47 protein-coding genes and 1 tRNA gene (1 of these 48 running past the window's edge) are annotated in these 57,671 nt (G+C 48.1%); 26 read left to right on the top strand and 22 right to left on the bottom strand.

Features of this window, described 5'->3' with window-relative positions; translation table 11 throughout:
• The 5 genes from E2I14_RS14290 to E2I14_RS14270 all read right to left on the bottom strand — a co-directional run.
• Window positions 1-32, bottom strand: partial view of a YbcC family protein gene (locus tag E2I14_RS14290; protein ID WP_165967843.1) — the beginning only. The gene continues 2,407 nt to the left of window position 1, outside the view; 32 of the gene's 2,439 nt are visible here — the first part of the coding sequence; the start codon lies at window positions 30-32; the stop codon falls past the left edge of the window.
• 8 nt (window positions 33-40) lie between these two features.
• Window positions 41-1,666: an NADH-quinone oxidoreductase subunit L gene (locus E2I14_RS14285; RefSeq protein ID WP_206105649.1), complete on the bottom strand. Its 1,626-nt coding sequence runs from the start codon at window positions 1,664-1,666 to the stop codon at window positions 41-43.
• A 350-nt stretch (window positions 1,667-2,016) separates the two neighbouring features.
• Window positions 2,017-3,603 carry an ABC transporter substrate-binding protein gene (locus E2I14_RS14280; protein ID WP_133329702.1) on the bottom strand — a complete coding sequence of 529 codons (1,587 nt, stop codon included), beginning with the start codon at window positions 3,601-3,603 and terminating at the stop codon, window positions 2,017-2,019.
• Window positions 3,604-3,654: 51 nt separating this feature from the next.
• Window positions 3,655-4,890, bottom strand: coding sequence for a serine hydrolase (locus E2I14_RS14275; RefSeq protein WP_133329700.1), 1,236 nt, complete (start codon window positions 4,888-4,890; stop codon window positions 3,655-3,657).
• On the bottom strand, window positions 4,878-6,122 hold the full coding sequence (locus E2I14_RS14270; protein ID WP_133329698.1) for a D-amino acid dehydrogenase: 1,245 nt from the start codon (window positions 6,120-6,122) through the stop codon (window positions 4,878-4,880). The genes E2I14_RS14275 and E2I14_RS14270 overlap by 13 nt, the downstream gene beginning before the upstream one ends.
• Before the next feature lie 228 nt (window positions 6,123-6,350).
• Here E2I14_RS14270 and dacB point away from each other — a divergent pair, with 228 nt between their 5' ends.
• The 11 genes from dacB (at window position 6,351) to E2I14_RS14215 (ending at window position 19,796) form a co-directional block, all read left to right on the top strand.
• Window positions 6,351-7,832: a D-alanyl-D-alanine carboxypeptidase/D-alanyl-D-alanine endopeptidase gene (gene dacB / locus E2I14_RS14265; RefSeq protein WP_165967842.1), complete on the top strand. Its 1,482-nt coding sequence runs from the start codon at window positions 6,351-6,353 to the stop codon at window positions 7,830-7,832.
• A 14-nt stretch (window positions 7,833-7,846) separates the two neighbouring features.
• A complete protein-coding gene (locus E2I14_RS14260; protein WP_133329694.1) occupies window positions 7,847-8,854 on the top strand; it encodes an ABC transporter permease subunit in 1,008 nt (335 codons plus the stop codon).
• Window positions 8,855-8,914: 60 nt separating this feature from the next.
• Window positions 8,915-9,802: an ABC transporter permease subunit gene (locus tag E2I14_RS14255; protein ID WP_206105651.1), complete on the top strand. Its 888-nt coding sequence runs from the start codon at window positions 8,915-8,917 to the stop codon at window positions 9,800-9,802.
• A 4-nt stretch (window positions 9,803-9,806) separates the two neighbouring features.
• Window positions 9,807-10,775 carry an ABC transporter ATP-binding protein gene (locus E2I14_RS14250; RefSeq protein ID WP_133329690.1) on the top strand — a complete coding sequence of 323 codons (969 nt, stop codon included), beginning with the start codon at window positions 9,807-9,809 and terminating at the stop codon, window positions 10,773-10,775.
• Between the two features lie 4 nt (window positions 10,776-10,779).
• Complete coding sequence (locus tag E2I14_RS14245) at window positions 10,780-11,793, top strand: peptide ABC transporter ATP-binding protein (protein ID WP_165967841.1); 1,014 nt, start codon at window positions 10,780-10,782, stop codon at window positions 11,791-11,793.
• A 4-nt stretch (window positions 11,794-11,797) separates the two neighbouring features.
• Window positions 11,798-12,703 carry a LysR family transcriptional regulator gene (locus E2I14_RS14240; RefSeq protein ID WP_133329688.1) on the top strand — a complete coding sequence of 302 codons (906 nt, stop codon included), beginning with the start codon at window positions 11,798-11,800 and terminating at the stop codon, window positions 12,701-12,703.
• 3 nt (window positions 12,704-12,706) lie between these two features.
• A complete protein-coding gene (locus E2I14_RS14235; protein ID WP_133329686.1) occupies window positions 12,707-13,306 on the top strand; it encodes a M15 family metallopeptidase in 600 nt (199 codons plus the stop codon).
• A gap of 329 nt (window positions 13,307-13,635) precedes the next feature.
• Window positions 13,636-16,347 carry a TonB-dependent receptor gene (locus tag E2I14_RS14230; protein WP_133329684.1) on the top strand — a complete coding sequence of 904 codons (2,712 nt, stop codon included), beginning with the start codon at window positions 13,636-13,638 and terminating at the stop codon, window positions 16,345-16,347.
• A gap of 55 nt (window positions 16,348-16,402) precedes the next feature.
• Window positions 16,403-17,461: a S66 peptidase family protein gene (locus E2I14_RS14225; RefSeq protein ID WP_206105648.1), complete on the top strand. Its 1,059-nt coding sequence runs from the start codon at window positions 16,403-16,405 to the stop codon at window positions 17,459-17,461.
• Between the two features lie 4 nt (window positions 17,462-17,465).
• A complete protein-coding gene (locus E2I14_RS14220; protein ID WP_133329682.1) occupies window positions 17,466-18,830 on the top strand; it encodes a hypothetical protein in 1,365 nt (454 codons plus the stop codon).
• Between the two features lie 6 nt (window positions 18,831-18,836).
• Window positions 18,837-19,796 carry a M14 family metallopeptidase gene (locus E2I14_RS14215; RefSeq protein WP_133329680.1) on the top strand — a complete coding sequence of 320 codons (960 nt, stop codon included), beginning with the start codon at window positions 18,837-18,839 and terminating at the stop codon, window positions 19,794-19,796.
• Between the two features lie 125 nt (window positions 19,797-19,921).
• Here E2I14_RS14215 and E2I14_RS14210 read toward each other — a convergent pair whose 3' ends face one another.
• The 4 genes from E2I14_RS14210 to E2I14_RS14195 all read right to left on the bottom strand — a co-directional run bounded on the left by E2I14_RS14210 (window position 19,922) and on the right by E2I14_RS14195 (window position 22,573).
• Window positions 19,922-20,500, bottom strand: a complete 579-nt coding sequence (locus tag E2I14_RS14210; RefSeq protein ID WP_133329678.1) for a hypothetical protein — start codon at window positions 20,498-20,500, stop codon at window positions 19,922-19,924.
• A gap of 160 nt (window positions 20,501-20,660) precedes the next feature.
• Complete coding sequence (locus E2I14_RS14205; RefSeq protein WP_133329676.1) at window positions 20,661-21,080, bottom strand: hypothetical protein; 420 nt, start codon at window positions 21,078-21,080, stop codon at window positions 20,661-20,663.
• Window positions 21,081-21,257: 177 nt separating this feature from the next.
• A complete protein-coding gene (locus E2I14_RS14200; RefSeq protein WP_133329674.1) occupies window positions 21,258-21,716 on the bottom strand; it encodes a YybH family protein in 459 nt (152 codons plus the stop codon).
• Between the two features lie 95 nt (window positions 21,717-21,811).
• The gene (locus E2I14_RS14195) at window positions 21,812-22,573 is read right to left on the bottom strand and encodes a hypothetical protein (protein ID WP_133329672.1); all 762 of its coding nucleotides are present in this window, start codon (window positions 22,571-22,573) and stop codon (window positions 21,812-21,814) included.
• Window positions 22,574-23,079: 506 nt separating this feature from the next.
• Here E2I14_RS14195 and E2I14_RS14185 point away from each other — a divergent pair.
• The 6 genes from E2I14_RS14185 to E2I14_RS14160 all read left to right on the top strand — a co-directional run bounded on the left by E2I14_RS14185 (window position 23,080) and on the right by E2I14_RS14160 (window position 32,768).
• Window positions 23,080-24,987, top strand: a complete 1,908-nt coding sequence (locus E2I14_RS14185; protein ID WP_165967840.1) for an RICIN domain-containing protein — start codon at window positions 23,080-23,082, stop codon at window positions 24,985-24,987.
• Between the two features lie 415 nt (window positions 24,988-25,402).
• Window positions 25,403-26,752: an aminotransferase class III-fold pyridoxal phosphate-dependent enzyme gene (locus tag E2I14_RS14180; protein ID WP_133329666.1), complete on the top strand. Its 1,350-nt coding sequence runs from the start codon at window positions 25,403-25,405 to the stop codon at window positions 26,750-26,752.
• 58 nt (window positions 26,753-26,810) lie between these two features.
• Window positions 26,811-27,374 (top strand): flavin reductase family protein, encoded by a 564-nt coding sequence (locus tag E2I14_RS14175; RefSeq protein WP_133329664.1) that lies wholly within the window; start codon window positions 26,811-26,813, stop codon window positions 27,372-27,374.
• Window positions 27,375-27,380: 6 nt separating this feature from the next.
• On the top strand, window positions 27,381-27,881 hold the full coding sequence (locus E2I14_RS14170) for a MarR family winged helix-turn-helix transcriptional regulator (protein WP_133329663.1): 501 nt from the start codon (window positions 27,381-27,383) through the stop codon (window positions 27,879-27,881).
• A 68-nt stretch (window positions 27,882-27,949) separates the two neighbouring features.
• Window positions 27,950-29,725 (top strand): amidohydrolase, encoded by a 1,776-nt coding sequence (locus E2I14_RS14165; protein ID WP_165967839.1) that lies wholly within the window; start codon window positions 27,950-27,952, stop codon window positions 29,723-29,725.
• 172 nt (window positions 29,726-29,897) lie between these two features.
• Entirely contained in the window at window positions 29,898-32,768 is a 2,871-nt protein-coding gene (locus tag E2I14_RS14160; protein ID WP_133329661.1) for a glycoside hydrolase family 31 protein, read from the top strand.
• Between the two features lie 246 nt (window positions 32,769-33,014).
• Here E2I14_RS14160 and E2I14_RS14155 read toward each other — a convergent pair whose 3' ends face one another.
• Entirely contained in the window at window positions 33,015-33,959 is a 945-nt protein-coding gene (locus E2I14_RS14155; protein WP_133329660.1) for an NAD-dependent epimerase/dehydratase family protein, read from the bottom strand.
• 89 nt (window positions 33,960-34,048) lie between these two features.
• On the opposite strand from E2I14_RS14155, the gene E2I14_RS14150 reads away from it, so the two are divergent.
• Window positions 34,049-34,948, top strand: a complete 900-nt coding sequence (locus E2I14_RS14150) for a LysR family transcriptional regulator (protein ID WP_133329659.1) — start codon at window positions 34,049-34,051, stop codon at window positions 34,946-34,948.
• A gap of 57 nt (window positions 34,949-35,005) precedes the next feature.
• Here the strand turns inward: E2I14_RS14150 and E2I14_RS14145 are convergent.
• The 7 genes from E2I14_RS14145 to E2I14_RS14115 all read right to left on the bottom strand — a co-directional run bounded on the left by E2I14_RS14145 (window position 35,006) and on the right by E2I14_RS14115 (window position 39,587).
• Window positions 35,006-35,081: transfer RNA gene (locus tag E2I14_RS14145), tRNA-His, on the bottom strand.
• A 61-nt stretch (window positions 35,082-35,142) separates the two neighbouring features.
• Entirely contained in the window at window positions 35,143-36,003 is an 861-nt protein-coding gene (murI, locus tag E2I14_RS14140; protein WP_133329658.1) for a glutamate racemase, read from the bottom strand.
• Between the two features lie 107 nt (window positions 36,004-36,110).
• Window positions 36,111-37,628 carry a fumarate hydratase gene (locus E2I14_RS14135; protein ID WP_133329656.1) on the bottom strand — a complete coding sequence of 506 codons (1,518 nt, stop codon included), beginning with the start codon at window positions 37,626-37,628 and terminating at the stop codon, window positions 36,111-36,113.
• Window positions 37,629-37,968: 340 nt separating this feature from the next.
• The gene (locus E2I14_RS14130; protein ID WP_133329654.1) at window positions 37,969-38,187 is read right to left on the bottom strand and encodes a hypothetical protein; all 219 of its coding nucleotides are present in this window, start codon (window positions 38,185-38,187) and stop codon (window positions 37,969-37,971) included.
• A gap of 67 nt (window positions 38,188-38,254) precedes the next feature.
• Entirely contained in the window at window positions 38,255-38,641 is a 387-nt protein-coding gene (locus E2I14_RS19500; protein ID WP_206105647.1) for a hypothetical protein, read from the bottom strand.
• 209 nt (window positions 38,642-38,850) lie between these two features.
• On the bottom strand, window positions 38,851-39,066 hold the full coding sequence (locus E2I14_RS14120; RefSeq protein WP_133329652.1) for a hypothetical protein: 216 nt from the start codon (window positions 39,064-39,066) through the stop codon (window positions 38,851-38,853).
• A gap of 68 nt (window positions 39,067-39,134) precedes the next feature.
• Window positions 39,135-39,587: a DUF6641 family protein gene (locus E2I14_RS14115; RefSeq protein WP_133329650.1), complete on the bottom strand. Its 453-nt coding sequence runs from the start codon at window positions 39,585-39,587 to the stop codon at window positions 39,135-39,137.
• A 142-nt stretch (window positions 39,588-39,729) separates the two neighbouring features.
• On the opposite strand from E2I14_RS14115, the gene E2I14_RS14110 reads away from it, so the two are divergent.
• The 4 genes from E2I14_RS14110 to E2I14_RS14095 all read left to right on the top strand — a co-directional run bounded on the left by E2I14_RS14110 (window position 39,730) and on the right by E2I14_RS14095 (window position 44,363).
• Window positions 39,730-39,999, top strand: a complete 270-nt coding sequence (locus E2I14_RS14110; RefSeq protein WP_133329649.1) for a hypothetical protein — start codon at window positions 39,730-39,732, stop codon at window positions 39,997-39,999.
• Between the two features lie 593 nt (window positions 40,000-40,592).
• Window positions 40,593-42,152, top strand: a complete 1,560-nt coding sequence (locus E2I14_RS14105) for a hypothetical protein (RefSeq protein ID WP_133329647.1) — start codon at window positions 40,593-40,595, stop codon at window positions 42,150-42,152.
• A 269-nt stretch (window positions 42,153-42,421) separates the two neighbouring features.
• Window positions 42,422-43,801 carry a hypothetical protein gene (locus E2I14_RS14100; protein WP_133329646.1) on the top strand — a complete coding sequence of 460 codons (1,380 nt, stop codon included), beginning with the start codon at window positions 42,422-42,424 and terminating at the stop codon, window positions 43,799-43,801.
• A 106-nt stretch (window positions 43,802-43,907) separates the two neighbouring features.
• Complete coding sequence (locus E2I14_RS14095) at window positions 43,908-44,363, top strand: hypothetical protein (protein ID WP_133329644.1); 456 nt, start codon at window positions 43,908-43,910, stop codon at window positions 44,361-44,363.
• 232 nt (window positions 44,364-44,595) lie between these two features.
• Here E2I14_RS14095 and E2I14_RS14090 read toward each other — a convergent pair whose 3' ends face one another.
• A complete protein-coding gene (locus E2I14_RS14090) occupies window positions 44,596-46,644 on the bottom strand; it encodes an acyltransferase family protein (protein ID WP_165967838.1) in 2,049 nt (682 codons plus the stop codon).
• A gap of 720 nt (window positions 46,645-47,364) precedes the next feature.
• On the opposite strand from E2I14_RS14090, the gene E2I14_RS14085 reads away from it, so the two are divergent.
• Window positions 47,365-47,937 (top strand): tyrosine-type recombinase/integrase, encoded by a 573-nt coding sequence (locus E2I14_RS14085; RefSeq protein WP_133329641.1) that lies wholly within the window; start codon window positions 47,365-47,367, stop codon window positions 47,935-47,937.
• A gap of 269 nt (window positions 47,938-48,206) precedes the next feature.
• Here E2I14_RS14085 and E2I14_RS14080 read toward each other — a convergent pair whose 3' ends face one another.
• Both E2I14_RS14080 and E2I14_RS14075 read right to left on the bottom strand, forming a co-directional pair.
• Complete coding sequence (locus E2I14_RS14080; protein ID WP_133329639.1) at window positions 48,207-48,839, bottom strand: hypothetical protein; 633 nt, start codon at window positions 48,837-48,839, stop codon at window positions 48,207-48,209.
• Between the two features lie 82 nt (window positions 48,840-48,921).
• Window positions 48,922-49,875, bottom strand: a complete 954-nt coding sequence (locus E2I14_RS14075) for a hypothetical protein (protein WP_133329637.1) — start codon at window positions 49,873-49,875, stop codon at window positions 48,922-48,924.
• 66 nt (window positions 49,876-49,941) lie between these two features.
• On the opposite strand from E2I14_RS14075, the gene E2I14_RS14070 reads away from it, so the two are divergent.
• Window positions 49,942-50,895, top strand: coding sequence for a hypothetical protein (locus E2I14_RS14070; RefSeq protein WP_133329635.1), 954 nt, complete (start codon window positions 49,942-49,944; stop codon window positions 50,893-50,895).
• A 44-nt stretch (window positions 50,896-50,939) separates the two neighbouring features.
• Complete coding sequence (locus tag E2I14_RS14065; protein ID WP_133329633.1) at window positions 50,940-51,641, top strand: AAA family ATPase; 702 nt, start codon at window positions 50,940-50,942, stop codon at window positions 51,639-51,641.
• A gap of 101 nt (window positions 51,642-51,742) precedes the next feature.
• On the opposite strand, the gene E2I14_RS14060 is transcribed toward E2I14_RS14065, so the two are convergent.
• Complete coding sequence (locus E2I14_RS14060) at window positions 51,743-52,786, bottom strand: tyrosine-type recombinase/integrase (protein ID WP_133329631.1); 1,044 nt, start codon at window positions 52,784-52,786, stop codon at window positions 51,743-51,745.
• A gap of 696 nt (window positions 52,787-53,482) precedes the next feature.
• Here E2I14_RS14060 and acs point away from each other — a divergent pair.
• The gene (acs, locus tag E2I14_RS14055; RefSeq protein WP_133329629.1) at window positions 53,483-55,480 is read left to right on the top strand and encodes an acetate--CoA ligase; all 1,998 of its coding nucleotides are present in this window, start codon (window positions 53,483-53,485) and stop codon (window positions 55,478-55,480) included.
• 69 nt (window positions 55,481-55,549) lie between these two features.
• On the opposite strand, the gene E2I14_RS14050 is transcribed toward acs, so the two are convergent.
• Window positions 55,550-57,160 (bottom strand): NAD(P)/FAD-dependent oxidoreductase, encoded by a 1,611-nt coding sequence (locus E2I14_RS14050; RefSeq protein ID WP_133329626.1) that lies wholly within the window; start codon window positions 57,158-57,160, stop codon window positions 55,550-55,552.
• Between the last annotated feature and the right edge of the window lie 511 nt (window positions 57,161-57,671).

Genomic DNA, 57,671 nt, shown 5'->3' with positions numbered 1-57,671 from the left:
TCGGCTTGGGATAGTTGAGATAAAGAATTCAAAGTAACTCCTACACAGAACGCGATGGCCGCGATGACGGTTGATGGGTGCCATTTTTAAGTGGAGCTGGCCAAATCCAAAAGGTTAAGCGGGTGAATAAATCATCCAGATAAAAGCCACCAAAAAACATCGGATAAAGGCGCTCAAACAGTGGGCGGTAGGTTTTTTCTAGTACCACGCTTTGCAGCAAGTGCAGCCCAACAAACAAGGCCACCACCACGCCAACTCGCAACGTCATCCAACCCGCGTGATCGGTGACGCTGACACCTAAATGATCGGCAAACACCTGATGAAGGGCGAGATACACCAGCACCAAGGCGGCGGCGTAGCCGACAAATTTAAAATTATTGAGAATCGAATCACGACTAAGGTTAAACGACAGCAGCGGAGCCAAAGCCAGCGCGATAATCACGGCAAAGGCAAACAGCGGTTGCGCAATCGATGTGCTCGGATGAATCAAGTAAAACAGCGCAAACACGATCATTAATCCAGCGCACCCTGACAGTAGCCGATTGCCCAAACCGAGTGAATCGGGTTGGCCTGCCTTTAAATTAAGCCGCGCATTGGTGCTGCCGGAGTTGAGGAATGCGTAAGCCTTGTAAAGCGAATGTGCCAATAAATGCAGGGCTGCCAATTCGTACACGCCTAATCCGCATTGCATCAACATAAAGCCCATTTGCGCGCAGGTGGACCATGCCAACGAGACCTTAATACTAATGCGGGTCATCATCACCAAGGCGGCGCACACGGCGGTGATCGCACCGATAAAAACCAGCAGCAGTTGCGCGGGCGCGCTGGCGACCATTAAGAAACTAAAGCGGATTAGCAGAAAGCCGCCTAAATTAACCACGCCTGCATGCAGCAAAGCCGATACCGGAGTCGGCGCTTCCATCACTTGAATGAGCCAACCATGAAACGGTAATTGCGCGCATTTGAGCGCGGCGGTTAAGGCGAGTAAAACGGCCGCAATTTGCAGATCGCGATTTAGCGCTGGCAGCGCACTGATGGTGGCGGCGATTTGATCGAGTTCTAAGCTACCGGTTTGATGAGCGATGATTCCGATGGCGATAAACAAACATACATCGGCAATGCGACTGACGATGAATTTCTTGTGCGCGGCAAAAATCGCTTGGGTGCGTAGCGGATAAAACGTTAGCAAGGAATGCAGCGCGATGCTAGTCAACACCCACGCCAGCGCCAGCACAATCATATTGTTGGAAATGACGACCACATTGACCGCCGCCAACGTTACCAACAAGCTAATCACGTAACGCCGCTGACCGGCTTCGCCGGATAAATAGCGCTGCGAAAATCCGATAATGATCCAGCCAATCAGATTGACCATGACCATAAACAAATTACCAATTAAGTCAGCCCGCGCATGGAAGGTGATCGCGCCCCACGTTCCCAGTTGCACAGCGCCGGGCAACATCACCGTTTTTGCCCCGAACAATACGGTCTGCGCTAATGCCAGAGCGGCTAAAGACAAGCCAGCCAGCCCTAATAATTTGGCCAACGTCCAACAGCGCTCGTTGCCCAAGGCGGCCAATCGAGCCAGTAGCGCAAAGCTTAGATAAAGCACTGGCACCAGCCAGAGGTTTGCGCTTCGCCACATTGATAGGTCAATGTTGTCCATTTTTCGGTCCTTATTCGTTAATGCTTGCCCAGCGCTAGTTAAGATGGTTGGCAACGGTATTTGATTCCCCCAACTGATCTTAGGCTTGGAATAAAACAGAATTATGAACAAAGTTCACTATATTGAATAATAAATAGTATGAGACTTATATATAGATGTTTATCTATATAAATGAGGCAGTTTTTACCGGCTGGTGCGTGGGAAAGGGCGGGGATTAGCAGGCTATGCCACGCCCGCGCGCAGGAGTTGGCGCGGTAAGAACAACATGGTCGCGCTAAGAAAATAGCACTCAGGCTGCTTCGCTTAACAACGAGAACGTTGATAAACAAGACATCGGTAAATCGAGCGAATTACCGATACACATTTTCAAAACGCATACCACCGTTGGGCGCCATCACAAAGCCTTGCACTTCCGAGGTCATCGGAATCGAGACAGTGGAATGGGCGATATTGATCCAAGGCCTATCGTGGTGCATCACTTCTAAGGCTTTTTCATACAGGCTCACGCGCCGTTTTTGGTCGGTGGTGCGTCGCGCTTCATCGACGAGCTTGTCGAATTCAACGCTGCAATATTTAAAACACTCCGGCCCATTGGCGGCGATGGTTAAGTTGGGGGATAAAAAATCATCCGCATCGCCCGTGTCGCTAGTCCAGCCACTCATATAGACATCGTGTTCGCCATTGCGCGCCCGTTTTAAATATTCGCCCCATTCATAGGTTTTGATATTGGCTTTCACCCCGATACGCGCCCAATCTTGTTGGATAAGTTGCGCTAGTAACTGGCCGTTGGGATTCGTCGGACGCGCAATCGGCAGCGCCCATAAACTGATTTCTAAGCCATCGCCGTAACCGGCTTTTTTAAGTAATTGACGCGCACGTTCGGGATTGTATTCGTTGACCACATTTTTGTTATATCCCGGCACCGTTGGTGGAAACGGATTAGCTGCTTGCAGCGTGTCGCCGCGCGGGAAGAGCGCTTTATGAATCGCATTCCGATCAATCGCTATATCGAGCGCTTCACGCACATCGCGGTTGGAAGTGATGGCGTGTTTCATATTGAATGACAAGTAGGAAATATTTAACGCGTTGATTTTCTTGATCACGATATTGGCATGCTTTTGCAAAATCGGAATATCGTCATCCCGCACCGTGGACGTGATCTGACATTCATTGGCTAACAGTTTATTCACCCGCACATTGGCATCGGGAACAATGGCGTAAATCAATTTATCCGTTCGCTGTTTGGCCTTCCAATAATCGGGATTAGCAGCCATACGAATGACTTCATTCTTTTTGTACGAGACAAACTGAAATGGGCCGGTACCAATTGGGAAATTATTAATCTGATGCGCGAGATTTTTCTTCATCAATTGCTGACCGTATTCGGCCGACAGAATAGGCGCAAACGACATCGCGAAATAACTCAGGAAAGCCACGTTAGGTTGCTTTAACTTAAAGCGCACCGTGTATTCATCAAGCTTTTCTATCGACGCCACCATATTGGTTAAGCCCAAATTCTGCGGATAGACAAAGGTCGCGGGAAAGGCTTTGTTGAACGGATAGTCTGGGTAGAGAAAACGCGAGAAAGTAAATACCACATCATCGGCATTGAACTCCCGTGTCGGCGCAAAATAGCTGGTGTGATGAAAATGCACGCCGTGGCGCAGATTAAAGGTAAACACAGTCGCATCGGCGCTTACCTGCCAACTGGTGGCTAAGTCAGGGCCAAGTTTAGTCGTGTCGCCTTCAAAAGCGATCAAGCCTTGATACATTTGACCGGTGACATTATGCGTGCTGCTAGCGTCCCACATGCCGGGATCAAATCCTTCGGGACTGGCCTCGCTGCAATAAATTAATGCGCGTGCGTGCGCCGCCGTTATCAGCATAGCTGTTAGGGCGAGGCAGGCAAACATCAGGCGGCTAATTTTGATAAACATGGATGACAACTTCACGGTGAATACGGTGTTGAACACTTGGCTAAAAAACTGCTACTCAACCTGCTGGGCAATCCATTGATCAATCGCTTGACCCAAAGCCGGAATCCGCCAAGTGCTCGAACAATAGGGATTAGCTTGATAGCGCGTACCCAGATTGCTCAGCAGCGCAATAATATAACGGCGACCGTTGGAATTAAATGACCGAACTAAACCCGCGTCAGAACAATAGTTTTCGGTATTGCCTGTTTTATGCGCGAAATACGCATCGGCTGCGCTATTGGCTGGGCGCACATCGGCGGGCAAGGGGATATCTTCCACCAACACGCTGCCATCGGACTGAATCCAACGCTCCGATAAATGCGCGGGAATGCCAGTTTGCCAGCCATCGACGCCGGCCAAACTGGTGGACGACAAAATCGTATGCAATCCTTGTAGGCCTAAATATCCCCAAACTCGGTGCTTACCTTCTTTGCTCAAAATCGGTTCAACCTCCGGTGCCAACCACGGTGCTTTGGGTCCCGCATCACTGAGCAACCACAGCAAGCGCACTGTATCCCACGCGGTCATATGAATATTGCCAACGCCTGCGCCATCGGCTGAACGCCAGCCGCCGTTGGCGCGCGTATTGGACAGCTTTAAGGTCGTTAAACCATAGTGGGCAAAAAGCGCGTTGAGGTGATTAATTTCGTTCTCGCCTTGGCACACAATCAATTCGCCGTGATGTAATAGGCTCACCAATGCGGTGGTCGCATCGTTGTTGCTAGCGACGATCATCGAATCCGCCCAAGCGTCGATAGTTTTGGTGATGCCCCCGAAACTGCGCTCCATGCTCCAATCGAACTTACCTTGATCGATTAATTTAGCCACGCCGACCAACACCATTAACTTGAGCAGCGAGGCAGGGTAGGGTTGAACGAAATCGGTTCCGGTGCCTTGCAAGGTTTCCCACCTCAACTTATTCCAGTCCGCGCCTGGTAACCACGCAATCGATTCGTAGTCCGAATTGATTTGGTCTTTGAGATAGTGGATGTTGTACACCGGCCCGGCTTGGCCAGCGATGCGCGCGATCTGGCCTTGCGGAAAATCACGCGAAAATAAGACGTTGGCCCACACAGCGTCGGTGGTTTGCTCGCCGTTGGGAAACACCGCAACCGCTAAGTCCAAACTGGGAAATTCTTCAATAGCTAAGCCAGCCCGCATCGAATCTGGCGTGTGTTCAAAATGCTGCTCGTTGACCAATTTGATGAGCGCTTTGGCCAAGCTTTCGTTTGTTATTAATTGAGCCATGTGAGTCCGTGTAATTCTTGTGGTGGATGTCCCGTTGTCATTAAACTGGCCAGTAGGCTAGCAGTGCCGCAGGCAAAAGTGAATCCCAGCGCGCCGTGTCCTACATTTAACCATAAGCCCGGTTGCGAACTACAGCCGACGATGGGTGAACCGCTCGGTGTTGCAGGACGCAATCCAGTCCATTGTTGACTGTGCTCATAATCACCCGCGTTGGGCATATCGCGCCGCGCAATACGTAACAAGCTGGCAATGCGCGCATTATCAATTTCGTTATTTTCGCCCACCATATCGACCATCGCAGAGACGCGTAAATGGTTGCCGATGCGGGCGTACAACACTTTCTTTTCAAAATCGGTGACGCTCGTTGTTGGTACTAAATGCGTTGGTTCAAACGGCACATTAAGGCTGTAACCTTTGAGCGGGTAAAGCGGTAAATCGACATTGATCGTGGCTGCTAAACGGCGACTAGCGATGCCCGCAGTCAGCACAAAATTGGCGCAATCAATCTCGCCTTGGGTCGTCGCCAATTGCAAGCGATTGCCAGCAAGCCGATTGAAATGGGTCACCGTGGCATAACGCAGACCGACAAAATTGGGATGACTGCTTAATTTTTTTTGCAGCGAAAGACAAAATCCATAGCAATCCGCGACCGCTTCCGATGGCGTATAAATTCCGCCCGCCAGTTGATCGTGCAGCGCAGCAATCGCTGGTTCTTGTTGCAGGCATTCATCGCGGTCGAGCACTTGTTGTACGTCTTCTTTTTTGATCGGCGCAATCGCTCGGCTAAACGTCGAGGCATTGCGATAAACCACCAACTTGCCCGATTCGCGGTAGTTAAAATTGGCTAAATCGTGCTCTTTAATTAAGTCCTGCATGCAAAAGCGACTGTATTGTCCCAGCCTTGCCAAGCGTAATGTTGTTTTTCTGTTGACCGATGCACGACAATGCAACAGAAAATTCGTCAGCCAATTCCATTGAGTCAGGTCGGCTTGTGGTTTAAATCGTAACGGGCCGTCTTGCTCAAATAACCACTTCAAGGCCTTAAGCGGCACGCCAGAATCGGCTAGCGGCGAGACGTAGCGATAGCTGAGCTGGCCGCCGTTCATGTAGCTCGTACCGGTGCCAACATTGCTGGCTTGGTCGATGAGGGTCACTTTATAACCCGCTTGGGCCAAATACCACGCGCTGCTTAGTCCGATAACACCTGCGCCAATGACACATACTTCACGCATAATATTGCCTTCAATATGTTGAATTAATGCGCCGAGTTTATTGGAGGACTTATCGGCTAGCTAATGACTGCATAAACTAGCCCCATAACCTGGTGGAATAGGCAGTGTGCAGCTGGTGATTAGCAAACACGTTTTAAACAAGGCACACTTCAAATTCGAATTCGCAGCACCTAAACTAACTAAAACATAAATTAAGTCGAGACGATGGTATTCCCGCTCAAGAAAGCCATGTCTAGCACCTGCTGGACTGCGATCAACTGTGTCTTGCTGGCCGCGAGTTGTGCGCTGGCCAGCAGTTGTATCGCCGACAATCAATTACCGCCTGAACTCCAAGCCAGCTTGCGCGCTCAAGGAATTAAGCAGCAAGAGATCGGCGTGGTTGTGATGGCTGAGCGCGATGGCCATCTGCGTTTAAGTCATTTAGCTCGCCGTGCAATGAGTCCGGCATCCACATTAAAAACGCTCACCACGATTGCGGCGCTCGATACCCTGGGCCCAGCGTTTCATTGGAAAACCGCCTTCCTTACCGAGCAGTCACCCGCCGATGGCGTGCTTAATGGGGCCTTGTATTTACGCGGTGGTGCTGAGCCAAATCTGAATTGGGAAAAGCTAGGCGTCATGCTCAGAGAAATTTACGCTCAAGGCATACATCACATTAACGGCGACCTAATTATTGATCGCCGCTTTTTTAATCCCACCCGCATTGATCTCAATGTTGCTCCGTTTGATTCCACCCCGACCCAGTACTACAACGTGATTCCCGACGCGATGCTGGTCAGCGCTAATTTGATTGATTTGCAGCTAAGTTCTGATCGCGACAAAGTTGCCGTGCAATTTTTGCCACCACTTGATGGCGTGCAGATTCAAAGCCAGTTGCAACTAGTCGATGAAAATTGCGCTGAATGGGATGAGGAGTGGCCGGTTCCAACCGTTGTCATGGAAGCGGGTAATCCAACCGTTATCTTGAACGGGACTTTTCCGCGTGGATGCCGCAATCAAACTTCGACCAATATTTTAGATCGCAACCTGTATATCGAACGGCTAATCCGCCGCCTTTGGCGTGAAATGGGTGGGCAATGGAATGGAGTTGTGCGCGATGGCGCGACCCCAGCGCAGGCGCAAATCGTCTCTGAACACGTATCCGAATCTTTAGCCGAGATTGTGCGCATCATCAATAAGCGCTCCGATAATACGATGGCGCGTGACCTGTATTTAACCTTGGGCGCGCAGGCAAAAACTAAGGACTCTGAGTTGACCTTAAATTTAGCGCAACAGTCGGTGCGGCAGTGGCTGCATCAGCAGCACATCGACGATACTGGTTTGGTGCTGGAAAACGGTTCGGGTTTGTCGCGCATTGAACGCATTAGTCCGCTCCAATTAGCGCAAGTATTGCGCGCTGCCGCGGGTAGTAATTGGAGCGCTGAGTTCAAAAGCAGTTTGCCCATTTTTGGTGTGGATGGAACGATGGCGAAAAGCCATTCCAACATCGAACTAGGCGCAGCAAGGATTAAGGGCGGAACGCTGAATAACACTTCCGCCATCGCCGGATATGTGCGCGATAAAGATGGCGAAAACTGGATAGTGGTCGGCATCATTAATCGTCCTGATGCCGCCGCTGGTCGTCTTGTATTGCACGACTTAATCGAATGGGTTGCTACCTCATCCGAGCAAACTAGCAATACCGCAAAAACCAAACCAGTGATTCATTAAAACCAGAGGCCACATTGTTCGCATTCGTCACTAAAAAACTGCTGGCAGTCATTCCAACCTTGATTGGAATTACCTTGCTCGCGTTTCTATTGATACGCTTAATCCCGGGCGACCCAATAGAAGTGATGGCGGGCGAGCGTCATCTGGACCCTGCGGTGCATCAGATCGAGATGCATAAGCTCAAATTAGATCTGCCGCTGTATCAACAATATGGTGCTTACCTTGATCAACTTTTGCACGGTGATTTGGGTGATAGCTTGGTCAGTAGGGAGCCGGTGATCGCCGAATTTTTAGCATTTTTTCCGGCCACGGTGGAGTTGTCGCTTGCCGCAATGCTGTTCGCTTTGGCGCTCGGTCTGCCAGCGGGGATGTTAGCGGGACTAAAGCGCGGTTCGGTCTTGGATCACGGTGTTATGGGGGGCGCGCTGGCGGGTTATTCGATGCCGATTTTTTGGTGGGGCTTGATCCTGACCTTATTTTTTTCGGTGCATCTTGGTTGGACGCCGGTATCAGGACGGATTGATATCGAATTTGATGTGCCAGTGGTGACAGGATTTTTATTAATCGATACCTTACTGGCGCACGACGTAGACGCTTTTAAATCCGCGCTCATGCATTTGATTCTTCCGATGATTGCCCTAGGTACCGTGCCGCTGGCGGTGATTGCGCGCATGACGCGCTCAGCCATGATTGAAGTTTTGAAAGAAGATTACATCCGCACCGCACGCGCGAAAGGATTAAGCACGACTCGAATCGTGGTGGTGCACGGATTGCGGAATGCCTTAATTCCAGTCATCACCATTATTGGTTTGCAAGTAGGTAGTTTGCTGGCTGGAGCGGTGCTGACCGAGACGATTTTTTCTTGGCCTGGCATCGGAAAATGGTTAATCGATTCGATCGCGCAGCGTGATTATCCGGTGGTGCAGGCCGGTATTTTGATCACGGCGTGCATCATCATCGCGGTCAACTTGATTGTTGATATGTTGTACGGCTTAGTTAATCCGCGCATACGCGGACATTGAAAGGAAGCTTAGCTCGTGCACGCCACCGACCATTTATCATCCAACCCAAGCGCCGAGGCCTTGGAACAAACGCTGCCGCACGACATCTCGCCAGCGCGCCAATTTTGCTTGAGTTTTTCGGCTAATCGCGGCGCATTGGTGGCCAGTATTTTCTTTGTCTTTATCGTGCTGTGCGCGCTCTTGGCAGGCGTCTTAGCGCCGCATAATCCGATCGAACAATTCCGCGATCACATGTTGATGCCGCCCGTTTGGGAGGATGGCGGGAACGCGGCATTTTTATTTGGAACCGATGAATTGGGGCGTGATATTTTGTCGCGCCTGATTTATGGTGCGCGGATTTCTTTATTGATCGGCTTGACCTCAGTATTGCTGTCGCTCGTTCCCGGCATGACGCTGGGTTTGCTGGCGGCGTTTTTCCCTAAGCGTTTAGGCGTGTTGATTATGCGCGTGATGGACGTGATGCTGGCGTTGCCGTCCTTGTTATTAGCGATCTGCGTCATCACGGTACTTGGCCCCGGATTGATTAATACGACGATTGCGATTGCGATTGGCACCTTGCCAAGTTACACGCGCTTAACGCGCGCTTCAGCCTTGGCGGAAATCGAAAAAGAATACGTCACCGCCAGCCGCGTCGCAGGTGCCTCGATTTGGCGGCTGATGTTTAACACGGTGCTGCCGAATTGCTTGGCACCGTTAATCGTTAATGCCACTTTAGGATTTTCTTCCTCGATATTAGAAGCCGCCGCCTTAGGATTTTTAGGTTTGGGGGTGCAAGCGCCAACGCCGGAATGGGGCGCGATGTTATCGGCAGCGCGCGACTATATTCAACGTGCGCCATGGGTGGTGACGATTCCCGGCTTGACCGTGTTGCTGACGGTGTTGTCGATCAATTTAATGGGCGACGGTTTGCGCGATGCCCTCGATCCAAAATTAAAACGTGGAGCATAGCGAAATGAGTTTGCTCACCATTGATAATTTGCGGGTTGAATTCGGCAGCGGCAAGCAAGCTTTTCGCGCGGTCGATGGCGTGAGCATGCATGTTAAGCGCGGCGAATTGATCGGTGTGGTGGGCGAATCTGGTTCGGGTAAATCGGTTTCTATGATGGCTTTAATGGGATTGATCGATCCGCCGGGTCAATGCAGCGCCGATCAATTGCTGTTTGATGGGCACGATTTGTTAAAGATGGATGTTAAGCAGCGCCGACAGATTATTGGACGCGACGTGGCGATGATTTTCCAGGATGCGTTGACCAGTTTAAATCCGTCGTACACCATCGGCTTTCAAATCCGCGAAACGTTAAAGCTGCACATGAATTTGCGCGGCGCGGCGTTAGAAAAGCGCGTTCTGGATTTATTGGATTGGGTTGAAATCCCTGCCGCCAAAAGCCGCATCAATTCCTATCCGCACGAATTATCCGGTGGCATGAATCAGCGCGTGATGATTGCCATGGCGATTTCGTGCGAGCCAAAATTATTGATTGCGGATGAGCCGACCACGGCATTAGATGTCACGATTCAAGCGCAAATTATGGAATTGTTGGTGCGCTTGCAAAAAGAATCCAATATGGCGTTAATCATGATTAGCCACGATTTAGCGATTATCGCGGAGATGGCGCAACGGGCTTATGTGATGTACGCCGGGCAGGTGGTGGAGCAACAGCCTGTGCCTAATTTATTCGATAGCCCAACGCATCCCTACACCAAAGCATTGCTCGATGCGATCCCCGAACATAACAAAGGAGCGCGCCGTTTATCGGCTTTAAGCGGTCTCGTGCCCGGTCAATATAATCGCCCGCAAGGCTGTCTATTAGCGCCGCGCTGCGCCTACGCACAAGCCCAATGCCATCAAAACAAGCCGCCATTAGCCCAGGTAGGCATCGCGCAAACACGTTGTTTTTATCCTTTAGAAGTCGGTAGCTGAACTCATGTCAACTCACCCAAAATCCGACCAAATCAATGTTGAGCAAGCTAGGCCAATTTTGCAGGCGCAAAATTTAACCCGCCACTACGCGATCAATAACGGACTATTTGCCAAAGCAGGGACGGTTAAAGCGCTCAATGGCGTGTCCTTTAGCTTAGGCAAAAAACATACGTTGGCGGTGGTTGGGGAATCCGGCTGCGGCAAATCCACTTTGGCGCGCCAGTTGACGCTCATTGAGCCGGCAAGCTCGGGTGAGTTAATCATTAAGGGCGTTAATGTCGCGCAAGCGAACCTGCATGAACTGAAATACCTACGCAGCCAAGTGCAGATGGTGTTTCAAAACCCGTTTGCCAGCCTCAATCCGCGCAAACAAATCGCTGCCACCTTGGATGAGCCATTGCTCATCAACACCAAGTTAGAAAAGGCCGAACGCGCCCAGCGCATTGCAGCAATGATTGCGCGAGTTGGCTTGCGGCCCGAATTTGGGCAACGTTATCCGCACATGTTTTCGGGCGGCCAACGCCAACGGATTGCGATTGCGCGCGCCATGATTTTGAATCCTAGCATTGTGGTTGCCGATGAGCCGGTGTCGGCCTTGGATGTATCGATTCAAGCGCAGATTTTGAACCTGTTCATGGATTTGCAGGATGAATTTGGCACCTCCTATGTCTTTATCTCGCACAATTTGTCGGTCGTTGAGCATGTGGCCGATGAAGTGATGGTGATGTATTTAGGGCGAGTGGTGGAGTACGGCAGCAAGGTCGATGTGTTTGATAAGCCTTTCCATCCTTACACCCAAGCGCTGATGAGCGCCACGCCAGCGATTCGGCCGCAAGATCGTCGTATCAAAATTAACATCAAGGGCGAATTGCCAAGCCCACTCAATCCGCCCACCGGATGCGCGTTTCATAAACGTTGCCCTTATGCAATTGATCGTTGTCAGCTAGAATTACCGCAACTACGTTCTTGGGAAGGAAGACAAGTGGCCTGTCATCGTTTAGAAGAGCTCATCGGATGAGCGTATGCGACTAAGACATATCGAAGTTTTTCACGCCATCATGCAAGCTGGCTCGATTAGCGGCGCGGCGCAGATTTTATTTATCTCGCAGCCGGCGGTCACCAAAGTGTTGCAGCATTGCGAGATGCAGCTTGGGTTGAAATTGTTTGAGCGCGTCAAGGGCAAACTTTACCCAACTCCCGAAGCCCAAAAATTATTTATCGAAGTTGATCGGGTTAATCGCGATCTGCATTCGGTGCGACGCTTAGCCAGCAGTTTGCGTAATGGCGCGACGGAAGTGGTGAAGCTGGTTTCTACCCCAACGCTGGCGCTGACTTTGGTGCCGATTGCCATGCGCGAATGGCGTAAAAAATACGCCGACACCCATTGCCAACTAGCCACCCAACACACGCGCGAAATTGTGAACGCGCTGTTATTGGGCGAAGCCGATTTTGCCTTGTCGCTCCAAAATCCGCAGCATCCCAGCATTCAAGTTGAGACGATTGCCCAAGGCGTGATGACCGCGATTGCGCCAGTAGGCACTTGGCCGCAGGAACTCTCTGATCAACCGATTGCGATCACGGATTTACCGAACCGCTTAATTGGATTGCCCGAAGACGATCCGCTCGGCAGTCGCTTCTTCGACGCGTGTAATCTGGTCGAACACGCCGTCAATACCCACACCACTGTCCAAACTTACCAATTAGCGCGTAGCTTGGTGGAACACGGCGCGGGCGTGGCGGTGATCGATCCTTATACTGCCGCCATGATTGATCTGGACAGCGCCATGCGCCGCCCGATTGAGCCAGCTATTGCGGTGGAGTTGTATTTGTTGACGGCCAATTTGTCGCCGCTGTCGCACGCGGCGCGCAGCTTAGTCGATGATTTACGCCGCGCCGCTTGCAACTGCCTAACGAATGAGGCGAGTTAACTCGTGCAGATTGAGCAAATCCACACGCATCCTGATTTTGTGGCGTTAAGCGCCATTGATGGCATTGCGATCGATTTGCGCTATCAGGGCGACAATAACTTTGTCGGTCGCAGCGTGTACGGTCAGTGGAATTGCGCTTGGCTGCATCGCGAAGCAGCCGAGGGAATTCAGCGCGCCGCGCAATGGCTAGCCGCACAATCTTCGCCGCTACAGCTACAAATTTTGGATGCATTGCGTCCGCACCGCGCCCAGCAATTATTGTGGGATCAACTAAAAGGTACCCAATTGCAGATGTATTTGGCTAATCCTCAGCGCGGCTCGATTCATTCGTTTGGGATGGCGGTCGACGTGACCTTATTGGACGCCAACGGCAATCCGTTAGACATGGGCGCTGAATTTGACCAGATGTCACCGCTTTCCCATCCCGAATACGAACAACAACATCTTGCCCAAGGTCTGCTAACTCAGGCGCAGTTAGCCAATCGACACATCTTGTATGCAGCGATGCGGCAGGGCGGTTTTAAGGGGATTAAAACCGAATGGTGGCATTTTGATCACGGCGACGTGGCACGTATTCGTCAATGTTATGAGCGCATTGACTAAATCCAACAACAACTCGTAAAAAACAGATTGCGCAGCGCGGTGCTTATCCTAAAATGCAACACATTGCTGCGTAAAAGATAAAGTGAGTCAGTCGTTGTTAATGCTGCCAACACATGCTGCATGGGGAGAAATCAAACCTATTACTTCTACTTATAGGTGGGTAATAATCATTCAGTTGTTCAACTTTGTTAAATCTATTTAGTATTTGGCGAACACTGTTGAAATGACCGCGATTTTTATAGGTAATTTGTCATTTTTCTGATGTTTAATAAAAAGAAACTGATCCGCATTGGCTTTGGTTGAGAATAATCTTCGAAGGGGAAAACGTCATGAAATTAAGTGTGATCGCACACAGCATTATGTTGTTATGTGTTTCCGGAGTTTCGTTTGCACAGGACACAACCGATAACAATAAAACGGTGCAACGAGTAGAAATTACCGGTTCCAGCATCAAACGGGTCGAAGCCGAAGGCGCTTTGCCAGTTCAAGTCATTACCCGCCAAGATATCGATCGTGCTGGCATCACAAGTGCTGAGCAACTGTTGGCAACAGTAAGTGCTAACGTGGGCGGTGCGTTCAACATGAGCGCTAACCAAGCAGAAGGTTTTACCGCTTCCACCGGCACCCATAACTCAGGCTCATCGTCGGCCAACTTGCGCGGTCTTGGCCCAGATAGCACGCTGGTATTGCTGAACGGCCGCCGCATTGCCGATCATGGTTTGAACGGTAGCTCGGTTGATTTGAATTCGATTCCGTTTTCCGCCATTGAGCGCGTTGAAGTGTTAAAAGACGGCGCATCCGCGATTTATGGAACTGACGCGATTGGCGGCGTAATCAACTTTATTCTGCGTACCGATTACCAAGGTCTAGAAGCCAATGTCTCTGGCGACATGACTCAACATCGCGGTGGCAATATCTATAATGCGTCGCTGCTGTTTGGCAAAGGCTCGTTGGTTGACGATGGCTATAACTTTATGGCGACCTTAGCGGTTGATAAAAATAGTGCGTTACAAGGACATCAACGTGCGTTCCAAAACGGCTATCAACCAGCGCGTGGCTTGGCTCCGGATACAGTCGGCACACCATTTGCAACGCAACGATTATCGCCATTCAGTTTGCCGGGCAGCACCCAGCAATACAGTTATGCCAATTTATTAGCTCTGCAAGGCAATTGCAGCAGTTACCCGCAGATGCATCCCTACAATAGCGATTTGTCGGGTAACACGGCTCGCGCTCAAGGCTGCTCTTACGACTACGGTGCGGATTGGGCCTTGATGCAACCGGAGGAACATCAAAATTTAGTCAGCCGCGCCAGCTACAAGCTCGATGCTAGCAATACCGTGTATTTTGAGCTGACCGCATCGCACACCAGTGCGACCGACGTCTACACGCCGATTCAAGTGAAGGGATTTAGCTATCCTGCTGGTGGGCCGTACTACCAAGATTTGAGCTCCTATATTCCCGGCTATGATCCGACCCAAGATATTCGATTGAGTTGGCGCTGTGTCCCTTGCGGAAACCGCGAGGAAACCACGGCCAGCACCACCTACCGCGCCTTATTTGGCATCGATGGATTAATTGCAGGTTGGGATTACAAAGCGGGCTTTTCCATGGCAGGTAGCAGCGCCAATACCGATTTGGTTAATGGTTATGTGAACGCCACCGCATTTAAAACAGCGATGAGCACTGGCCTGATTAATCCGTTCGCCATGCCAGGTCAAGCTCAAAGCGCAGCCGGTATGGCCGCGTTGAATAGTGCTAAAGCAACCGGGCAAGTGTACAGCGGACATACCCGCTTGATGCAAGCCGACGGCAGCGCTTCGAAGGAAATCGCTAATTGGAACGGCAATGCCATTTCATCGGCTTTAGGCTTTGATTTGCGCCGTGAAACGTATGAATTCAATTCCAATAGCAACGCGGCGAACAATATTTATCAAGCGACTTCGGATCCATCGTTGAATCAAGTTTCACGCAATATCATCGCGTTATATGGTGAATTATTGGTGCCGATTGTGAAGCAATTGGAAGCCGATTTAGCGGTGCGTCACGATCGCTACAGCGATTTTGGTGGAACCACCAATCCTAAAGTATCCCTGCGCTACCAACCGATCAGTTCCTTGATGTTGCGTACGTCGTGGAGCACGGGATTCCACGCGCCCGACTTTGAGCAAATGTACGCCGGTCAAACTCCGGGATTTTTGAACAGCGAAGAACCTGATCCGATTCTGTGCCCAAAAAATCCAGGTAATCCAACCTACTGCAACCAAGCTTGGAATTACCAAACCGGCGGTAACTTGAATTTGAAAGCCGAAAAATCCAAACAGGTTTCTGCTGGATTCGTCGTCTCACCGCTGTCCAATTTGAGTGCCACAGTGGATTACTGGAATATCAAGCGCACGAATCGTATTGTCACTCCTGACCCAGTCCAAGTATTAGCCAACGATCCAGCGAATGTTATTCGTAATGCTGATGGAACGATTAACTACATCGAAGCCGGTTTCATGAATATCGCCCAAGACGATACCAAAGGCATTGATTTGGGAATGAAATGGGACGAAAAATTCGCAGGCGATCATTTCTATCTGAATTTGGATGGCACTTACATGATTAGCCATGCAGTGCAGAATTCGCCGCAAAGTCCGACGAATGAGTTTGTAGGGCAGTTTGGCGATCCAAATAGCGGTTTTGCGGATTTGTTTTTGCGTTGGAGACATACCGCCAGCTTGACTTGGAAACACCAAGACTGGACCACCACATTAACCGAGCAATACAACCGTGGTTATTATGACGAAGTGCCTTATGGCACAACGCCGCCAGGCTTTAATCCGCGTGTATCGAGCTACAACATCTACAACTTAGGTGTTGGTTACGCAGGATTTGACAACACCACGATCAACTTTACGATCAAAAACTTGTTCGATAAAGACCCACCGTTCTCGGCGCACAACGTCGATGATGTGGTCGGTGCTGGTTGGGATGCACGCGAAGGTCAACCAAGATTGCGCGCATTTATGTTGGAATTGAAATATAAGTTCTATTAATCGCGTGATAAAAAACTGGGCCAGCGATGGCCCGGTTTTTTTATGAGCAATCGACATGCTCCAACACACATTGCTGTCACGCCGACAGTGTCTGGCGCACATTGCCAAGCTTGGATTGAGCGCTGCAACTTTTAACTATTCTGAACTCCTCATGGCGAACAGTCTTGCACAACCGAGTCCCGGCTTTTTAGTGCCTCCTTACCTAAGCCAAGGCGATACTATCGGCATTAGCTCGCCGGCGGGTTTTGTCTCCTTAGAAGAAATTCAACCGGCTATTAGAACGTTAAAAAGTTGGGGCTTTTCTGTCAAAGTTGGGCGCAGTGTCGGTCAAGCGCATGGCACATTCGGCGGAACCGATGCGCAGCGGGTGAGTGATTTTCAGGCGCTGCTGGATGACCCCGAGATTAAGGCGATTCTTTGCGCGCGCGGCGGTTATGGCTTGGTGCGCATCGTTGATCAACTCAATTTTGCACGCTGCGTCCAAAGTCCAAAATGGATACTTGGATTTAGCGATGTCACGGTGCTGCATAGTCATCTCAACAAACATAGCGGCTTAGCCAGCGTGCACTGCAAAATGGCAACCGGATTTGTTGATCAGCCAGAGCCAGCCAATTCGGCCGCGGCACTGTCCATCGCAAGTATCAACGATGCGCTCACGGGTCATTCTATTGACTATCCTATCGAACCCAGCATTCACAACCGAGACGGCGTAGGAGTTGGGCTGGTGGTGGGTGGAAATCTGCGCACGCTAGAAACCTTGAGCGGCACAGCGTCTGCACTAGATACCGACGGAAAAATTCTTTTGCTGGAAGATGTAGGTGAAGCGTTGTATTCGGTGGATCGGATGTTTTGGCATTTAAAGCGCAGCGGTAAGTTGGCTAAATTGGCCGGTTTAATGATCGGTGGCTTTGATATGCCAGCGGACGAAGAAAACGATTTGCCTTTCGCGCTCGACCTCTACCAAATCGTGTTAGAAAAAGTACGCGACTATCCCTATCCGGTTTGTTTTGACTTCCCCGTCGGACATCAAGCGATGAACCTAGCTGTAAAAATGGGGCTGCCACATCGCTTGACCGTGGTAGGTGGGAGAGCGCAATTTAATGAGTTGGTGTGATCGAATGAACTACAGCAAAACTCCCAAGATCAACTCAGCTCTGCTTCGCTTCACGGTGATTGCCACTCTGACGCTGGTAAGCGCGAAATTGTACGCACAAGAAGTCAAACAAAACGTGCGCCATTCTTTACCTCAATTACAGGCATTACAGATCGGTGACTTTCAGTCCGAGATGAATTCACAGCAGGGCGAATTAGCGCTGCGCTCAGCAGCAATTGATAAAATTGACGCGCTCTTAAAACGACCATCGACACCAGTACTCGATCAAGAACAAGCGTCGGTTTTTTCCGCGCTGATGTTGTTCAATCTCGATAAAAAGCTGGCGCTCAACAAAGCGAAATACGCCGTGCGCCATATTGAATCCCAATCGCCCGAGGTGCAGCGTGAGGTGTTAACAGCGGTCTATCGCTTGTATTCCAAGGAACTCGGCGCGATCGTGGCAACAAAGCTGCCACGCTTAAACACTCAACGCGAATTCGCCATCGCGGGATTTACGGTCTTAAAGCGCTACCCCACAAAATCCGCTCGGCATAAAATTGAGCTAGCGATGCATAAAAATTTCCCAGAATGGCAAACTGATCCGCGCTTAATCGAGTTAGATCACGCACTCCATGTGGATGCAAAGTCGGAACTACAACAACGTCCGCCGCTGTTGGATTTATTGGCCGCACCGATCAAAAGTGGCTATCCAGTGGTGTACAGTTTTCAACGTAAAAATAGAAATTTTTTTGGTCTAGTAATGGTGCGTGATGCACAGGGGCGGTTCGTGCGCAACGCCGATGGCAGCTATTTCAACGTACCGCAATTAGCGCGTGCAGGAAATACCCTGCCCAGCTCAATTACCAATGGCAATACCCCGCAAGGCATTTTCACCATCGATGGCACCGGCACGTCGGTCGATACGATTTGGATCGGCCCAACGCCTTATTTAAATTCGTTTTTACCGATTGAAAGTTCATTATCAGACTTCAGCCACCAAGCCGATACAGAAGGCTGGAGCGAAGAGAAATACACTGAGTTTCTGCCCGCCTCATGGAAGAACTATTTCCCCATCAAGGAAGCGTGGCGCGCTGGTTTAGCCGGTCGCAACGAAATTTTAGCGCATGGCACCACTGTCAATTCGGATTACTACCGAAAAGAGTCGTTCTACCCCGGAACCCCATCCGCAGGTTGTTTGGTGGCGATGGAATATTGGTCCAAAATCGATGGCAGGCTGCTGCATAGCGACCAATTATCCTTGGTGAAAGCATTTAGTTCTACCGGCTCACTGCAAGGATTTATGGTGGTCATCAATCTTGATGATCTGCCGCGTACGGTCGTGTTGGCGGATGTAATCGACCAAATCAACTTAGCCCAATCTCAACATTAAATCCTTATGTCTTCTGCCCTTAATCATTCCATTTCGTTCTATAGCAAAACCGATGGACCGCGCTTAATCATTCTGGGTGCCGTGCACGGCAATGAGACTTGCGGCACTGAAGCGATTGAGCACATCATCGCCGAATTTAGCGCCAAGAATTTGGTCTTGCAGCGCGGCTCCGTGACCTTTGTGCCAGTCGCCAACCCGATGGCCTACGAGCGCCGCCAGCGCTGCGGTGAACGCAATTTGAACCGTATGTTGATGCCTTACGAAAATCCAAAAGTATACGAAGATCACATCGCCAATTGGCTTTGCCCCTTATTAGCCAAGCACGATGTGCTACTCGATTTGCATTCGTTTCAAAGTAAAGGCAAAGCCTTTGTCATGGTCGGCCCAGAGAATAACGACGGTGAGATCGAACCATTCAAATTTGCCGCCCAAGAAAAAGCGCTGGCTAAAATTTTAGGTGTGACTAGAGCAGTAGATGGTTGGCTAAAAACCTACGACAACGGTATTCGCCGCCGACAAGCGCAGGCAACCAGCGATACGCCGCTACCCGAACAAAATATTTATTTCGGCGTAGGCACCACCGAATACATGCGTACCCAAGGCGGTTACGGCGTAACCCTAGAGTGCGGCAGTCACCTCGACCCACAAGCACCGGTCGTAGCAAGGCACGCGATTTTGAATACGCTAACCCACCTCGGCATGATCGAGCAAACGGCTCCGTTGGTCGAACATTCCATGGAATCGTTGCGCCTGTATGACGTGATCGACAAACATCATGATGACGACATTTTTTCGCAAACGTGGTCCAGTTTTGATGCAATTAAACCTAACGAAGTCATCGGCATCCGCCACCAAGGACAACCAATGTTGGCACCAGAAGCAGGCTACATCGTGTTCCCCGACGAAGACTCGCGCGCTGGCGATGAGTGGTTTTATTTGGCGCGCTTTAGTGAAAGGTTTTTGTGAAATCGTTTATTCGAGCTAGTGCGTGGGTGGCTAGATTTGGAGAATGGGGGATTTGATGTTTGGCTGGTTTGTGCCCTTTGCTGCCAGATGGGTGCGTACATTGCAGACATTCGCCTCTGGCATTTTTATGGGCTCTTTGGCAGCCATCCTCTATAAGAACGATCAAATCTAGGATTGGAATTCAGTTTTTCCTTGGTCAGCAAATTAACTGTCTTAGATAAATCCTCTGGCAGTTGAAGGAGCATATTCGGCACAATTTCTTTTGGTACAGATTCGACGGGAATTCGTGTCCAAGAACCATTCCCAGTAAATTTGAAGGCAGCATAACCGCTTGTAGTCGAATATTCTTCCATTGCCTGCGAAGTTTGTGCAATAGCTACAAGATATATTTCTCCGTTGGCCGACATGTCGAGCGCCAATGGCATGAGACTTCCTACCCATCTAACTTCCGCACCAGAAGGTGGAAAAACAGTTTTAATGCTATCGTGCACCAGCAACCATCCCATGCTATTACCGTCGTAAACATTCCTTGATTCTGTTGAACATTCAACGACAATAACTTTTCCGTTAGAAAGCTGGACTTCCTCTTTCCATGAGATGGTTTTATTCGGATGAAAACATCCGGTTAACGTACCAAATATTAGAATTAAACAACCCACTAACTTAATCATATTAAATGTGATTGTCGAAGAAGGTTTAGACAATATTTTTCGCATTATATTTTTATGGTTTTCTTGGTTATATCATTTAAAAGATATGAGAATGTAAATTCTCTTATGGCAGGAGCACGTTCCAAATCACTCAATCACCAAAGTTCGCTGAGCGACTCCAATGTGCCGCCAGCCGCCTTTTTGTTAGCCAGTGTCATATTACTTTCTTCTTGATGCGGGCTCGCCACTCATCCCAATAGGCTTTGCTCGCGGCGCATAACTCATCAAAGGTTACTGGAGCACCTGAATCTAAGAATACGGATGCCTCCTCGTAAGCCATTGTCAGAGAACCCATTACGCAGTTAACGACAACAGAGACATGCCCACTGTTGAGGCTCAAAATTTCAGGGTCCATGGCAACTATCGCAGCAAAATCTTTTATAGGCGCAGCATCGTATTCTTGATATTCAAATCTTGTGCAGTTACCCAATTCAATGCGAAATCCAATTCCATCACCGGGAAAATATTGTCTTAGATAACGAATAGATACATTTATCGAAACTGTTCCAGGGACGTCACCGGAAATCGACTCAATGCCGCCGTCATGAAGAATGCCCCAGAATTCTGCTTGCATGTTACATCCCTCAGTATTTTGGTTACTTCAAGTTCCTGAATATTAAGATATTTGGCGCGCCCAAGCACTGACCGTTTTGTGCCGCAAAGCGCCAGTCGCAGTCGATTCCCGATCATTTAAAAACTCACCTAACGAAAACATTCCGGAATTGTTATTTGCATCTCGTCCACGGATTGATCATTTCCCGCCAGCCGCCGTCGAATAATGCACCTCAACCAATTTCCAAACGCCTTTACGTTTAAAAAACACGTCGGTTTCAAAATACTGTTCATCTACCGGTTCCTTGCCGACATAGCGCATGCGAGCGGTGGCGTGGTAGGTGGCGATGGCGGCGTCGGCGCTAGGGGAAACTTGTACTTGGATGTCTTTGTAGCTAAAGCCCACGAGCACATTGCCAGCTTTGACGGACTCGGTCCATTCCTTGCGGTAAGCGGGCAAGGTGGTGAAGCCGTCTGGGAAGATGCCGCGGAAATCGTCGGCGTAGTAGGAAAAATACTTGGGTAAATCGTTGGCCGCATAGGCTTTGTTGATGTCAACTTCGAGTTGCAGAATTTCTTCGGTTGGGGTGGCGGCAAATGCTGGCGTTAATACGCTGGTTAGCAGGGCAAACGCGATTAAGGCGATTCGATTTTTCATGGCGGCTCCGTTGCGGGTTAATGAATCTTTTAGGCGGTTCTCGCTTGGGCTGTGGCGGGTGCCCAAGCAAGTGGATTCAACTTGTTACTAACTGATTATTGGGTTGATGTAGCCGGTGAAAGTGTGCATTGGCGGTATTCGCAATGCGCTGCTAGTTGGCGTCCATCGATGCAATTAATTTTGTAGTCTTCCTTGGTGGGGCCATTTTGTGAAACTAATCCAGCACCTTGCTCCGATTTGCAAGATTGTTGCTCTGCCAGTTTTTCGATTTCTTTGGATGATTGTCCAACGCGGATTGAAGTCGGTGCAGCGGCTGATGCTGCTTGATTTTGTTGGACCGTGTTCATGCCAGAAGCTGGCTGTGCGTCAACCGTGCCATTGGCGATGCTGGTGGATGGGGTAGGTAAGTTATCGGCGGAGTTTCTGCGATCAAAGAATAAGTTGGAGCCCATTACTAACTGCATCCATTCTGGATAGTTGTACGCCGATCCGTTGGAGTGATCGACGATCATGCCAATCCCGCCGCCAATCAAAATGTTGCCGTAAAAGCTGCCGGTCATGCGCGAAGTGGCGGTGCCAGAGGCAGGGTCGAAGCCGTCTTTGGTGCAAGTGATTTTAAGGTCTGAGCTGGAGCGATGAACGATGACGCTGCCGGGAGTGGTTAAGCTTACGGTGCCGGAATCGTTACTTAATTCGCAGCGTGCTCCAGAAACGGAGCGACCATCTTTGCTTAGTGTGTCGATTTTGATTGCTGAAGTGGTTCCATTAGAAACCGAGGCGCAACCAACGAGTTGGCTGGAAACGATCAATCCTAACGCTGTGAAAAAAAAGCCTGATTTTATTTTTAATGATTTCATTTAAGTCCCTTAGTTATGTTTATTTAATTGGCACATCGTTGTTTTTCACATTCAGTCGCTGTTGCATTGATGGCGGCTCACGCGCTGGATGAAGCCGATATTCGGCCCGCTTGCTTGAATCGACTGCAGGCTAAATGTTGGCAATTTTAAATTTTGCCAAAATGCAACTTTGCGAGATTAAATTAAGAAAACAATTATGTCTATGCCCTATTTAGGGTATTAGTTAAATAAAGTCAGCAGAAAAGTTGTTTTTGTAAACATTATTCTCTAGCGATGTAAAGCCGATCGAAAACTGGATTCAGCTCATAAAATTGCCGCAAAACAACTGTATAATCCAAAACTCAATCCCGTTATTCGTTACCAATCGGAATGATTCATTGAATGACGGGCGGGAGCACCAACCGGCAAAAACTACGGAGATAATCGCAATGCATGATGTGGCTTGGATGAATCGCAAGGGCTTAAATGAAGCTAGCTCGTACAAAAATCCTCAACGAAGCACGAATTTGGACTCCCTCGTAAGTAATCAACTCAACCGAGCGCTGACCAGTTTTGGATTCGCATCCTTGCTATTGTTGAGCGCTTGCGGCGGTGGTGGGGGCGGTGCGGCGGGAAGTGTCGCTGCGGCGGGAAGTGCCGCTGGCGCAGGGTCGGCCGCAACGGGAGCAACGGCGGGTGGATCGACGACAGGAACAACGACAGCAACGACAAGCGAATCAACTACTGCTTCGGGAAGCTCCGCGGCCAATTCTGGCACTGGCTCAACCTCAACCTCAACCTCAACCTCAACCTCAGGCGCAACTGCGGGATCGAGTTCAAGCAGCGCGGGCAGCACGAGCGCTGGCAGCTATGCTGCTGCCTTAACTTTAGGCAGCACATCGCCGAGCGTCGGCGGGCATGACGGCGCGACGTTGACGTTGACCAATTCCGGCTCGTCCAATGCGGTGGCTAATTTGAACGTAGTTCTCCCTTCGGGCTTTAGCGCTTCGGGTTTTAATGCGGCCTGCGGCGCAACATTGAGCAGTTCGTCCAATCAAGTCACCCTGACCAATGCCACCGTGCCTGCGTCGGGTAAATGCGTGTTCACGTTTAACATCAACATCCCCCCGGTCAATCAACTCCCAGCGAGTAATACGATCACTATCGCATCCAGCAACGCAGCTAACAGCGGCGCGCTTGCCGGCGTTGCTGTTCCGTCGATTTCGATTTTGGGAAGAACACCTGGGCTGTACAGCGATACGTGGTTTCCTTCGGGCGTGAATGGCGTTGCGGTGCTCGATATGTTCGTCACGCCGATGAACGATCCGGGGCCTAATTCCAACGTATTTTGGAGTAACCAAATGGGTGGCCTCGGTGGTTACACCGGATTGCAATCAACCGAAATCGTGGCAGGTGCGGAAGGCGTCGGCAAACAATTTTTGTTCTCACTTTGGGGCGCCACCAATGCGCAAGCCGGCACACCAGCTTCTGCCGGAATTGGCGGTGGCAGCTTTTGCACTGTCTCAGGCACGGCCACTGATGGATCGGCGGGTGTGCAATGTCGCTATCACTACGACTGGCAGGCCGGACACACTTACCGCTTTCGGGTTACGCCCAATGCCAGCTTAGGCGGCGGGTGGTTTAAAACCAATGTGACCGATGTCACGGGCGGCAACGTGGGCGATAGTTTTGATATTGGTAGTATTTTTGTGGGCGGCACGGCGACCTTAGTACCGACGACTTACGTATCGCAGTGGGTGGAATATTTTGACTGGAATTCAAAAAGAACAGACTGCACATCGGTACCTTACACCAGTGTCCAATTCTCGATTCAAGCACAAAGCGCCAGCGGCAGTCCGGTCAATTTAGGCGCAGCCAATGTGTATGCCAACTCAAGCTGTCCGAGCAGCTTTGCGACCACGGGCTTTAACACTAGCACCAAAACCTCGACCGAAATCGGTGCGCCGCAGGCGTCAGCGCAAGGCTTAGTCAAAGCCAACGGTAGCTGCCTGACCGCCCAGCAAGGTGAAACGGCAGGGAACCCAGTAGGCTCTAACAACGCCATCTTAGCGAGCTGCCCAACATCCGCGTCAGTGCATGCCTCGGGCGGTTCTAAATTTGCGCCCCAGTTGTGGGTAATGGCAAGCGACTCCACGATTCAAATCGAAAACAGTTATTGCTTAACGGCGTGGAATGGCAGCAACAATGCTACAGCCGGCTCTGCTGGTAGCAATGTCGTCATGCTGACGTGCGCGGCTGGTTCATCAAATCAACAGTGGACAGTCGCGCCCGGCTCTGCTGGCTCCGCTGGCAGTCAACTCGTATTGACCAGCTCTGGCCAATGCTTAACACCAAATGGAAGTTCGCTAACCTTGGCAGCCTGTAGCGCGGCCAATAGTGTTTGGGCTGTGCCGGGGAAGAGTTTTAGTTATTAGCGCAACCGTTTTGATTCGATAATTTCTCCTCCATGTGGCGTGCGGTGGATTATCCAATTCTGGCTACGTTTAGCAACGCAGTTGCTACCGCAAAGTGGGCCAATCAAACTGGCTCAGCACGCAATCGAGCCGTAATTCCGAGGCGAATATTGATCAAGATTATTTGATGTCGCCTCGGATTCAAAAATATGTAGGTCAATCGCCCGTAGAAGTTTTGTATTCCCTCAGAAAGTGCTCTCCCAGCTATTTGTAAATTGCCTAAACATGGGCTATGGCGCTCTTTGCAATTTGCCTTACGTCGGGCGATTTTCTATTAATTAATACTCATTAATGCAACTCCTAAATCTGCCACCAAATCAGTTGATCTTTGTTAAATCTAGATATATGATTGCTGCATACATAAATGGAGTGAGGCATGAGGCAAATCAATCGGGATAAGTTGCAAAGAGTGAAATCGGTAGAGTTGGCCGCGTTTAACCAAAGAACGGCTAAGTCGGAAGCGATGTTAAAAAGAGCCAAAAAATCCATGGTGCGCGGCGTGCCGATGTCGTGGATGTACGGACTGTATCGGCATCACAGCCTCTATGTCACGCACGGCGATGGGCCGACTTTTTTTGACGTGGATGGCAATAGCTATCTCGACTTTAACGTGGTCGATTTGGCTGTGACGATGGGTTTTACCAATTCTTTCGTGCAGCGGGCGATGGAACAAAGCATGCAGCGCGGGGCGCATTTTTTGCTGCCGATTGAAGAAGCGATTGATGTGTGCGAAAACTTAGCCGAGCGCACCGGCGTGCCGTTCTGGCAATTTACCTTGACTGCAAGCGGTGCTAACACGGAAGTGATTCGGATCGCCCGAACCATCACTAAACGTAACAAAGTTCTGGTGTTTGCCGGACATTATCACGGTCATTTGGATGACACAATGTTAGAAAAAGCGGACGGACAAATCCGACCTTACGTTCTCGGCTTGCCCCATTCGGCGGCCAAGGGCGTGGAGATTGTTCCGTTTAACGACTTAGCCGCTCTCGAAGAAAAGCTCAAGCAAGGCGACATCGCCTTAGTGCTGACTGAACCTGCCTTGAGCAACTGCACCTTGGTACAACCGGAGCCGGGTTATCTGGATGCCGTGTACGCATTGTGTCAGCGTTATGGGACGCTATTCTGCTTAGACGAAGCGCACAATTTTTCGTTTGCCTATGGCGGTTTAACCCGCGCGTGGAATTTGAAATCCGACTTTTTGGTATTGGGTAAAGGTCTAGGAACTGGAATTCCGTTTGCCTTGTACGGCATGTCAAAGGAGGTAGCCGATTTTGTCGATGCACATACGCAAATCGACTTGGGCGAACCGGGTATCGCTGCGGGTGGCACGACTTACGCCAATACCTTATCCATCCTCGCCGCCAAAACCGCATTGGAAAACGTACTCACACCAGAAAACTATGCGCGCACCAATTATTTGGGCAGAACGTTGGCGCAAGGCTTACAAGCGAGTTTTGATCAACTCGAACTGCCTTGGCGCGCGTTGCATTTAGGCCCGCGTTCTGGTTACTGCTTGAAGCCGCAATTGCCGAAAAACGGCGCCGAAGCCTACGAATCCATCGACATTGAATTCATCTCGACACGAAAATTATTTATGGCCAACCGCGGCGTGTGGGATGCCATGGCAACGGCGGGGCCACAAGTTTCGTTTGCCCACACTGATGCGCATATTGCACAGTATTTAAGCGCGGCACATGAATTTCTTGCTGCAATAGCTGGCTAGTTTTTCGTCCGATTTCTAAGCAAATAACCATTAACTTTTTGAAGAAAGTACAAAACTCATGCGCACCAATCTCCCTTTAGATAAGGCCTGGAAGCTGTTAAACCACGGCCCAGTAACCATCATTACTTCAGCCCATGGCGGCAAATCGAATGTCATGGCCGCTTCTTGGGCGATGCCGCTGGATTATGATCCGCCGAAGATCTTGTTGGTACTGGATGCCGCTGCGCATACCCGCGAACTAGTTGATGCTAGCGGTGAATTCGGTCTGCAAGTTCCTAAGCGTCGCATTGCGGAAGAAACAGTCGGCGTGGGGCAAGTGTCCGGTCGCGACGAGGATAAGTTCGCACGCTTTAATCTCAAGACCTTCCCAGCTCAAAAAATTGCGGCGCCGATGTTGGAAGAATGTGTCGCTTGGCTGGAATGCAAAGTGATTCCGGATGCCACCCAGCGCTACGATTTATTTATCGCAGAAGTCGTGGCCTGCTATTTCGATGCAGATCGTTTTCACGACAACCAATGGGACTTTGGCGATGATCCACAAGAACGTACAATGCACTATATTTCGAACGGTGAATTCTTTCTCACCGGAGAACGATTTAAAGTCCCAACTATTGAGGAATAACTCGTCATGACACCCGCCTATTTGAATCAGATCGCCGCGTTTGCCCGTGGACTTAATACGCATGTTGAGCGTGAGCTTGAAGCGTCTTTTGGGCGTTCACTGTCCGAACTCACGGCCTTGGTCAGTATTCAAAACTGCGATCAATTTCATATCGGCTGGCTGGCGCAAACATTGTCGCTGCAACATTCGTCGGCGGTGAGGGTGGTAGATAGGTTAGAGAAAGATGGCCTAATTGCGCGCTTGGATAAGGATGCCAAAAAACAGGTTGGTTTGAAAATTACCAAGGCTGGTGCAACGCTAGCGAAAAAAATACTAGCGCTACGGGCCAAGGCAACAGAATCCTATCTCAGCGCGATTAACAGTGAGCAGCAAAGCGCTTTGGCGGCCATTATTGAGCCCGTTATCACTGCGCGCACCACAAGCAAAATCGAGCTGTATCAGTATTGCGCCTTATGCGATGACGGCGCGTGCACGAACTGTCCGGCGGGTGCGGAATCGACGGATTAGCGCAATGAAGTTAGGTAGAACAATGATTTGATTGACTCAATTTGCTTGAAATGAAGAGGGGACAAAAAATGCAACAACAATTGCCACGGTTTGGACAGCTCACAAAATTAGCCTGTATGGCGATGGCAGCGTGGGCTATCGGTGCATCGGTGCAAGCGGCGGAGTTATCAACAAAGTCAGACACCACCTTGTATTTCAATGCCCATATATTCACGGCCGAATACGCCCATCCTTATGCTGAAGCGATCGCCATTAGGGGCGACCGAATAGTAGCGGTTGGCACACAAACCGAGGTGGAAAAAGTTGCCGGTAAGTCGGTTAAAAAAGTCGATTTGCAAGGCAAGTTCTTAATGCCAGGAATGATCGACGCACACGCGCATCCGATGTGGGGCGGCATGACCTTGGTGATGGCCAGTTTTGCCGATGCCAATGGTTCGATCCCGGATTTAGTTAAATTTATTGATGCCCAAATCGACGCGCACAAAAGTTTTGTGGGTGACACCTTAGTGATCTACAACATTGATTTGGGGTATTGGGCGCACGCTGCTGAGTTGGATGCGATTCTCAGTCACGGACGTTATGCCACAATGCCGATTGTGCTCAATGGCAGCGATTTTCACACCACGTGGGCCAATCAAGCAGTGCGCGAGCGCGCCGGAATCAACGCCGATTACCTTCGTAAACTGCCAGCGGATAAACAAAACTATTTCGGATTCGACCCCAACTTTGTGCCGAACGGCTTTGTGGTGGATTTTGGTAAAAACAAGATCGAACAAAGCCTGCCTAAGCCCAGCGCAGGCACTTTTTATGCCGCCGGAATCGCGGGTGTGCAATACATGAATAGTCTCGGCATTACCGGTTGGTTAGACGCCGCAGCCATCGGCGACGCGAGCGGAACGCCGTTATCAAGCGCTGATAAAGGCACGTTGCCGATTTATCGCGAATTAGCCAAACAAGGCGCGCTGACGGCACACGTTGCCGCCTATCCGGTGTTGTCGCCTAACGAGGGCATCGCGCAAGTGGCGACGGTGAAGAAGTTGCAGCACGAATTTAAAGACGTCGATAACTTAACTATCCCCGGCATTAAAATTTTTGCCGATGGCGTGGTGGAGTTCCCGTCCCAGACCGCAACCTTAACCAAGCCCTATATTAATTCCGGTCGCATCGTACCGACTTTGTTTAAGCAAGCCACGATGAATGCCATGGTGCTGCAAGCGGATAAAAATGGGTTGCAAGTGCACGTTCATGCTATTGGCGACGGCGCGGTAAAGGCGAGTTTGGACGCCTTTGAAGTCGCTCGCAAAGCCAATCCACATGGCAAACTTAAGCATGTCATCACGCACGCTCAGTTTGTCGCCCCCGAAGATCAGCAGCGCTTTGCCCAAGATAATGTGATCGCCGCGCTCCAGCTGCTGTGGGCCTTAGCCGACGCGAGCACGATAGACATTGTGCAACCGTATATTGATCCAGCGATTTACCGCACGATGTACCCCGCCAGAAGTTTGCTCGACAAAGGCGCTGAAATAGCGGGCGCGAGTGACTGGCCAATTTCAACCGCCGCGCCGTTTGAGGCGATGTATCAAGCCGAAACACGATTAGGCGCATCGGGTGTGCTATTCCCCGAGCAGCGCATGCCACGCGCCGCCATGCTGTACGCCTACACCAGAAATGCGGCGGACGTCTTAAATCAACTCGGCAGCATCGGCACCTTAGCCGCGGGCAAACGTGCGGATTTGGTGTTGATTGATCGGGATGTGCTTACCGTCAGTGCGGACGAGCTAAAAGGCGCGCAGGTGTTGTCCACGATGTTTGCCGGAAAACAGGTTTTTGGTGCAGGACTGTAAAGCCTTGGTTAGACTTTTCGGCTAAAAAATAAAACCGTCTCGTAAAAGTAGATGGGCAAGCGTTGAAATCACGTTTGCCCATTTTTTTACATATTGCTAAATTCCAACATCGCATATACTAGCCAAAAATTTACAATTAATAATCAAAAAATTTAATCTTGGAGCAGACACTATGCGATTTAGCGCGATCATGCAGGCGGTATCGTTGTTGGCGGTTGTTGGTTCGAGTTATGCGGTCGATTCGGTAGAACAGACCAGCACAGGAATTGTCGTTCGACCAGCCCAGGGTGACATTAAGGAAGTGCGGCTTGATGTGATGAGCGATAACATTATTCACGTCGTGAAATTGGATCAAGCGGGCAAAATTATAACGCCATCACTGATGACCATCGCGCAGCCTTGCGTGTGTAAATTTAAGCTCACCAACGCAAATGGAATAGTTACCCTCAACGCAGGGAAAATTTCAGCGCGGGTCGCACTCACCAACGGCAAGGTCGATTTCTACAATGCCGCTGGCAAGCCCATCCTGACGCAGGCGGCGGAAAGCGTTAAGCCAATCGATGTCGCTGGCCAGCCTTTCTTGGCGATTAAAGAAGGCTTTAATTACGGCACCAAAGATGCGTTTTACGGGTTAGGACAGCATCAAAATGCGCAGATGAATCTAAATGGTGAGGACGTTTTGCTGGCGCAGCACAATATGGATGTGGCGGTGCCGTTCGTGATTTCGGATAAAAATTACGGCGTTTTGTGGGATAACAATTCGATCTCCCGTTTTGGCGACAGCACACCTTATGGGCCAATGGTGCGCGATTTAAAACTTAGTGACGCCGATGGCAAAGCCGGTGGTTTGACCGCACGCTATTACGTTGATGGAAAGTTGGTGCTAACGCGCCATGAAACCGATATCGCCTATCAATATTTGAAAGACTTAGCCGAAAACTGGCCTAAAGAAATCGCCGCGCCCAAGGATTTAAAAGACGCCAAAGTGGTGTGGGATGGCACGTTGACTTCGGATGTTGGTGGCGTGCATAAAATGCAGTTGTACGCGTCCGACTATGCCAAATTGAGTTTGGATGGCAAACAAATTCTCGATGTTTGGCGTCAGGGATGGAATCCTTGGTATCACAATTTCGACGTGACTTTCAAGCCAGGCAAGCCAGTGCAATTTCATCTGGAATGGAAACCGTCGGGCGGCATGGTGGCGGTCACGCACAATAATCCGCTCCCGCAGCCAGAGCGCCATTCACTCACTTTTTCTTCCGACATTGCGCAGGGCATTAATTATTACGTGATTAGTGCGGACAACATGGATAAGGTGATTGCTGGATACCGTCAATTGACCGGACAAGCACCGATGATGCCGAAATGGGCGTATGGATTTTGGCAGTCACGTCAGCGTTACGAAACGCAGCAGCAACTCACCGATACGGTCAACGAATACCGACGCCGCGGCTGGCCGCTGGATAACATCGTGCAAGATTGGTTCTACTGGCCGGAAGACGGTTGGGGTTCGCACGATTTTGATCCGCAGCGTTTCCCCGATCCCAAAGGCATGGTTGATGCGGTCCATAAAAATCATGCACACATCATGTTATCCATCTGGGGCAAGTTTTATCCCAATACAGCGAACTATCAAGAGTTTGCCGCGGCTGGTCACATGTGGACGCAGAATGTGGTCAATGGCGATGTCGATTGGGTTGGCCCCGGCTACAAAAACAGCCATTACGATCCCTACACCCAAGAAGCGCGCGATATTTACTACCGCCAAATTAAATCGAAGTTGGGCAACCTTGGGTTTGATGCGTGGTGGATGGATAACAGTGAGCCGGACGTTTTTTCTAACACGCGCCCAGCCGATTTCAAAAAACTGATCGGCCCAACAGTGTATGGCGCGGGTGAAGTGACGTTTAATCCTTACAGCTTGATGCATACCCAGGCGCTGGTTGACGGACTTAATCGTGATCAACCGGATACGCGCCAATTTATCTTGTCGCGCTCTGGTTTTGCCGGCATTCAGCGCAATGCGGTCGCGGTCTGGAGTGGGGATACGGCAGGGCGTTGGAATAATTTATACGACCAAATTGCGGCGGGCGTGAACTTCTCCATGTCTGGCATTCCCAATTGGACGCATGATATTGGCGGCTATGCGCAAGAGACGCGCTTTCAGACCGGCGAAATCGGATCTGCACAAGAAAACCGCGTTATCGGCGCGGCAGCGATTGATCCAGCCGATGTCAACGAGTGGCAAGAACTCAATCTGCGCTGGTTTCAGTTTGGTGCATTCAGCCCCTTATTCCGCTCGCATGGTGAGGTAGTTAAGCGTGAGATTTATCTGATCTCCCCCGAAGGTTCCGCCATGCGCGAATCGATGGTGTGGTACGACAAATTGCGCTACCGCTTAATGCCGTATATCTATTCGACTGCATCGGATATTTACTTTGATTCTGGAACCGTGATGCGCGGTTTGGTGATGGATTTCCCGCACGACAATCAGGTGAAAGATATTAAAGATCAATATCTCTTTGGTCATGCGCTGATGGTGGCACCAGTAACGGAATACCAAGCGCGGTCGCGCAACGTGTACCTCCCTAAGGGTGCTGATTGGTACGATTTCAATACTGGCGACTTTTACCGTGGCGGTTCGACGGTTAAGGTCGCAGCACCCGTGACGCAGATTCCGGTGATGGTGAAAGCCGGTGCAATTTTGCCGATGGGACCGGTCACCCAATACGTGGATGAACATCCCGATGCGCCGATTACCTTGACGGTTTATACCGGGGCAGATGGTCAGTTTAGTTTGTACGAAGATGACGGCGTTAGCAACGCGTACAAGCGCGGCGAATTTACTCGGATTCCACTCAGCTACAACGAAAAAAACGGCACCTTGACGATAGGTGAACGCCAAGGGCAGTACCAAGGCATGATCGCTCAACGTCAGTTCAAGATTCACTTCATCAAGCCGGGGATATCGAGCGCAACGACGCTGGATATTGTTGATCAAACCGTTAATTATGGCGGGCAGGCGATTAGTGTGAAACGATAGTTTGGATGGTGCGCGGCGCGGCGATGTGTCGTCGATGGATTTGGTCTAAAACCATTTACGGCGCATTGCACTCCCTCGTCATGGTCTTAGGCAGACAATCAATTAACGATTTGTTGCCCTTCTCGCGGACGATCAAGATGACTGCGACGCGCATAGACAACGGGATAATTTTTTGCGCAGCCGAATAATTGTTGCTGATGAGTGGCGATGCGTTAAACATCCAAGGCCCATCTTTGTATTTTCAAATCACCGTTCTGTAGTTCGGAACGAAACAGCCGTCGCAGGAATGCTGACTTCGAATGGAGTTACCTCAAACGTAAAGGTCTTGCGGAATTTATCCGCATTGACGTAGTAAGGCCTATCCCACTGAAAGCGCATTTCCCAAATCTCTCTCGCCAAGGGCATGAAATATCCGATTAATCGTAATGCCCACAACGGAATACTGATCAGCTTTGGTGCGACGCCCAGACTGCGCGCCCCCAGCTTTACGAGCTCGTTGATGGTGGCTGTTGGCGCACACGGCATATGCCAAACTTGGCCGAACTTGTTGTCATCGGCTTTGATTAATTCGTAAACCGCGCGCGCCATATCCGGCACGTAAGCAAAGTCATGGGGCTGATTATTGGGTACAAAAAACTGTGCTGTACCGCCTTTGGCTAAGGAACCAAAAACCACCTCACCTAAATGCGATAACAACACGCTAGGCCCGAAAAAATCCGGCGCGCGTAACGCAGTAAAGCGCAATCCATTCTGTTCAACAGCGCGCTGCCAGATGCGGGTGATTTCTGCGCGTACCGACGGTTTGCCACAATAATCGGTCAGCGCCATCTCCTCTCGCAAGGCTTCTGTTTGCGGACCATACATATACAGATTGTCGACAAAAATAACTCGCATGCCAAGTTCGGTAGTCGCCGTGACGATGTTCTGCATCGCAGTTGGCCATTGTTGTTGCCAAATTTTGATTTTGTATTCCAAGCCAATCGCGACAATGAGTTGATCAAAACCTTGCAAGCACTTTTTGACTGACGCCAAATCCAAAATATTACAAGCTAAGAATCCAACCCCCGCTGGTAAATTAGTCGGTTGACTGCGTTGCGCCACGCTGACTGAGTAGCCTTGTTCGTGTAATAGTTGGGTCGTCGCTTGACCAACCGCGCCATAGCCTAGAACGAGTATTTTAGAGTTCGTCATTGTTGTCCTTGAGTGAATTTGATAGGCACTATTGTAGAGCGCGATAAAATCGCTGAAAATACAAGAATGTTTATCTCACCTATTCATTTATGAATACATCTGCTTCGTTAGATTGGAATTTGCTCCGCTCGTTTTTAGCGATTTTGGATCACCAAACCTTGGTCAAAGCTGCTCAGGTACTGGGATTAAGCCAGCCGACGCTAGGGCGCCATATTTTGGATTTGGAACAGCAATTGGGCGTTGTTTTATTCGAGCGCACAGGGCGACGCTTGTTGCCGACCGCGCAGGCGCTGCAATTATCTGAATTGGTAAGGCAAATGGACGACAGCGCATCCAATCTAGTTCGGATGGCCAAAAGTAAGAGCGTTGATTTAAAGGGGCGAGTGCGTATCACTGCAAGTCAACCGGTCGCTTGCATATTGCTGCCGGCAGTGCTCGCGCGGATGAAGCAGGCGCTCCCCGAGATTGATATTGATTTAATTTCGAGTAACAGCATCTCCAACCTATTACGACGCGAGGCGGATATCGCGTTACGCATGGTGCGGCCCGATCAAGGTTCATTAATCGCCAAACGCATCGCCAAAGTACAAATAGTCACTTGCGCAAGCCAGTTCTATCTGACAACGCATGGTACGCCGAAGGATACGGTCGATTTGCTTAAGCATCAATTGATTGGAAGCGAAACCAATAACGAGGTCGAGAAAAGTGCCAAGGCACTCGGCTTTGACGCCAAGAGTTTTAACTACAGTTTGCGAAGCGACGATTACTTAGCGCAATGGGCGGCAGTTCAAGCGGGTTTGGGAATAGGCTTTACGGCGGATTATGTGGCGGCGACCAATCCCAACGTGCACACCATCTTGCCGCAACTAGTCTTGCCAGCGCTACCAATTTGGCTAACAGTTCACCGCGAAATCCGCAGCAGCGGGCCGATTAGGGCGGTGTATGACTTTTTAGCCAATGAAGTGCCGCTTGAGTTAAAGAAAACCTAGGGCGGGTCGCTGAAAACAAAAAAGCCGACTAAAAAGTCGGCTGTTTCATTGAATTCGTGGGGTGATCGATGGGGCTCGAACCCACGACAACAGGAATCACAATCCTGGACTCTACCAACTGAGCTACGACCACCACTGTATTGCACTTAACTTTCGTTAAGCTTGCCATTGGTTAGGCAAGGCCGCTATTTTAATTAGCTTGCGGGTAAATTGCAATCTATTTCTTGGATTAGATATTGTTGCGGTGTTAAGTGCAGCAATTCACGCAGCGCAAATTCCAATTTATCGCGCGTGCTGCTAGTAAAGCATTGCAGCGGGGTTTGCTCGGCGTCAGGATTATTTAGTTGTTGTTGATGTAAGAGTCGTTGCAGTTGTTTGGCAATAGCTAAGCCAGTGTCCACCAATTGAATAGGTTGATGGCGCAATTGCGCGGCCACCGTTTTGATGCTGTGTTCAACGAAGGGATAGTGTGTGCAGCCTAAAACTATGGTATCGACCGGCTCTTGCAGCATGGGCTGAAGATAATTTTTTAGTAATGTCAAGGTCGCCTCGCTGGCTAGTTCACCTTGTTCAATTTGGGTCACTAAACCGGGGCAGGCTTGGTTGATGAAGCGCACTTGGGTTGTTTGTTGGATTTGCTCGCACAGTGCTTGATATTTGGCGCTCGACAAAGTGCGGCTAGTCGCTAGCACTCCGACGCAACCGGTCTTGGTGATTGATGTGGCGGGTTTTAGTCCAGGTTCTACGCCAACTAAAATCAGATCGGGGTAATTCGCGCGCAGCAATGCAATCGCCGCGGCTGTGGCGGTATTGCAAGCCACGACGATGGCTTTTACTCCATGTTGCAGCAGGTGGTGTGCCGCAAATAAGGTGCGCTGCATGATTTCTGCTTCGGTTTTGTCGCCATAGGGCGCAAAGCCAGAATCAGCGAAATAGCACAATGCCTCGTTGGGAAGTTGCTGCTGGATGTGACGTAAGACCGATAAGCCACCTATGCCTGAATCGAAAATGCCGATGGGTGATTGCGCAGAAATAGTGGTTGGAGTTGCGGGCATGTAGAGTGAAATGTTGAATTCAACTAAAAATCAATGTGCGGCGGAAGACGGTCGTCGCACACACAATAAGGCACAATCCAGTGCGCCTTATTGTGTTGATGCCTTAATTATTTAACCGGAATAATGCCAATTTTGGCTTGCCATTCTTTAGGGCCAGTGGTGTGCGCCGATGTACCGCTAGCATCAACGGCAACAGTCACCGGCATATCAACCACGTCGAATTCGTAAATCGCTTCCATACCCAAATCAGCAAAGCCCACGACTTTGGCTGCTTTGATTGCTTTCGACACCAAATACGCCGCGCCGCCAACTGCCATCAAGTAAGCAGATTGATGTTTCTTAATCGCTTCAATCGCCACTGGACCGCGCTCTGCTTTACCAATCATGGAAATCAAACCAGTTTTAGCCAACATTATTTCAGTGAAGCTATCCATACGAGTTGCGGTCGTTGGGCCTGCTGGGCCAACGGCTTCGTCGCGCACTGGATCAACTGGACCAACGTAGTAGATCACGCGATTAGTGAAGTCCACTGGCAGCGGCTCGCCTTTGGCTAGCATGTCTTGAATGCGTTTATGAGCCGCGTCACGACCGGTTAACATTTTTCCGTTCAATAGCAATGTTTGGCCCGGCTTCCAGCTAGCGACTTCGTCTTTGGTTAATGTGTTGAGATCGACGCGCTTGGATTTTTCGGTGTCGGGAGTCCAATGCACATTCGGCCAAGTATCTAACGATGGTGGCTCCATATACACAGGGCCAGAACCATCCATAACGAAATGTGCATGACGCGTTGCAGCGCAGTTTGGAATCATTGCTACTGGCTTGGATGCCGCATGCGTTGGATACATATTGATCTTCACGTCGAGCACGGTGGTCAAGCCGCCCAAGCCCTGCGCGCCGATACCGAGCGCATTGATTTGATCGCATAAGGCGATACGCAATTCTTCGGTTTTGTTTTTTGGACCGCGCAATTTTAATTCGTGCATGTCGATGTCTTCCATTAAGGATTCCTTCGCCATCAACATCGCTTTTTCGGCGGTACCGCCAATACCAATACCTAACATTCCCGGCGGACACCAACCTGCGCCCATCGTTGGGACAGTCTTCATGACCCAATCCACGAGGGAATCAGATGGGTTGAGCATAACAAACTTGGATTTGTTTTCGGATCCACCACCTTTGGCGGCGACTTGGATATCCAATTTATCGCCCGGCACCAGTTCCATGTGCACCACAGCCGGTGTGTTGTCTTTGGTGTTTTTACGATCAAACAAAGGATCGGCCACGATCGATGCGCGCAGTACGTTTTCTGGATTGTTGTAGCCTTGACGAACGCCTTGATTGACTGCGTCGATGATGGAGCCAGTAAAGCCTTCAAAGCGCACGCCCATGCCGATCTTCATAAACACGTTAACGATGCCGGTATCTTGGCAAATCGGGCGCTTGCCTTCAGCGCACATACGTGAGTTAGTCAGGATTTGCGCAATCGCGTCTTTGGCTGCGGGGCTTTGTTCGATCTCGTAAGCACGTGCCAAATGTTGAATGTAATCAGCCGGATGGTAATAACTGATGTACTGCAAAGCCGCTGCAATGCTTTCGATGAAATCTGCTTGGGTAATAATTGTCATTGTAACCTCTTGATTTATATGGCTTAAAAAGCATCGCAATAGTAAAGTGTGACAGAGCTCACGTACCTAAAAACGACTGTCACGATTTTGTACATCTTTTACGTGTCTAAAAAGATAACAAATCTGCGCTGCTAAAGAATTTTGTACATCGAAACGCACTGCTAAAACCAGTGCCCAACTAATCCGCTCATTATAGCAAAGCAAGTAATTACCTAGTTGAAAAGTTGATTAATAAGTAACAAAAAAGCACTGAATGATCAGTGCTTTTAAGATTTTTGAATTTTGATTTATGTATTTCAGGAACGTTCTGTCGAGTGACACAGATTGTGGGGCGAAGCATTCATGCTCCAAAATCCAAATGTATTTCGGAATTCAGGTAGGGTTTGAGTTCAATATCAGATAAATCACCTACCGCATCTTCAAGCATTTCCAAAACAATCGTGTCGTCAGTGCAGCGTATAAAATTCAATTCCTTATTCGATAATTTGCGTCGCAATTTTATTTCGCAAATACCTACAATTTTATTCTGCCACTCATGAATATGTGATGCAGGTGTCATGCATATCCCTTGGTCAAGGCAGCTTTATTTGTAAATTGACGTTCCAACATATACGAGATTCAGTCATTTATTTTTCAATCCAAGCAGGCAAATCAAATAGCGCACCCGTTGGATTTCCCGCTTCGTCAACACTCTCTATATATTCTTCTTGATACCCAGGCATTACTCCCACTCCATCATCGGCTTTATAACTGCCCGGACCATCGTTCAGCATCACGTAAACATGGTTGCCTTTATCGATCAACGAAGCGACTTCGTAATATGGTAACTTTGTGCCGGCATCCAATCCGAAAATCCGGCTGTCTTCTGTATTGCGGGACATTTTGTGCAGAATAACTTGCTTAACAAAGCCGTGCGATTTATCCCAGCTTATTTTTGTAATTCCGTAGTAGCTCATAATTTTCCAACCTATCGCAATAAGCGATTGTTCATCATTTACAAACAACATAACCATTACTAAGCCTCACAGCGTACTCTGATTTCTACGCAGCGCTTACTCAATGGAAAATTTATTATTCAATAAATTGTGTATTGCATATTGTTGTCAGGGTTTTGCCGCAAATTGTGGTGAATAGCGTCTCCGTACGATCAAATATCCATTTATTTTAACGGGTCGATAGGCATGTTTTTGCGTCATCCTCTCTCTTGCGGACAATCACCGATTTATTTGTACGGCGTGATCATTTTGCCGCACGAAGCCTTTCGTACCTTGGCCGCTTTCAGCCGAGTCTGGCGCAGCTTCAATATATCAGCACTGGCATCAGCCTGATCCTTCAATTGTTTAGCGCGGTCCTGTGCTGATTTGGCATTGGCAGTCATACGCAGTACACGCTGCTCGGCTGCGCCAGAGCCAGCTTCTATAATTTCTTCTAAAGTCATAACAAACCCCTCGTTAGTAATATATTTACCTATACGAGGGGTTTGCGATAGCAAAAGAAAATTGCCAACTACGACTTTTTCTTCTTACTAAATCCTGCCCGCAGTGCGCCACAAGCAGTTTCAATCTGGATATCAAGTTCGCCAGCAATAACAGCAGTTTTAATGAGTTCCAGTGTGGCGATCAGTTCGTCCATGTTATCAACTTCCACGGCATTTTTTCCTTTCACTATCTCGATTTTTTTCGATCCATATTTCAAAATTAAGTTAGCCTTATTTGTAGCAGAAATAAACCACCACGGCTTAACTTTTTTGGAAATCTCAACCAGAGACCGCTCTCCGGTCTGATGATCCGTTACGTATTTCTGCCTTTTTTCTGCATATATTTCACCAGCAATGGCGCATCTCACCGATGCAATCTGACCTTCAATTTGCGCGGTCAGCCGGTTGCGACGCGAAACGGTCGGATTTTTCAGATCAGCTTGCACATTGACGAGCTTCAATTTGGAAAGTGTACTAGACATTTTTTTGACTCCATTAAGTAAGTTGGAATCAGTAGTTTGTTTTCAGACTTTTGAATGAGCAACCGGAATTTGCCTGAATCATTTCGGTTGTCCATTTCGCGGAGTGACAATAACGTTGTGCTTTCCACTCAGGAGCACTGTTATGCCACTTTTCAAATTAGGGTCAGTAGTTGCAACACCAGCAGCGTTGAAGTTCTGTGAAACACAAAAAATCAACCCGCTGCTATTACTAGGCCGTCATATAGCGGGTGATTATGGCGATTTAAGTATTGAGGACGTCGAAGCAAATGTTCACGCTGTACAGCACGATTTACGCATATTTAGTTCATACCAATTCGGCAGTGAAAAAATTTGGATCATTACTGAAGCTGATCGCAGCTCAACTTGTTTGCTGATGCCCGACGAATATTAGTCATGCAGTGTCGTGTTATACGACAGTTTGCTAATGTTGTCAGAGCGTCGCTTTAAGCGACGCTTGTTGTCGAACAGTGGTGGAAAATAATCCAATGCTTTCTTTAAGAAAAGATTCAATTTCAGGATTGATCAGTCATCGAAATAAGAGTGATAAATAGTCAGTGCGATCTGCACCTTCTCATTGTTAAAAACATCCATTAAAAACCCTGTGCCATAAAAAGCTCAGGGTTTTTTTTGTAGATGCTTTCTTAAAGAAAGCAGTGCAGCACGCCAGCGCAGGCACAACCAAAACTTCCAGCAATACATCCAGTGTCGTGTAACACGACAACTCAAAACAATATCGGCATTTCAGCATTTCAATCAGTTCATTTTCAGTAGTGATAAATAAGTGTGGATTAGCTTTAACAGATACGCACTTTTTACCAGTCAAAAACACCGAAAAGTGTGGCGCTTGTAGTATGTAAGACAAATGCGAAACGACATGCCACTGATGCATCCTATGTCAGATATATAGCTGCATATGTGGTGACGGAACTGCGTTGCTAAAGCTTCTCCCCTGTAGTCGACACAACCAATCATAGGAAAAGTGAAATGAAACAAAAATTGAAGGAAGAACTAAAAAAATTACATCCGTTCATTACGGACAAGATGGCATTGCGCTATGTTGATAAATATGTTGCAGCAGTGATGTCTGAAATAGCCAAGCGCTTTATGCTGATGAGTTCAGATGAAGTGAGCGATGGCGAAATGAATTTCTCTGCCAAGTCAGTCGATAATGCCAGCGGCAGATATAAAATAAGTGGCCGCACCGGATATGTCTATCATCTCATGCAAGAGCATCCAGCGACATCACTAATCATCAGTGCTTACAAAGGCAACAGCGTTACACATCGAGTCAGTCGCGTTATATTTAATCCGATTTATAAAAAGGAAATTATGGAAGAACTGGGCAGTTTAATTATTGAATGTGAACCGAAGCGATTGAAAGAATTGCAGGACTTAGCTAATCACAGCGTCGAAATTGATCCTGAGTCCCTGGCTTCGTATATCAAGCAAACAAAACTGTCACTCAAGAACCGCAAAGGGCAAGCATACGACGAGAAACTATTGCGGAACCTACAGATTGCTAACCAACTTCAGGTGCTTGTACGGGATAATAATGGTGTCGCATATCTGGATGAATATTGGGATGAGATTGACAGTGGGCGCATACATGGTCACGGTCTTAGCTTGCAACGCATTCCGAAAGAAGTTCGTCATGCTGCACTTGGTCGGTGCTATCGCTACGATTTCAAAGCTGCCAGCTACGCATTGATGACTTCATTTGCAAGACAAATTGATCCGACATTAAAAACTGGTGCGTTGCAGGATTACATAAAAAACCGCAGTGTCATTCGCAGGCGCATCGCAAAAGATATTGGCATTAGTGAAGAATGGATGAAAGAAATTTTCACTTCAGTCGGTTTCGGTGCTCAATTAAAAGACAATCCGTACAATTCAATTCGTAAAAAAATCGGTCAAGAAAAATATCACAAGCTGTTATGTAATGCAGAATTCATGTGCATCAAGAGTCAGCTTGATCAAGTATCGGCAGTTATTCTGAATTCACTTGGCAAAGGTGATTTTGAATTGTTTGGAAAAACATATGCCGAGATCAATCCCAAAGACAAAACCAAGCGCACCAAGAATCAAAAACTTGCTTGGCTATATCAATGCTTGGAGTCAGGTGCACTGAATATGTTCGTGAACATGATTCCTGAAAATTACAAAATAAAATTGCTGGTACATGACTGCGCGTATTTGGACAAACCGTTGTCGGCCCAGCAAATCGCTGACATTAAATATGCATTGATGTGCCGATACGAATTTCTCAATTTCGAAGGCGATGCCATTATTCCTATCCATGCCAGTGATTATGTTTGTAAGTATGATCAAGATATTGACCGAGCTGAAAGCGACCATCGGGCGCATATGGTTGTTGAAAATTCCCGAGCCAATTCTCAGAACGGCGGCACCAGCAATGCGGCATCTTCCGTTAAGGCCTATGCTTCTGAACATTGCACCATATCTGCAATTCCATTCGCGGCTCCTAAAAGACAAATCATGACACATTGGGGCATGGTTGACGCTGACATGCTGTCCGGCGATTAATGCAATGGCATAGTGGGCTGAAATGCCACGCTGGCAGATGAATTTGCACAGGGCAGAAATGCAAAATCAACTTTTAATGAACATTTTCTCGAAATGCCCTATTTGGGGTATTGCAGGAATTATCAAAACAATATAATCTCAAAAAAATTGCAAATTAGCAATTATGGTTTTGGTTGCGCATATCAAGCATGAAGGTTTGACCGGGACTCTAGGTGCAACACTAGAAAAGTTATTGTCTCTAAACAATTTTAAAGAAGAAAGGCATCGACATGCATCCGGTTCTCACTGCGTTGGAATTAAAGCTTCGGGAAGTAGCTGTTGCTGTAAAAGGATCGACTGGTGAGGATCGAGCCGCCGGTATTATCCATTCGACTTGGAATCAGGCTGTTGTAGATCGCCATGAATTGGCGAATATTGCGGTCACTTTAGCAAACAAAATTACGACATTAGGTGGCGATCACTTAAAAGTAAACGAAGCATATCTTGGGACGTATCCTGATCGGCTTCAATTTCTCATAGGGAACACGATTCCTCACCTTTTTAATGGAAACGGTGTTCATGCAATTCCAGCATATGTGCTTACCCTCGAATGCCTTGAGCGTGATTTGTCACCAGTTCTATTGTTGGATCATGAAAAAGTTGTGGAAGATGCTAAAACTGCGAAAAATATACAGACAAAGCTAAGAGGCATGGTAAGCCGCGTTGCTGCGCTGGAACCGAAAGTTGATGCCCTTGAAGCGATGGCGGCCCAGATTGTGGAGGCGCACTCTGCCGCAGACCAACTTCCAACCGATCTCGCCACTCTCCGTGAGGCGCGCGAAGAAATTCAATCACTTCGCGATTTAACAGCAAAAGATCAAGGTGCTGTGAAAAAGATTCTCGATGATATAAAACTTTGTGAATCCACACTGCATTCAGATATTGCAATTTACAATCAGGAAATAGATAAGCGAAAACATGATTGGGACTCTTTACTTAAATCCAGTACTGAATCTGCTACCGATATAATAAATAGATGCGAAGATGCTATGCGGACGTCCACCAGCTTCGGATTGGCGGCAGCATTCCATGACCGAGCTGAATTACTTACAAGGTCAATGATTTATTGGGTCATCGGTTTGGTTGTAGCACTTTGCGCAGGCGCTGTTTTTGGGAGCCATCAACTTAATCAACTTTCCGTCGCGATTGAATCTTCCACTCCACCGATAATAGTCTGGACACGGTTATTTTTGTCGTTACTTTCTGTCGGTGCCCCTGTTTGGTTTGCTTGGATTGCAACCAAACAAATTGGTCAGCGTTTCCGGTTAGCCGAAGATTACGGATACAAAGCGTCAATCTCAAAGGCCTACGAAGGCTATCGACGAGAGGCCGTAAATCTCGATGCAGATTTCCAGAACAAACTCTTTTCATCTGCGTTGGCCCGGCTCGATGAACAGCCACTGCGGTTTGTTGAGCACAAAACACATGGAAGCCCTTGGCACGAATTGCTGGATTCTGATCTATTCAAGCAGGCTATTAAAATAGCACCCGATCTAATTGGAAGTTTTTCACGGATGGCCAGTGAAAAAATAGAAACCGCCAAAAAACACAGTCCTATAACTAAGGCGAAGACAGAGTCTACCGCTGAAACCCAATCTGGCAGCGAGTGATGTATTTAAATCGATTGAGAATGAGCCGTCGCATATAAAATTCTTTGAATGGCAAAAAACGGCTGCATTGCCGTCAGTGAGAAAGTTCTTCAATTTGAGGATAATAATGAATATAAAAATAGCTTTGGCCGCATTATTGAGTTGGGCGTGTATATCCGCATTCGGAGAAACAATAGAGTTCAATACAAAAGAGACAGGCTTTTCGAATATTGAATACAAGGCTAAAGTGGTCTCCAGTACTGATCGCGTTTTGATTCTGAACATTCCTGGATTCGACACGCGAAGCGCTGTAGGGTCGCGCTGGATGATGTGTGTTTATACTAATTTAGCGCTCATGAACCATCAAAAATTTATGATCGCTTCATATCCAACTGATGGCAGCGATAACGTTTCGGTTGGTTTCCCCGAATCTGAAAGCCAACCAGACGTGGCTAAGCTTGGCGGCTTATTTTCTGGTGACCATGCCCTCAAAGTGATGCCGGTGGATAAGATGATGCTCTTCTGCGTCCAAATCGGATACAAATTTAAATACGATGGGAACGCACCTCAAAACGCTCAATAGGGCAGCAGACGGCAGTGGTTGTGTCAAAACGTATGTCAGGTTATAAATATGAACCGGACGGTGACAGTATGTCGGCATCTGTTCGCAGTCGGCACAGTCCTGACAGTCATCATTGCTAAAAGATCGCTCCAAAGCAGACAGTGAACTGTTCGATTTACACCGTTGCAAACAGTCGAACAAATAGTGATCGATTCAACCTCGAATTTTGTAATTCAAGTTAAAGTAAAAGCGACTAAAGCTGTTCGGCATTACTCGCTATCGGACGATCAGTATTATCATTTTTTTCCAATGGTTGAGAAGTACTCCGACGGTGAAACAATTGATCCAGTTCTAGCGGATGTTTTTCGCGATATGCCTTATAAAAGATAGGGCCCGCCGTAAGAGCCAAATGGTTCACATCGTCCACTTGATATATCTGGTGACCAGATATATCTGTATGACACCAATTCAAATCACACAGAACGTCGTAGGTATGTAATACAGTGACCGCCGAAAATTGACTTTGTAAATCCGCCATAACTGGTGCGATGTACGCGTTATATGGCCTTAATGCATCGTCAGCCTGCATCGAACATGAATTATTCTTTCCAAACCACGTATCACGTGAAATTACGCAATCCTTTAATGATTTTGGAATTTCAGGCAAATCATCAATAAATACAATTTTCTTTCCTGATGCTTGCAAAACTTTCACCGTTTCAAACAGTGATTTTTTTACCTGTTCTGTTGAAAATATCGGATGAATTTCATCAAATTTAATCCAGTCATCTTTGAAAGTCAGCCATCGACTTGAAATGAAAACAATTTTTATTTCGCTATGGAAGAGAATGTACTTCATCACCAAATCGTTATTCGTTTTGCATATGGTTGCATTTGGCGGAATATTTTTTCCCGAACCAGGTATTGCCAACGCTTCTGAAAAATAAACAGGCGGACATCCTGGCCAGGACATATCAAACATAGCCACGTTGTACTCTTTTCCCAATGCATCAAAAAAATTGCGAAAACTAAGGGCGTGGGAATCGCCCCATATGACTGCGTCAGTAATGCCAAGTGGATTTCCGAATACATCTTTCGCTGGCAAAGGAAGTTCTTTCTGCGCAAATGTTGACCGATTGTCGTGTCTGGAAACGGCGAGCACTTTATAGATTTCTTGAAATTTTGGAGGATAAAGAAAAAGGAAATTGTGAGTCAATTTCCCTGTGGCAGTCAGGCAAACAACTAGCAAAAAGGGCATGCCAATGAAAAGCAAGGCTGCTTTTTTTAATGACATTTTCATCTGACGCAATGGTTGTTCTATATACAGGAAGGTAAATACCGTCAGTACCAATGAAACGATTATTGCGCCGAACATTGCCCACGCCGATTTTAGATCAAAATGTCGGAACGCAAAAAATACAGGCCAGTGCCATAAATAGAGGCTGTATGATAATTTCCCCAACATCACAGAGCTTCTATTGCCAAAAATAATTTGTCCTACCGGCGACTTTTGGCATGACAAAATAATCGTGACTGCGCCTAAGCAAGGCAATAATGCGGCTAGCCCGGGAAACGGCGTTAAAGCGTCCATTGTCAAAGCGCAGGCAAAAATAATGGCTACGCCCAACAATAAAACTACGTCGTTGTTTCTTGAGTTGCTCAGCGAAAAAGATATTCTGGTCGCGATGACTCCCAGCATGAATTCAAAAATCCGAAATTGAAAAAGATAATAGGAACCTGGACTCCCAACTGAGACCGCCCATTGAGATGCTGATAACGATCCAATCAGAATAGCTGAATCTATCAATATTTTAGATCGATCAGATTGTCTTCTCAGAAGGAATAAAAGCAGTGGTAACACAAGGTAAAACTGTTCCTCCACCGATAAAGACCATGTGTGCAGCAGAGGCATATTTTCAGCACTGGGATCAAAATATCCGATCAAGCTGGAAATATAAATGTTGGAAGAAAATATCGTAACGGCGCCGATATTTTTCATGATACTGTAGGCGGCATCTGGAACCAGAAGCAGAATGCCAAATGCAAGCGTAACTAACATCACCGTGTAAAGTGCGGGAACTAATCGTTTCGCCCTTCGGACGTAAAATTCAGAAAATCGGAATCGCCCTTGTTCGAGTGATGCTGTAATCGAATTCGTTACGACAAAACCAGAAATGACAAAAAAAATGTCGACCCCGATAAATCCACCGGAAAATGATTTGAATCCAGCATGACAAATAATAACGAGTAAGACGGCCAATGCTCGCAGACCGTCAATGTCTTTTCGGTAAAAAATATTCAAATCTGATCCAATTTAGTTTTGATGAATTAAAAGAACGACAATGTGGAATTGTTTCGTTGTATCACCGATTGAAACAGCCACGAATTATACGTTAACCGTCCTGCTGGCTTACGCACTATTGCAGTAATTCAACAATTTAATCGGATTTCTTAACGATAATTTATTTAAATTGCAACGGTTTCACTTCCAACGTTTTGTTAGGTCGCAACTAATACTTTCAGAGTTTGAGAATTTTTATGCCCCACACTGTCGAGTCGCATGACTTTTGCGTCCATTTTGCGACAGTCACTGATAAGAAAACGAGCAAATTGGCGTTGCCCTATGCGGACGGTCATGACAGTCAACTATGGGCACAAAGCACTCAGTCACGGTTGTAATCTGGTTGGCTGCAACCTGTTGTTTACCTGCCGTTCAATTTTTTATTTTCAATTAACGCAGCCCAATAAAATCCCCTGCAGTCCAATTAATCGCCGCTGGGCATACATGAGTAGCGAAGCTGAAAAATAAATTGCATATACCCCGCAAATTATCTCTGCAATAAAATCGGCACTGCAATAATTATTTGACCGAGCACAAACCAAAGGAAATGTATGAATGCTTTGGTTTCGCTGTTATCTCGTTGAATCGCATAGAGATTCACTTTTCGGCCATTTCCGGTTGTCCTTCGTAATCAAAGAAAACATACTAAGCGTATGGAAATTATTTGATTAGGAGAATATCGTGAGCCAAGCTAAAACTTTAACCCCGCAAGAACTGCGTCGCGTACTCGATTATGTCGCTACCAGAAAACACGCTGCACGGAATAGGGCGATGCTGCTGGTCACACATTTATCTGGAATGCGGGTTGGGGAAGTGGCTGCGCTGCGTATTTCCGACGTGCTCGGCGCAGATGGAAAAGTACGCAGTGAAATACGTTTGGATGCTGAACAAACTAAAGGCAATCACGCCCGTGTAGTTTTTGTAAATGAAAAGCTCCAGAAAGAGCTGACAAAATATCTGGCGCTGTATGCATCCGCAAATCCGGGGCAGAAATTATTTTATACACAAAAGCGTATCCGGGAAGGCTTCACTGCAAATACGTTGACCCAGCATTTCCATTATCTTTATCGGAACGCTGGCATTGACGGCGCAAGCAGTCACAGCGGTCGCAGGTCGTTCATTACTAATCTTGCAGCTAAAGGTGTTGGGGTGCGTGTGCTGATGTCCTTGTCAGGTCACCGTTCAATCCAGACCACGCAGGTCTATATCGACTGCAACGACAATCAAAAACGCGCAGCGGTCGAATTGGCTTGATATCTGAATTTAGTTTTACCCACCAATCGAATTCAGTGTCGTGTAACACGACACTCCAAGTTAAAAATGACAGGCATTTGAATGGCGGCTTATTGATGGTAAACGGCCAAAGTACTTTGGCCTCGATTGGCTGGGGTGTGCCAAATGCAATATTCGGCGATGAGAAATGCGAAATTCGGCAATAATTTTTGCCTTCCCATACCCCGGTCATTCGTGATCCGCCGCTAACAACACACATTGGGGCCATCTCTCGAATGTAAGTTTCCATCTCAATGGATTTGCTCGCTCGGCGCACCAAGAATCTGGATCGATATACTGGTTAGTCTGTCGAGGCATCGTGTCGCAAATGCACTTATTGCATCAGCTTTTATCGGTTCGTTAAGTTCCTTGCCAGCAGCAGAAGCGCACAGACCATCCGATCTAGTGGTGGAATTGTAAGATGCGGTTTTGGGATCGCTATGCACCAACTTATTGAGTATTTCCAGAGTTTCTTTTCGCTCCTCATCACATGTTGATGGCATTATAAGGTCGAGAAGTTTGTCAAATGTCGGCTGCGTTTTGCGCGGCCAGCCATCGTGCCAAGACCTAACGGCTTCTGGATATTTATGAAGGTAATAAATCATCCCTGCGCGCTCAACAAGGGGGCGCATTAAAATTCCCGCAGAGAATAGATACCCTTGTCTTATCAACTCCCTCATGCTCAGTGCGATACTCACGCCTTGAGGGATTATTTCGGTGGCGGCGATTTGCAGTTGTGATAGGTCCGCTGCGTAAGTTCGCGCGCCCAGCTGCCGATGAACTGCCATAGATTTGACGATGGTGTCATCAAACAGCTTAAGTAGTTGACTGCCGAGATATGGCTCGTTATCTGGTGAGAATATTAGAATTGATGACTTATTCATGGTCGGGTTCTTTTCTGCTTTATAAAACCACAATTGGAGCAAGATTTGTAACCTCCGAGTTCCAATGTCGTGTAACACGACACTATGGTTCGGCCACCAACTGCAGTTTAAGAGCAAGTCTGGCCTCATAAGCGTCAAGGAGTCGTTTCTTCTCCTGATCTTCCCACATATTTTTACGCTGTATAATTTTTGCCAGTTGCGGATAGTCGAATGTTACTTGATCAACCGGTGCGTCAGACGGAAATTTTCCACGAGCCGCATTTTCGGCGACGGCTTCAAATTTGAGTAATGCACGATAGGTAATTTTGCTCATCATATCTCTATCATAAATCTTGTCTGACGCCTTACGTGGTGATTTTGGATCGAGCTCTTGTGAATAGGTTTTGCTTAGTCTTGCCATCGCTCCCAGGCGCCATAGTTCCCACTTCGGTTTTGCAGCCTTAATCCAGAGCAGTCGAATTCCATTCATTAAAACCTTGGCGCGCAGCCTTTGACCTTCTAGTTTTATTAATGGCGCTGTGGCGCTGGCGCTGGTGTCAACTTGTGCGTCAAGCAAACGACCGATTTCTTTAAGGACTTCGCCTTTGCGACGACCCAGCGGTACGGAAATCAAAAGCGTGGAGCCAAGCCCTTCGTCACGGCGGGTGTCGCTGAGTATCTTTTCCAGATCGTCCATAACTAAATCCGGTGACACATCAACACCATGCGGCAGGAATCCAAATTTATGCACTTTGGGTTTGGAATGTGGATTGCCAAATACTTTCAATCCGCGTTTTAACCACCAAGACCGGAATAAATATCTCTGCACATTGCCCAGCAGCTTATAGGTTTTGAGAACTTGATTAAAGTCGTTGGGTAGTAATTTCTTGTCATCTTCCGTTAGCCCTTCTTGATTTGCTTTGCGAGCCAATTCATAGCTGGGACTTAGCCGCAGAAATTCAAACATTAATTCATAACCAACGGTCGGCCTAGTATGCCAGCCCGGTTTGCTGTAATCGGCTGCACGCAATTTCCACGGTTTTAGCTTAGCCGTCATCGTAATTTACACAAATAAAAACACAATCCTATCTGATTATTCAATTAAGTGTGTAAAAGAATTCTAATGGATACATCGAAACAGCAAATCTTTAACGGCAATAACGCCACTGCTGCAGAGATATCACACAGGAGATTTAAGATGGACATTAATACAAACGTAGCAGCAAACTCGGCAACTACAGTAAATGTGACAGCGACAGAATTTACGGTGTTGCCCGGCGTTGGACGACAAGTGCTAGTTAATGAATTCGACGGCATTGATGCAGCACTGAAAAACAGCGACATTGACAGCTTTACAGCTGTGAATGTGCTGGAAAAACTGGAAGCTGCTCGCAGCAACTGGGAAGGTGTGGAACTGGCAGCAAGCCATGCTCGGCTGTATAGCATTCTGGCTAAATGCTACAACTACTATCTGGTAATGAAGTCGCCTGAAACGACAAAAGAAGCCAGAGCACAATTAGCAAAGGGGCTGGATCGCTTTATACATGCACGCGGCTTCAAGACCCTATCTAAAACGCACGGCATGAACAAAGTTGTAAAGGCTGTCTTTGGTGAAGACCGTCGCCGCGTCAGTGCGTACAGTTTGGCCCTGCGTGTAGCACTAACTGCAGGTAAAGGCGCTACACCATTAACTGTTGATGCACTGCCTGACTGGATTGCACAAAAGGGCGGTATCGAAGAAATTCGAACTGCTACCAAAAGCGGTGGAATTACATTAGCAGAGCGTGTCGAAGTTGCAACCACAGCAGTAAAAAACAAACCGCTTATGTTGTTCAAGCCGGACACAAAACAAATGGAGTTCAGCACCGATGATGTCGATAAGCTGATGCTTCTGGTCGTCACTTACTTGCCAACCGGCGAGCTGGAAGTAAACAGTGTGGTCAAAAACGAGTCTGTTGTAAAAGCTGCTTTAGCAGCGCACTACACGGCACACAAAGTTGATATGCAGAAAATCAGTGCAGCAGCAACACCTGCAAAGCAATCTGCAATGTCCCTCGCACTTAACTCAACTATCTAAATCTAACTACAAGGCAGCGGGGCGGAAGCTCCGCTGAAAATATCATGGCAAATATAAATCTTTTCCAACCTGCGTCACTTGCTGATTTTTTAATTAGCGATGCTGTTTCAAAACAAACGATTGAGCGTATCGTCAATGGACAACTGCCATTTCCGATGAGTAAGCAAGCGATTTGTTTGTGGGGCGTTAACGGTACAGGCAAAACTACGCTGGCGAAAATGCTGCCCGATTTGATCGAAGCAAGCGGTAATTTGATGCCCACTGCAAATGCCAATAGCATGTGGCAGTCACAGCACTATTATCAAGTTACATCGTGCGGACTTGGCAACAATTCAGTATCGTTGTTGCAGGATTTGCATAAGCGATCTCAGTCAGTAGTGCATACATCGCCGAAAGGTTATTACTACGAAATACTGGATGAAGTCGATCTTCTGACGCCTGCAACACAGGCTTCACTAAAAGCGTTAATTAGCAATGCAACAGAAACCATCTTCATAATGACAACCAACTTTCCGGAAAAACTTGAACGTGGCCTGAAAGATCGCGCGCACATGATTGAAATGAATCAACCTAAGCCTGCCGACATGGAACAAATGGGGCGACATTTCCTTCGACTCATGGGCTTAACTGGTAATGAAGTCAATGCAGCACTGCTGCAAGAAATTGCAGTTGCCAGTCAAGGTTCCATGCGTGAATATTGCAGCGCCATTGTCACTATTGGTGTTGACCTCGGAGGAACTATCTAACCCAAAAATCTGTAATGCAAAAAGCCAGCTTCGCGCTGGCTTTTTTGTGTCCTGAGCTGTCGTGTTACACGACAGCATATATACTGTAAAGGCGATGTCAATTAAGCGTTTAACACCTGTGCAGCACGATCCGCAGTCAAGTTGGGGATCATGTGTGCATAGCACATCGTTGACCCTAAATTGCGATGGCCTAATAAGTGCTGCACTTCCACAATTGAAATTCCAGCCCGTAACATCTTGCATGCAAACGTATGTCGGAGTGTGTGCAGATTCACGTCTTTCAAGCCAATCTTAGCGCATGCCTTGCCCAAGTACTCATTGTTATACCGAGCCTTGGCACGTTCCGGAAATAAGCACCCATTACCAGCACGGCCATGCAGTAATAGGCCATCGAGGGGTTTGTCTGCTTCCGCAATGCGACGTTTGATCATTTCAGATAATGCATTGCTCATTTTCAGCGTGGTGTCGGTGCCGCCTTTGCTGCGATGAATGGTGATCGTATTATTTGCAATGTCGATTTGATTCAATTTCAAGTCGGCAATTTCTCTGTCACGTGCGCCAGTATGTAATAGCGCAACGGTGAAATCTAAGTTGTCTTGTGCACGACGCTTTTCACGATAGTCGTCGTTTTGCGGATTCAACTTGGCAAGCAACAGCATAACTTCATCGTCACTTAAAAATCGTACGCGACCAGTTTGGCCTTTGAAGCGTTTGATTTTTGGACCGGCTGTGTAATTGGATTTGGTGCAAAAATTCTGCACTGCATTCCAGTAAATGATAGCGGTGTTGACTGTGCTGATTGCGTAGCCTTCATCGTTAAGTAATTGGAATGCGATGCTTTGCACATCGGCTGCTTTGACTTCATGCAGCTTCAATTTCGCAAGTGCACTGAACATCTGTAATTTATTTTCAGCGTTGACATGACCAGCTGTGCCACGACGACTAAGTAGAAATTCTTCGATAGCTTTTTCGACTGTGATCGGCATGCGTTTAGCGACAACGACTTCAGAATGAATTTCAGAAATCCATTTTGCTTCTAGCTGTTCAGCGATGCGTTTGTTTTTTGTTTTGGTTGATTTTGCGATTAGTACGCCTGCGACTTGTGTACGCACGTGGTACACCTCGCCTCTTTTTATTAGTGCCATTTACTGCTCCTCTTGTAAGCATGTATTTATGCCTTACAGAAGCAGTATGTGTTCTTTTCTGGTAATTTACACTCGGAAATCGGTGTTATTTTGATATTTATTTTGTTGATCTTTTGTACGACCAAGATGCAACTTTGAGTATTTTAGTGTTGAAATAACAAGTTAAAACCCCATATAAATCAACAGGTTATGCGATCTAGTATTAAAGATGCACATGGCGGTTTATTGCTATAGTGGAAACCTACGTATGCCGTTGAATTAAAGCGGTTTTTCGCAGCGTGTTTTATAACTGATAAATTGCAGGGCAGCGGCTACAGATTCGATTAAATCGTCTTGTTTGATGATTGTCATGGTAGTCAGATTCGTGGCTAGTTGAGTTGAGAATTTGGCGCGTTGAGTTGCTTCATGGTGCTTAGTATGGCCGGCATTTTACACCTGCTGTGAGGTAGATCAAAGAACCTAGTTGATTCTATGGTTCGCTATCGCTAAGATCGCTTGATAATCGTGGCATTCTAGCTGCTCGCGTGTGATGATTATTTGTTATTCATTTCATGCGCTTCACAGTGCGCTAAATTAGTTAGCGAATCGCTAATTGTGATCAACTCTTCGGTCTTATGAATGACCCGAGTGCGGAGTGTAAGGGCGGAGTAAGACTATACTTTTAACTTAACGAAAACCATAACGAAGGAGACTGCTATGACCAACGCTGCATCGACTAACGATACACATACCGGTAAAGAAGAAAGCCGAATTTTCCCACCATCCGCCGCATTCCAAGCGCAAGCAAACGTGTCTGGCATGGATGGTTATCAAGCGCTGTGCGATGCAGTGCAGGCAGATGAGCAGGGCGTCTGGACTAAGCTAGCGCGTGAACAACTGCAGTGGCATAAGCCATTCACCAAAGGGTTGGACGAATCCAATGCGCCGTTTTATACCTGGTTCGCAGATGGCGATTTGAACGTTTCCTACAATTGTTTGGATGTGCATTTAACCAACGGTAACGTGGACAAAACCGCGATTATTTTTGAAGCTGACGATGGCAGCTCAAACAAAGTCAGCTACCGCGAACTGCACGAAAAGGTCAGCAAATTTGCTAACGGTTTGCGCTCGCTAGGAATCAAAAAAGGTGACCGCGTCATCATTTACATGCCTATGTCGGTTGAAGGCGTCGCGGCGATGCAAGCCTGCGCACGTATCGGCGCAACCCATTCGGTGGTGTTCGGCGGCTTCTCCGCTAAATCATTACAAGAACGGATTATTGATGCCGGCGCGGTTGCCGTGATTACTTCCGATTTCCAAGTGCGCGGCGGTAAGCAATTGCCACTAAAAGCAATCGTGGATGAAGCCTTTACATTAGGTGGTTGCGAAGCGATTGCCAACGTGATTGTCTATCAACGCACAGGCGCGCAACTTAACTGGACTGAACGCGATATTTGGTTGCACGATTTGGTGAAAGACCAATCGGCAGAATGCACGCCAGAATGGGTGAGCGCAGAACATCCGTTATTCATTTTGTATACGTCTGGCTCAACCGGAAAACCAAAAGGTGTACAGCATTCCTCTGGCGGCTACCTGCTATGGGCTAAGCAGACCATGCAATGGGTTTTTGATTTGAAGCCAACCGACGTATTTTGGTGTACTGCCGATATCGGTTGGGTCACGGGTCATAGCTACATCGCCTACGGACCATTGGCCGCGGGTGCGACGCAAATCGTGTTTGAAGGAATTCCAACCTATCCAAATGCAGCGCGTTTTTGGAGCACGATTGAGAAACACAAAACCACTATTTTCTACACTGCACCAACCGCTATTCGCTCATTGATTAAAGCGGCTGACGGTGATGCTTCGGTTCACCCAAGCAAGTTTGATTTATCGTCGCTGCGTTTATTAGGCTCAGTCGGTGAACCAATCAATCCAGAAGCCTGGATGTGGTACTACAACAATATCGGCCGTCAGCTATGCCCGATCGTCGATACATTCTGGCAAACCGAAACCGGCGGCATCATGATGAGTCCATTGCCGGGCGCAACACCGTTGGTGCCGGGTTCATGCACCTTGCCATTGCCAGGAATTGCTGCGGCAATTGTGGATGAAACAGGCCATGATTTGCCAAATGGGCAGGGCGGTTTGCTGGTGGTAAAACGTCCGTGGCCTTCGATGATTCGCACTATTTGGAATGATCCAGAGCGCTTTAAAAAGAGCTATTTCCCCGAAGAGTTGGGCGGCAATATTTACCTCGCTGGTGACGGCGCAATCCGTAATAAAGACACTGGCTATTTCACCATCACCGGTCGTATCGATGACGTCTTGAATGTATCTGGTCACCGCATGGGAACAATGGAAATTGAATCGGCTTTGGTCGCCAATCCATTGGTGGCGGAGGCAGCAGTTGTTGGTCGTCCAGATGAAACTACGGGCGAAGCGATTTGCGCATTCGTGGTGTTGAAGCGCAGTCGTCCAACGGGTGATGAAGCTAAACAATTAGCGTTAGAGTTGCGTAATTGGGTGGCCAAAGAAATCGGCCCGATTGCCAAACCAAAAGAAATTCGCTTCGGTGACAATTTGCCGAAAACACGTTCCGGCAAAATCATGCGCCGCTTACTGCGTATTTTGGCTAAAGGCGAAACCATCACGCAGGATATTTCGACACTGGAAAATCCAGCGATTCTAGAGCAACTGAAAGAAGCGCTGTAAAAATCTGATTGGCTTGAAGTATGAAAAAAGCTGGTAACCGAACAAGTTGCCAGCTTTTTATTTTGGGCTTTACGTTTTGTTTTGCGTAATACTCAGGGCGACTTGTTCGGCAACGCGAATTCCATCGACTGCCGCAGACAAAATTCCACCGGCATAGCCAGCGCCTTCGCCAGCAGGGAATAAACCTCGTGTATTTAAGCTTTGTAAATCATGGTCATTACGTTTAATGCGAATCGGTGAAGAGGTGCGAGTTTCCACGCCAGTCAGAATGGCATCGTGCATCGCAAAGCCACGAATTTGCTTTTCAAAAGCAGGTAAGGCCTCGCGAATCGCTGAAATCGCATATTCAGGCAGTGCGCTATTTAAGTCACCAAGTTGCACCCCCGGTTTATAGGATGGCTCGACCAATCCTAATTTTGTCGATGGACGATTAGCGATGAAATCACCCACTAATTGTCCCGGCGCGTTGTAGTTTGAGCCACCTAAAATGTAAGCGTGACTTTCTAAGGCGCGCTGAAACGGGATGCCCGCTAAAGGGTGGCCGGGATAATCCTCGGGACTAATTCCTACCACGATGGCGCTATTGGCGTTGCGCTCATTGCGTGAATATTGGCTCATTCCGTTAGTAACGATGCGATTCGGCTCGGACGTCGCCGCGACCACGGTCCCGCCTGGGCACATGCAGAAGCTGTAGACGGAGCGACCATTTTTAGCGTGATGCACCAATTTATAGTCGGCTGCGCCTAGGATGGGGTTGCCAGCATTCGGACCGAAGCGGCATTTATCGATGACTGATTGAGGATGTTCGACGCGAAACCCAACTGAAAATGGCTTCGCCTCTATATAGACGCCGCGTTCATACAGCATTTCAAACGTATCACGCGCACTGTGCCCAATCGCTAGAACGACGTGGTTAGTTTCAATTTGTTCGCCGCTCTCAAGGCTAATCCCGCGGACATGACCGTCTTCGCGCAAAATATCAACCACCTTTTGGCTGAAGCGAACCTCGCCACCTAGCTCAATAATATTGGCCCGCATCGATTCCACCATTTTCACCAAGCGGAAGGTGCCGATGTGGGGTTTGCTGACATACATGATCTCTTCGGGCGCGCCGGCCTTGACGAACTCGGTCAACACTTTACGGCCGTAATGTTTCGGGTCTTTGATTTGGCTATATAGCTTGCCATCAGAAAAAGTGCCTGCGCCACCTTCGCCAAATTGCACGTTGGATTCGGCTTTCAATTCTCGCTTACGCCATAAACCCCAAGTATCCTGCGTGCGCTCACGCACCGCTTTGCCCCGTTCCAAAATAATCGGACGGAAGCCCATTTGCGCTAGCAGTAGGCCAGCAAACAATCCACAAGGGCCGGTTCCAATGACGACTGGACGGGAAAAATTCTGATTATTTGCATGGGTAACAAACTTATAGTTTGTATCGGGTGTGCGAGTAACATTTTTATCGCCATGGAATTGCTTTAATAACTCTTCATCTCGGTCGGTGACAACATCCAACGTATAAATCAGGTTAATGGCCGTTTTCTTGCGCGCATCGTAACTGCGGCGGAATACGTCAAAGCTGAGCAACGCATCTTCGGTAATACCCAATTTACCCAAAATCGCAGAACGAATGGCGGATTCAGGATGATCCAGAGGGAGTTGTATGTCGGTCAAGCGCAGCATAAATAGAATTCCAGAGGATAAAACAGTCAAACGGGGCGACATTTTACCGCACTCAACTATATTAGCTAACAATCCCTGACTTCCAATAATTCTTACTAGTTGGAAACAGGGTCAAATAAATTACACGGTTAATAACCCCCATTTTATTGGTTGACTAACTAGCGGTTTTTCAGCAAATTGAATTTATTTTAGAAAACCCCTTGCGGAGTTCGGTGGGATTTTGCTATAGTTCGGCTCCCGCAGAAATCGCGGGGTAAAACGGGTTGATGGAGTGGCCCGAATTACACGAGAAGTTGAAGTGGCCATGCCGGATTGAACGCAAAACGTCGTAAAAATAAGTGTTGACGGTTTGCTGGAATTGCCCCATAATCTCGTTTCTGTGCTGCGAACAAACACAACGCTTTGTCCGCCTAAAGTACGACTTTCCCCGCTAAAGCGGCCAGTCAGAACACACAGCAGTCAGTAACTAAACTTATCTGACGTTCTTTAACAACATACAGTCAATAAATGT

It is taken from the genome of Sapientia aquatica, from assembly GCF_004358105.1.
Classification (GTDB): domain Bacteria; phylum Pseudomonadota; class Gammaproteobacteria; order Burkholderiales; family Burkholderiaceae_D; genus Solimicrobium; species Solimicrobium aquaticum.
Note: the sequence above shows the minus strand (reverse complement) of the source record. Positions and strands in the feature narration are given on the sequence as shown.

What these genes read in the sequence shown, in the direction of transcription:
- E2I14_RS14285 (WP_206105649.1), bottom strand. Translation starts at nt 1,666, where the DNA reads ATGGACAACATTGACCTATCAATGTGGCGAAGCGCAAACCTCTGGCTG.
- E2I14_RS14280 (WP_133329702.1), bottom strand. Translation starts at nt 3,603, where the DNA reads ATGTTTATCAAAATTAGCCGCCTGATGTTTGCCTGCCTCGCCCTAACA.
- E2I14_RS14275 (WP_133329700.1), bottom strand. Translation starts at nt 4,890, where the DNA reads ATGGCTCAATTAATAACAAACGAAAGCTTGGCCAAAGCGCTCATCAAA.
- E2I14_RS14270 (WP_133329698.1), bottom strand. Translation starts at nt 6,122, where the DNA reads ATGCGTGAAGTATGTGTCATTGGCGCAGGTGTTATCGGACTAAGCAGC.
- dacB (WP_165967842.1), top strand. Translation starts at nt 6,351, where the DNA reads ATGTCTAGCACCTGCTGGACTGCGATCAACTGTGTCTTGCTGGCCGCG.
- E2I14_RS14250 (WP_133329690.1), top strand. Translation starts at nt 9,807, where the DNA reads ATGAGTTTGCTCACCATTGATAATTTGCGGGTTGAATTCGGCAGCGGC.
- E2I14_RS14245 (WP_165967841.1), top strand. Translation starts at nt 10,780, where the DNA reads ATGTCAACTCACCCAAAATCCGACCAAATCAATGTTGAGCAAGCTAGG.
- E2I14_RS14240 (WP_133329688.1), top strand. Translation starts at nt 11,798, where the DNA reads ATGCGACTAAGACATATCGAAGTTTTTCACGCCATCATGCAAGCTGGC.
- E2I14_RS14230 (WP_133329684.1), top strand. Translation starts at nt 13,636, where the DNA reads ATGAAATTAAGTGTGATCGCACACAGCATTATGTTGTTATGTGTTTCC.
- E2I14_RS14225 (WP_206105648.1), top strand. Translation starts at nt 16,403, where the DNA reads ATGCTCCAACACACATTGCTGTCACGCCGACAGTGTCTGGCGCACATT.
- E2I14_RS14220 (WP_133329682.1), top strand. Translation starts at nt 17,466, where the DNA reads ATGAACTACAGCAAAACTCCCAAGATCAACTCAGCTCTGCTTCGCTTC.
- E2I14_RS14215 (WP_133329680.1), top strand. Translation starts at nt 18,837, where the DNA reads ATGTCTTCTGCCCTTAATCATTCCATTTCGTTCTATAGCAAAACCGAT.
- E2I14_RS14205 (WP_133329676.1), bottom strand. Translation starts at nt 21,080, where the DNA reads ATGCAAGCAGAATTCTGGGGCATTCTTCATGACGGCGGCATTGAGTCG.
- E2I14_RS14200 (WP_133329674.1), bottom strand. Translation starts at nt 21,716, where the DNA reads ATGAAAAATCGAATCGCCTTAATCGCGTTTGCCCTGCTAACCAGCGTA.
- E2I14_RS14195 (WP_133329672.1), bottom strand. Translation starts at nt 22,573, where the DNA reads ATGAAATCATTAAAAATAAAATCAGGCTTTTTTTTCACAGCGTTAGGA.
- E2I14_RS14180 (WP_133329666.1), top strand. Translation starts at nt 25,403, where the DNA reads ATGAGGCAAATCAATCGGGATAAGTTGCAAAGAGTGAAATCGGTAGAG.
- E2I14_RS14175 (WP_133329664.1), top strand. Translation starts at nt 26,811, where the DNA reads ATGCGCACCAATCTCCCTTTAGATAAGGCCTGGAAGCTGTTAAACCAC.
- E2I14_RS14170 (WP_133329663.1), top strand. Translation starts at nt 27,381, where the DNA reads ATGACACCCGCCTATTTGAATCAGATCGCCGCGTTTGCCCGTGGACTT.
- E2I14_RS14165 (WP_165967839.1), top strand. Translation starts at nt 27,950, where the DNA reads ATGCAACAACAATTGCCACGGTTTGGACAGCTCACAAAATTAGCCTGT.
- E2I14_RS14160 (WP_133329661.1), top strand. Translation starts at nt 29,898, where the DNA reads ATGCGATTTAGCGCGATCATGCAGGCGGTATCGTTGTTGGCGGTTGTT.
- E2I14_RS14155 (WP_133329660.1), bottom strand. Translation starts at nt 33,959, where the DNA reads ATGACGAACTCTAAAATACTCGTTCTAGGCTATGGCGCGGTTGGTCAA.
- E2I14_RS14150 (WP_133329659.1), top strand. Translation starts at nt 34,049, where the DNA reads ATGAATACATCTGCTTCGTTAGATTGGAATTTGCTCCGCTCGTTTTTA.
- murI (WP_133329658.1), bottom strand. Translation starts at nt 36,003, where the DNA reads ATGCCCGCAACTCCAACCACTATTTCTGCGCAATCACCCATCGGCATT.
- E2I14_RS14135 (WP_133329656.1), bottom strand. Translation starts at nt 37,628, where the DNA reads ATGACAATTATTACCCAAGCAGATTTCATCGAAAGCATTGCAGCGGCT.
- E2I14_RS14130 (WP_133329654.1), bottom strand. Translation starts at nt 38,187, where the DNA reads ATGACACCTGCATCACATATTCATGAGTGGCAGAATAAAATTGTAGGT.
- E2I14_RS19500 (WP_206105647.1), bottom strand. Translation starts at nt 38,641, where the DNA reads ATGGTTATGTTGTTTGTAAATGATGAACAATCGCTTATTGCGATAGGT.
- E2I14_RS14120 (WP_133329652.1), bottom strand. Translation starts at nt 39,066, where the DNA reads ATGACTTTAGAAGAAATTATAGAAGCTGGCTCTGGCGCAGCCGAGCAG.
- E2I14_RS14115 (WP_133329650.1), bottom strand. Translation starts at nt 39,587, where the DNA reads ATGTCTAGTACACTTTCCAAATTGAAGCTCGTCAATGTGCAAGCTGAT.
- E2I14_RS14110 (WP_133329649.1), top strand. Translation starts at nt 39,730, where the DNA reads ATGCCACTTTTCAAATTAGGGTCAGTAGTTGCAACACCAGCAGCGTTG.
- E2I14_RS14105 (WP_133329647.1), top strand. Translation starts at nt 40,593, where the DNA reads ATGAAACAAAAATTGAAGGAAGAACTAAAAAAATTACATCCGTTCATT.
- E2I14_RS14100 (WP_133329646.1), top strand. Translation starts at nt 42,422, where the DNA reads ATGCATCCGGTTCTCACTGCGTTGGAATTAAAGCTTCGGGAAGTAGCT.
- E2I14_RS14095 (WP_133329644.1), top strand. Translation starts at nt 43,908, where the DNA reads ATGAATATAAAAATAGCTTTGGCCGCATTATTGAGTTGGGCGTGTATA.
- E2I14_RS14080 (WP_133329639.1), bottom strand. Translation starts at nt 48,839, where the DNA reads ATGAATAAGTCATCAATTCTAATATTCTCACCAGATAACGAGCCATAT.
- E2I14_RS14075 (WP_133329637.1), bottom strand. Translation starts at nt 49,875, where the DNA reads ATGACGGCTAAGCTAAAACCGTGGAAATTGCGTGCAGCCGATTACAGC.
- E2I14_RS14070 (WP_133329635.1), top strand. Translation starts at nt 49,942, where the DNA reads ATGGATACATCGAAACAGCAAATCTTTAACGGCAATAACGCCACTGCT.
- E2I14_RS14065 (WP_133329633.1), top strand. Translation starts at nt 50,940, where the DNA reads ATGGCAAATATAAATCTTTTCCAACCTGCGTCACTTGCTGATTTTTTA.
- E2I14_RS14060 (WP_133329631.1), bottom strand. Translation starts at nt 52,786, where the DNA reads ATGGCACTAATAAAAAGAGGCGAGGTGTACCACGTGCGTACACAAGTC.
- acs (WP_133329629.1), top strand. Translation starts at nt 53,483, where the DNA reads ATGACCAACGCTGCATCGACTAACGATACACATACCGGTAAAGAAGAA.
- E2I14_RS14050 (WP_133329626.1), bottom strand. Translation starts at nt 57,160, where the DNA reads ATGCTGCGCTTGACCGACATACAACTCCCTCTGGATCATCCTGAATCC.